This is a genomic window from Endozoicomonas sp. ALB032, from assembly GCF_049310125.1.
GTDB lineage: Bacteria > Pseudomonadota > Gammaproteobacteria > Pseudomonadales > Endozoicomonadaceae > Endozoicomonas_A.
Genome location: NZ_JBLYNW010000001.1, coordinates 4,993,261 through 5,050,931, shown reverse-complemented (window position 1 = coordinate 5,050,931; position 57,671 = coordinate 4,993,261). Strand labels below are relative to the sequence as shown.

General features: G+C 48.2%; 46 protein-coding genes (2 of these 46 only partly in view). 10 read left to right on the top strand and 36 right to left on the bottom strand.

Annotated features, from left to right (window positions below; all coding sequences use genetic code 11):
* The 4 genes from alaS to ACO6VG_RS18400 form a co-directional block, all read right to left on the bottom strand.
* A protein-coding gene (gene alaS, locus ACO6VG_RS18415) for an alanine--tRNA ligase (RefSeq protein WP_422140082.1) crosses the window boundary here: on the bottom strand, window positions 1–2,569 show its 5' portion. 53 nt of this gene lie to the left of the window's left edge; the window shows 2,569 of its 2,622 coding nt (coding positions 1–2,569); its start codon is at window positions 2,567–2,569; its stop codon lies off the left edge, out of view.
* A 132-nt stretch (window positions 2,570–2,701) separates the two neighbouring features.
* On the bottom strand, window positions 2,702–3,154 hold the full coding sequence (locus ACO6VG_RS18410; protein ID WP_422133654.1) for a regulatory protein RecX: 453 nt from the start codon (window positions 3,152–3,154) through the stop codon (window positions 2,702–2,704).
* A 3-nt stretch (window positions 3,155–3,157) separates the two neighbouring features.
* Window positions 3,158–4,213, bottom strand: a complete 1,056-nt coding sequence (gene recA / locus ACO6VG_RS18405) for a recombinase RecA (RefSeq protein ID WP_422475069.1) — start codon at window positions 4,211–4,213, stop codon at window positions 3,158–3,160.
* 98 nt (window positions 4,214–4,311) lie between these two features.
* The gene (locus ACO6VG_RS18400; protein ID WP_422133652.1) at window positions 4,312–4,806 is read right to left on the bottom strand and encodes a CinA family protein; all 495 of its coding nucleotides are present in this window, start codon (window positions 4,804–4,806) and stop codon (window positions 4,312–4,314) included.
* A 218-nt stretch (window positions 4,807–5,024) separates the two neighbouring features.
* Here ACO6VG_RS18400 and mutS point away from each other — a divergent pair, with 218 nt between their 5' ends.
* Together mutS and fdxA are read left to right on the top strand one after the other, a co-directional pair.
* Window positions 5,025–7,592 carry a DNA mismatch repair protein MutS gene (mutS, locus tag ACO6VG_RS18395; protein ID WP_422441792.1) on the top strand — a complete coding sequence of 856 codons (2,568 nt, stop codon included), beginning with the start codon at window positions 5,025–5,027 and terminating at the stop codon, window positions 7,590–7,592.
* Between the two features lie 187 nt (window positions 7,593–7,779).
* The gene (gene fdxA, locus ACO6VG_RS18390) at window positions 7,780–8,103 is read left to right on the top strand and encodes a ferredoxin FdxA (protein ID WP_257281113.1); all 324 of its coding nucleotides are present in this window, start codon (window positions 7,780–7,782) and stop codon (window positions 8,101–8,103) included.
* Between the two features lie 136 nt (window positions 8,104–8,239).
* On the opposite strand, the gene rpoS is transcribed toward fdxA, so the two are convergent.
* The 29 genes from rpoS to rpsB form a co-directional block, all read right to left on the bottom strand.
* A complete protein-coding gene (gene rpoS / locus ACO6VG_RS18385; protein WP_422133650.1) occupies window positions 8,240–9,271 on the bottom strand; it encodes an RNA polymerase sigma factor RpoS in 1,032 nt (343 codons plus the stop codon).
* 100 nt (window positions 9,272–9,371) lie between these two features.
* Window positions 9,372–10,157 carry a peptidoglycan DD-metalloendopeptidase family protein gene (locus tag ACO6VG_RS18380; RefSeq protein WP_422475067.1) on the bottom strand — a complete coding sequence of 262 codons (786 nt, stop codon included), beginning with the start codon at window positions 10,155–10,157 and terminating at the stop codon, window positions 9,372–9,374.
* Window positions 10,158–10,488: 331 nt separating this feature from the next.
* On the bottom strand, window positions 10,489–11,424 hold the full coding sequence (locus ACO6VG_RS18375; protein ID WP_422133648.1) for a DUF368 domain-containing protein: 936 nt from the start codon (window positions 11,422–11,424) through the stop codon (window positions 10,489–10,491).
* A 103-nt stretch (window positions 11,425–11,527) separates the two neighbouring features.
* Window positions 11,528–12,196, bottom strand: coding sequence for a protein-L-isoaspartate(D-aspartate) O-methyltransferase (locus ACO6VG_RS18370; protein WP_422133647.1), 669 nt, complete (start codon window positions 12,194–12,196; stop codon window positions 11,528–11,530).
* A 1-nt stretch (window position 12,197) separates the two neighbouring features.
* Window positions 12,198–12,941 (bottom strand): 5'/3'-nucleotidase SurE, encoded by a 744-nt coding sequence (gene surE / locus ACO6VG_RS18365; protein WP_422133646.1) that lies wholly within the window; start codon window positions 12,939–12,941, stop codon window positions 12,198–12,200.
* Complete coding sequence (truD, locus tag ACO6VG_RS18360) at window positions 12,922–13,980, bottom strand: tRNA pseudouridine(13) synthase TruD (protein WP_422137908.1); 1,059 nt, start codon at window positions 13,978–13,980, stop codon at window positions 12,922–12,924. Before truD ends, surE begins: the two co-directional genes overlap by 20 nt.
* 34 nt (window positions 13,981–14,014) lie before the next feature.
* On the bottom strand, window positions 14,015–14,515 hold the full coding sequence (gene ispF / locus ACO6VG_RS18355) for a 2-C-methyl-D-erythritol 2,4-cyclodiphosphate synthase (RefSeq protein WP_422137104.1): 501 nt from the start codon (window positions 14,513–14,515) through the stop codon (window positions 14,015–14,017).
* Window positions 14,515–15,246: a 2-C-methyl-D-erythritol 4-phosphate cytidylyltransferase gene (ispD, locus tag ACO6VG_RS18350; protein WP_422133644.1), complete on the bottom strand. Its 732-nt coding sequence runs from the start codon at window positions 15,244–15,246 to the stop codon at window positions 14,515–14,517. Before ispD ends, ispF begins: the two co-directional genes overlap by 1 nt.
* 185 nt (window positions 15,247–15,431) lie before the next feature.
* Window positions 15,432–15,704: a septum formation initiator family protein gene (locus tag ACO6VG_RS18345; protein ID WP_422133643.1), complete on the bottom strand. Its 273-nt coding sequence runs from the start codon at window positions 15,702–15,704 to the stop codon at window positions 15,432–15,434.
* A gap of 183 nt (window positions 15,705–15,887) precedes the next feature.
* Window positions 15,888–17,180 carry a phosphopyruvate hydratase gene (gene eno / locus ACO6VG_RS18340; RefSeq protein ID WP_422475065.1) on the bottom strand — a complete coding sequence of 431 codons (1,293 nt, stop codon included), beginning with the start codon at window positions 17,178–17,180 and terminating at the stop codon, window positions 15,888–15,890.
* Window positions 17,181–17,716: 536 nt separating this feature from the next.
* The gene (gene kdsA / locus ACO6VG_RS18335) at window positions 17,717–18,571 is read right to left on the bottom strand and encodes a 3-deoxy-8-phosphooctulonate synthase (RefSeq protein ID WP_422133641.1); all 855 of its coding nucleotides are present in this window, start codon (window positions 18,569–18,571) and stop codon (window positions 17,717–17,719) included.
* Between the two features lie 8 nt (window positions 18,572–18,579).
* A complete protein-coding gene (locus ACO6VG_RS18330; RefSeq protein ID WP_422137906.1) occupies window positions 18,580–20,211 on the bottom strand; it encodes a CTP synthase in 1,632 nt (543 codons plus the stop codon).
* A 138-nt stretch (window positions 20,212–20,349) separates the two neighbouring features.
* Window positions 20,350–21,726, bottom strand: coding sequence for a tRNA lysidine(34) synthetase TilS (gene tilS / locus ACO6VG_RS18325; protein ID WP_422475063.1), 1,377 nt, complete (start codon window positions 21,724–21,726; stop codon window positions 20,350–20,352).
* Window positions 21,727–21,758: 32 nt separating this feature from the next.
* Complete coding sequence (accA, locus tag ACO6VG_RS18320) at window positions 21,759–22,709, bottom strand: acetyl-CoA carboxylase carboxyl transferase subunit alpha (RefSeq protein WP_422133638.1); 951 nt, start codon at window positions 22,707–22,709, stop codon at window positions 21,759–21,761.
* 82 nt (window positions 22,710–22,791) lie between these two features.
* Window positions 22,792–26,301, bottom strand: a complete 3,510-nt coding sequence (gene dnaE / locus ACO6VG_RS18315) for a DNA polymerase III subunit alpha (RefSeq protein WP_422475061.1) — start codon at window positions 26,299–26,301, stop codon at window positions 22,792–22,794.
* A gap of 68 nt (window positions 26,302–26,369) precedes the next feature.
* On the bottom strand, window positions 26,370–26,987 hold the full coding sequence (gene rnhB, locus ACO6VG_RS18310; RefSeq protein ID WP_422137902.1) for a ribonuclease HII: 618 nt from the start codon (window positions 26,985–26,987) through the stop codon (window positions 26,370–26,372).
* Entirely contained in the window at window positions 26,974–28,131 is a 1,158-nt protein-coding gene (gene lpxB, locus ACO6VG_RS18305) for a lipid-A-disaccharide synthase (protein ID WP_422137901.1), read from the bottom strand. Before lpxB ends, rnhB begins: the two co-directional genes overlap by 14 nt.
* A gap of 53 nt (window positions 28,132–28,184) precedes the next feature.
* Window positions 28,185–28,952, bottom strand: coding sequence for an acyl-ACP--UDP-N-acetylglucosamine O-acyltransferase (gene lpxA / locus ACO6VG_RS18300; protein WP_422137103.1), 768 nt, complete (start codon window positions 28,950–28,952; stop codon window positions 28,185–28,187).
* A gap of 274 nt (window positions 28,953–29,226) precedes the next feature.
* Window positions 29,227–30,255: a UDP-3-O-(3-hydroxymyristoyl)glucosamine N-acyltransferase gene (gene lpxD, locus ACO6VG_RS18295; RefSeq protein ID WP_422133634.1), complete on the bottom strand. Its 1,029-nt coding sequence runs from the start codon at window positions 30,253–30,255 to the stop codon at window positions 29,227–29,229.
* A 3-nt stretch (window positions 30,256–30,258) separates the two neighbouring features.
* Entirely contained in the window at window positions 30,259–30,756 is a 498-nt protein-coding gene (locus tag ACO6VG_RS18290) for an OmpH family outer membrane protein (protein ID WP_422133633.1), read from the bottom strand.
* Window positions 30,757–31,176: 420 nt separating this feature from the next.
* Window positions 31,177–33,492 carry an outer membrane protein assembly factor BamA gene (bamA, locus tag ACO6VG_RS18285; protein WP_422137900.1) on the bottom strand — a complete coding sequence of 772 codons (2,316 nt, stop codon included), beginning with the start codon at window positions 33,490–33,492 and terminating at the stop codon, window positions 31,177–31,179.
* A gap of 47 nt (window positions 33,493–33,539) precedes the next feature.
* A complete protein-coding gene (rseP, locus tag ACO6VG_RS18280) occupies window positions 33,540–34,916 on the bottom strand; it encodes a sigma E protease regulator RseP (protein WP_422475059.1) in 1,377 nt (458 codons plus the stop codon).
* 154 nt (window positions 34,917–35,070) lie between these two features.
* The gene (gene ispC / locus ACO6VG_RS18275; RefSeq protein WP_422137898.1) at window positions 35,071–36,258 is read right to left on the bottom strand and encodes a 1-deoxy-D-xylulose-5-phosphate reductoisomerase; all 1,188 of its coding nucleotides are present in this window, start codon (window positions 36,256–36,258) and stop codon (window positions 35,071–35,073) included.
* Window positions 36,259–36,260: 2 nt separating this feature from the next.
* The gene (locus ACO6VG_RS18270; RefSeq protein WP_422133629.1) at window positions 36,261–37,061 is read right to left on the bottom strand and encodes a phosphatidate cytidylyltransferase; all 801 of its coding nucleotides are present in this window, start codon (window positions 37,059–37,061) and stop codon (window positions 36,261–36,263) included.
* On the bottom strand, window positions 37,055–37,810 hold the full coding sequence (uppS, locus tag ACO6VG_RS18265) for a polyprenyl diphosphate synthase (protein WP_422137102.1): 756 nt from the start codon (window positions 37,808–37,810) through the stop codon (window positions 37,055–37,057). Before uppS ends, ACO6VG_RS18270 begins: the two co-directional genes overlap by 7 nt.
* Window positions 37,811–38,167: 357 nt before the next feature.
* Window positions 38,168–38,725, bottom strand: coding sequence for a ribosome recycling factor (frr, locus tag ACO6VG_RS18260; RefSeq protein ID WP_422133628.1), 558 nt, complete (start codon window positions 38,723–38,725; stop codon window positions 38,168–38,170).
* A complete protein-coding gene (pyrH, locus tag ACO6VG_RS18255; RefSeq protein WP_317141688.1) occupies window positions 38,718–39,458 on the bottom strand; it encodes a UMP kinase in 741 nt (246 codons plus the stop codon). The genes frr and pyrH overlap by 8 nt, the downstream gene beginning before the upstream one ends.
* A 260-nt stretch (window positions 39,459–39,718) precedes the next feature.
* Window positions 39,719–40,579: a translation elongation factor Ts gene (tsf, locus tag ACO6VG_RS18250; protein ID WP_422409533.1), complete on the bottom strand. Its 861-nt coding sequence runs from the start codon at window positions 40,577–40,579 to the stop codon at window positions 39,719–39,721.
* Between the two features lie 195 nt (window positions 40,580–40,774).
* Complete coding sequence (rpsB, locus tag ACO6VG_RS18245) at window positions 40,775–41,587, bottom strand: 30S ribosomal protein S2 (protein ID WP_422133626.1); 813 nt, start codon at window positions 41,585–41,587, stop codon at window positions 40,775–40,777.
* 440 nt (window positions 41,588–42,027) lie between these two features.
* Between rpsB and map the strand changes: the two genes are divergently transcribed.
* From map to corA, 7 genes are all read left to right on the top strand, one after another.
* A complete protein-coding gene (gene map, locus ACO6VG_RS18240) occupies window positions 42,028–42,828 on the top strand; it encodes a type I methionyl aminopeptidase (protein WP_422475057.1) in 801 nt (266 codons plus the stop codon).
* 111 nt (window positions 42,829–42,939) lie between these two features.
* Window positions 42,940–45,657, top strand: a complete 2,718-nt coding sequence (gene glnD / locus ACO6VG_RS18235) for a [protein-PII] uridylyltransferase (protein WP_422133624.1) — start codon at window positions 42,940–42,942, stop codon at window positions 45,655–45,657.
* 197 nt (window positions 45,658–45,854) lie between these two features.
* The gene (locus ACO6VG_RS18230; protein WP_422475055.1) at window positions 45,855–47,081 is read left to right on the top strand and encodes a hypothetical protein; all 1,227 of its coding nucleotides are present in this window, start codon (window positions 45,855–45,857) and stop codon (window positions 47,079–47,081) included.
* A gap of 1,046 nt (window positions 47,082–48,127) precedes the next feature.
* A complete protein-coding gene (locus tag ACO6VG_RS18225) occupies window positions 48,128–49,420 on the top strand; it encodes a hypothetical protein (RefSeq protein ID WP_422133622.1) in 1,293 nt (430 codons plus the stop codon).
* A gap of 553 nt (window positions 49,421–49,973) precedes the next feature.
* Window positions 49,974–51,128, top strand: a complete 1,155-nt coding sequence (locus ACO6VG_RS18220) for a hypothetical protein (RefSeq protein ID WP_422475053.1) — start codon at window positions 49,974–49,976, stop codon at window positions 51,126–51,128.
* 414 nt (window positions 51,129–51,542) lie between these two features.
* Window positions 51,543–52,865, top strand: a complete 1,323-nt coding sequence (locus ACO6VG_RS18215) for a hypothetical protein (protein WP_422475051.1) — start codon at window positions 51,543–51,545, stop codon at window positions 52,863–52,865.
* Window positions 52,866–53,632: 767 nt separating this feature from the next.
* Window positions 53,633–54,586 (top strand): magnesium/cobalt transporter CorA, encoded by a 954-nt coding sequence (gene corA, locus ACO6VG_RS18210; RefSeq protein WP_317141697.1) that lies wholly within the window; start codon window positions 53,633–53,635, stop codon window positions 54,584–54,586.
* 38 nt (window positions 54,587–54,624) lie between these two features.
* Here the strand turns inward: corA and ACO6VG_RS18205 are convergent, their stop codons facing one another.
* From ACO6VG_RS18205 to ACO6VG_RS18195, 3 genes are read right to left on the bottom strand one after another with little or no spacing between them, the layout of a single operon-like run.
* Complete coding sequence (locus ACO6VG_RS18205; protein WP_422133619.1) at window positions 54,625–55,989, bottom strand: ATP-binding protein; 1,365 nt, start codon at window positions 55,987–55,989, stop codon at window positions 54,625–54,627.
* Window positions 55,967–56,644 (bottom strand): winged helix-turn-helix domain-containing protein, encoded by a 678-nt coding sequence (locus tag ACO6VG_RS18200; RefSeq protein ID WP_422137892.1) that lies wholly within the window; start codon window positions 56,642–56,644, stop codon window positions 55,967–55,969. Before ACO6VG_RS18200 ends, ACO6VG_RS18205 begins: the two co-directional genes overlap by 23 nt.
* 49 nt (window positions 56,645–56,693) lie before the next feature.
* Window positions 56,694–57,224 (bottom strand): PepSY domain-containing protein, encoded by a 531-nt coding sequence (locus tag ACO6VG_RS18195; protein WP_422137891.1) that lies wholly within the window; start codon window positions 57,222–57,224, stop codon window positions 56,694–56,696.
* Window positions 57,225–57,483: 259 nt separating this feature from the next.
* On the opposite strand from ACO6VG_RS18195, the gene brnQ reads away from it, so the two are divergent.
* A protein-coding gene (gene brnQ, locus ACO6VG_RS18190) for a branched-chain amino acid transport system II carrier protein (protein WP_422475050.1) crosses the window boundary here: on the top strand, window positions 57,484–57,671 show its 5' end (the start). It continues 1,126 nt past the right edge of the window; the window shows 188 of its 1,314 coding nt (coding positions 1–188); its start codon is at window positions 57,484–57,486; its stop codon lies off the right edge, out of view.

Below are 57,671 nucleotides of genomic sequence, written 5' to 3'. Positions count from 1 at the left end.
TGGAAGCATCTGAACCACCACCCTGAGCAAAGTCTGGACGACCTCCACCACGACCATTGACCTGACTGGCAACCATTTTCAACAAGTCACCCGCCTTCACCCTATCAGTAAGATCTTTGGTTACTCCCGCTACCAGAGGGAACTTAGAGTGGCCAGGGACAGCCAGAAATACGATACCGGTCTGGAGCTTACCTTTCAGCTGATCGACCATGTCACGGAGAGACTTAGGGTCTACTCCCTCTAACTCAGTAGCCAGCAACTTCACACCATCGACATCAATTGTCCTGGACAGAAGGTCAGCACTGTCGGCAGAGGCCAGCTTCTGTTGAAGTTTATGAAGCTCTTTCTCAAGTTCTTTATTCCGATCGAGAAGAGAAGAAACTTTATCTTGTAAATTGTCCTGAGAACCTTTTACCAGACTTGCGACCGATTTCAGGGTATCTTCCAGTTTTTCCTGATAATCAATCGCAGCTACACCTGTTACAGCCTCAATGCGTCGCACACCCGCTGCAATACCGGACTCAGAAATAATTCTGAATGAACCGATATCACCCGTACGACTAACGTGAGTACCCCCGCAGAGTTCAACAGAGAAGCCTTCAGAACCCATAGAAAGCACGCGAACCTCTACACCGTACTTTTCACCAAACAGAGCCATTGCGCCTTTAGCCTGAGCAGCTTTCATATCTAACAGCTCGGTTTTCACCTGACTATTATTACGGATCTGCTGATTAACCAGTCTCTCTATAGCCCGGAGTTCTTCTGGCTTAACCCCTTCAAAGTGGGAAAAGTCAAAGCGAAGTTTGTCATGATCTACCAGAGAGCCTTTTTGAGTAACATGCTCACCCAGAACCTTGCGAAGTGCAGCATGAAGCAAATGGGTGGCAGAGTGATTCTGCTCCGTTGCCTTTCGGGCTTCAACATCAACGTAGGCACTCACAATATCACCAACTTTTAATTTACCCTGGGATACTTCTGAGATATGAAGATGACTGTCGCCCTGTTTCTGAGTGTCCAGCACTTTAACCTCGCCACCCTCAAACCTGAGCGAGCCGCTATCACCCACCTGACCACCAGATTCTGCATAAAAAGGTGTTGACTGCAGAACGACCGTCGCCTGTTGACCTTCAGAAATAAAATCAACTGACTGTCCATCAACAAACAGAGCAGTGACTTCAGCTCCGTCCTGAAGACTTTCATAGCCCGTGAAATCAGTAGCTCCCTCAATAACCAACTGTTCGCTGTAGTCCACGCCAAATTTGCTGGCTGCGCGGGCCCTTTCTCGCTGAGCCTCAAGTAACTGCTCGAAACCTTCTTCATCTACCGCCAGCTTACGCTCTCTGGCAATGTCACTGGTCAGATCAACGGGGAAACCATAGGTATCGTAAAGCGTGAACACTACATCACCAGGAATAACACTATCCTCAAGCCCCTGGAGCTTGCCTTCCAGCAGTTTCATTCCCTTATCGAGCGTTTTAGCAAACTGCTCTTCTTCCTGTAGCAATATTCTCTCTATCTGCGCCTGATTTTTTGCAAGATCAGGATAAGCATCACCCATCTCACGCACCAGAGAAGCTACCAGCTTATAGAAGAACGACCCAGTAGCTCCCAATTTGTGTCCATGGCGACATGCGCGACGGATGATACGTCTGAGTGTGTATCCGCGACTTTCGTTAGACGGCACGACGCCATCGGAAATGATAAATGAGCTTGAACGGATATGATCGGCAATAACGCGCAGTGAAGCTTCTGGTGTTGGTACACCACCCAGAATTCCGGAAGCATCATTCAACAGGTTCTGGAAGATATCAATATCATAGTTACTATGCCCTCCCTGCATAATCGCAGAAATCCTTTCCAGCCCCATACCTGTATCCACCGATGGCTTGGGCAAAGGTTCCATCAGTCCATCCACCTGACGGTTGTATTGCATGAAGACAATGTTCCAGATTTCAATAAAACGATCGCCATCTTCGTCCGGAGTTCCGGGTCGACCACCCCAGATATGATCACCGTGATCATAGAAGACTTCTGTGCAAGGTCCGCAAGGACCGGTATCTCCCATCTGCCAGAAGTTGTCAGAGGCGTACGGAGCTCCTTTGTTGTCACCAATACGAATGATATTTTCAGCAGCAACACCGATCTCATTAAGCCAGATGTCATAAGCCTCATCGTCTGATTCATAAACCGTAACGCAGAGACGCTCAACGGGCAGTTGCAGTTTTTCAGTCAGGAAAGTCCAGGCAAAACGAATGGCGTCCTGCTTGAAATAGTCACCAAAGCTGAAGTTACCCAGCATTTCAAAAAAGGTGTGATGACGGGCAGTGTAGCCCACATTTTCAAGATCATTGTGCTTACCACCAGCACGAACACACTTTTGGGACGAGGTTGCTCGTGTATATGCTCGCTGTTCCCTGCCGAGGAATGCTTCCTTAAACTGGTTCATACCTGCATTGGTGAACAGCAGGGTTGGATCGTCGTGAGGCACCAGAGAACTACTGGGTACGACTTCATGCCCATTTTCTCTGAAGTATTCAAGAAAAGCAGAGCGAATCTCAGCACTTTTCATATATTTCACACGAGTCATACAAGTCTTCCAAACGGGAGATTAAACAGCAATCTATAAAAGACGGACATTATATAGAAGGGAAAGAAAAACAGCCATGCAGACTCTGTTTAAGTTAAATGTTGTTCATATGGGCTAAGTTAAAAATAGCTGCTTTAGACAATTTGAAATCTGAAGACTGGTAAAGCCTCTCTGCGCCAGAAACCGATACTGTTTAGATCTTTCCCCCGCTCCAGCGGGCAAGTTATTACCAAATTTGCGACACCTACTGGATCTTGCCATCTCCAGCCAGACATCATCGTCCTCAAACAGAAAAGATGAGATTACTTGATCAGCAAGGCCTTTCCTGCGCAAATCAGAGCGTATTCTGACGGGGCCATATCCTTTTTCTGTTTTTGAACGAACATAACTCTCGATAAAGCGCTCATCACTTTGGAGACCTTCGTCTTGCAATCTCTCAAGTGCAGGAACCACATCAAAATCAGGGTAACGCCGACTGAGCTTTTGCTGAAGCTCCTGAAAACTGTGTTCACGGCGTGCCAGCAAATCCATGCCAGCACGGCGAATATCTTTGTCAAAGACTTCCAAAACTTATTCCGTCAGAAGTTCATCCTGATGCTTTGCATCTGATTTTGCAGAGGCTTCAGACCCAGGTTCTGCAGAACCCAACAATTCAGCTCGAATCTGTGCTTCTATCTCTTCAGCAATCTTTGGATTGTCGGTCAGATATTGAGCAGCATTGGCCTTACCCTGACCAATTTTCGTACCTTTGTAGGAGTACCAGGCGCCGGATTTCTCGACCAACTTCTGTTTAACGCCCGAGTCAATCACTTCACCCATGTGATAAATACCCTGACCGTAAAGAATCTGGAACTCAGCCTGACGGAAGGGAGGAGAAACCTTGTTCTTGACCACCTTGACCCGGGTTTCATTACCAGTAATTTCATCACCCTGCTTCACTGCACCGGTTCTGCGAATATCCAGACGAACAGAAGAATAGAACTTAAGAGCATTACCACCCGTGGTAGTCTCGGGGTTACCAAACATTACACCAATCTTCATACGAATCTGATTGATGAAAATAACCAAACAGTTTGCCTGTTTGATAGAACCCGTGATTTTTCGCAGAGCCTGAGACATCAAGCGTGCCTGAAGGCCGACATGAGAGTCACCCATATCCCCCTCGATTTCAGCTTTGGGAACCAGAGCCGCAACGGAGTCTACAACAATGACATCAACCGCACCGGAACGAACCAACATGTCCGTAATTTCCAGTGCCTGCTCTCCGGTATCAGGCTGCGAAACGTAGAGGTCATCAACATCCACACCCAGCTTGCCAGCGTACTGAGGATCCAGAGCGTGCTCAGCATCTACGAAAGCACAGGTAGCACCCTGCTTCTGAGCTTCTGCAATTACACTGAGCGTCAGTGTGGTCTTGCCAGAAGATTCAGGACCAAAAATCTCAACTACACGACCCTTTGGTAGCCCCCCTATTCCCAACGCTATGTCCAGTTGTAATGAGCCTGTAGAGATAGCTGGAATGGCTTCCTGCTTCTGGTCACCCATGCGCATGACCGTTCCTTTACCAAACTGGCGGTCAATCTGACCCAGAGCCGCCGTTAATGCTTTCTTTCTGTTCTCATCCATTATTCAAATCCACCCTTTTAGTACAGGCCACTATTCTTTAAGTATTCAAATCTTTAGATACTGTATATTTAAACACTATCTGTATATTTGTCCAGCATTTATCTGGAAATTCTATCCGCCAGTTTAATCAAGCCGTCCAGAGCGACATCAACGGCCTGTCTTCTCACTTGCTCCCTGTCTCCGGAAAAGTGAAAGACCTCAGTCGTTACCTGATCGTTAAAACACCAGCCAACCCATACTGTACCCACCGGCTTTTCATCAGTCCCACCTTCAGGGCCAGCAACGCCAGAAATGGAAACACTCAAGGGTACAGAAAGGCGCTTGACAGCACCCAATGCCATGCTTTCCACAACAGGCTGACTGACAGCACCGTAACGATCAATCAGCGCAACAGGCACACCCAGAAACTTGTGTTTCATAGCATTGGAGTAGCTGACAATGGCGCCTTCAAACCAGGATGAACTACCGGCAAGAGAAGTAAAAACCTGACTGAGCCAGCCACCAGTACAGGATTCAGCAGCAGCCACTTTCAAGTTTCCAGCCTGAAGTTTTCCAGCCAGCAGCAGCAGCTTTTTGTCAAAATCTCCGGACATCAATTTCGCCTCTGGGTCAAATAGGAAGAGTTTTTTTGAATCGGGTCAGACATACATTCAACTGCCCGCAGCTGCCAATAGCTAAAGATAAACCATTGTTGCCATGAAAACAGCCAGCTTTTCATAGTAAAATGACAGATTGTTTGTCAGCAACCTGAATTCAAGGCTTACCCTCATCTATGAGCCAGCGCAAAGACACCCAGAGTCAGCATACACCAATGATGCAGCAATACCTGCGAATCAAACAGAAGCACCGGGAGCACCTGGTATTCTATCGCATGGGAGATTTTTACGAGCTCTTCTATGACGATGCCCGTAAAGCTGCGGAGTTATTGGATATAACCTTGACAACCCGTGGACAGTCCGCCGGTGAGCCCATTCCCATGTCAGGTATCCCTTACCATGCTGTAGAGGGTTACCTGGCTCGCCTGGTCAGACTGCGCGTTTCTGTCGCCATTTGCGAGCAAGTTGGCGACCCGGCTTCATCAAAAGGCCCTGTTGAAAGAAAAGTCGTCCGGATCCTGACCCCTGGTACAGTGAGTGACGAAGCACTGCTGGACGAACAGCAGGACAATCTTCTGACCGCACTGACCCGATCAGAAAATCGATATGGAATAGCCTCTCTGGATATCAGCAGTGGTCAATTTACAGCAGTAGAAGTCGAGGGTGAAGAAGCGCTGATGGCAGAAGTTGAGCGTATCAACCCTGCCGAAATTCTCATCAATGACAGTGTTGAATGGCCAGTCCGAATTGTTGAACGTCCGGGGACAATCAAGCGCCCGCCCTGGGACTTTGATCGTGACAGCGCCTATGAAGGATTAACCCGTCAGTTTCAAACCAAAAACCTGCAAGGATTCGACTGCGAATCATTAACAGTCGGTCTGGAGGTGGCAGGCTGTCTGTTGCAATACGCCAAGGAAACACAGAGAACTGCCCTGCCCCACATTCGAAGCATCCGGCAGGAAGTTCGCGAAGAAAGCGTAGTCCTTGACGCAGCCAGCCGAAAAAACCTGGAACTAACCCAGAACCTCAATGGTGGCCGGGATCACACACTTTTGTCAGTACTTGATAAAACAGCGACCGCTATGGGCAGCCGATTACTTTCAAGATGGCTGAATCGCCCCCTGAGAAATCTTTATAAGTTACAAAAACGCCAATCCATTCTCTCAACAATAAAATCTGGCTATTACTTCGAGCAGATTCAACCCTTGCTTCGCGGCATTGGCGATATTGAGCGTATTCTTGCCAGAGTAGCATTAAAATCAGCCCGTCCAAGAGATTTGGCTCGTCTGAGAGATGCTCTAAATCAGCTGCCTGAGCTGCAATCCATTCTCAAAACGATCGACAATGAGGACATTCATAAGCTGGCTGAAGCCATCAGTGAACACCCTCAGGTTACAGATCTACTGAGCCGGGCCATTATCGAAAATCCGCCCGTCATCATCAGAGACGGCGGCGTCATTGCGGAGGGCTTTGACACAGAACTGGATGAGTTTCGTGCTCTCAGTCAGAACGCAGGCGATTATCTTGTTGAACTGGAAAAAAGAGAGAAGGAGAAAACAGGGCTACCTAGCCTGAAGGTCGGCTTTAACAGGGTTCATGGCTATTACATTGAACTCAGCCGAAGAGAGTCTGAAGACGCTCCGGTAGACTACATACGTCGCCAGACACTGAAAAATACAGAACGTTTCATCACACCGGAATTAAAAGAGTTCGAAGATAAGGCTCTGTCCAGCAAAAGCAGAGCGCTTTCCAGGGAGAAAGCACTTTACGACGAATTACTGGTTAATCTTCTGGAAGCACTGGGCCCTCTTCAGGAAACAGCCATGAGCATCTCTGAACTGGACGTTCTGAACAACTTGTCAGAAAGAGCTGAGACTCTGAACTTCTGCCAGCCAGAACTGAGCCCGGATCCTGGCATTCATATTGAAGATGGTCGCCACCCGGTTGTCGAACAGGTGTTAACTGAGCCCTTTGTCGCCAACAATGTAGACCTGCATGCAACAAAAAGAATGCTTGTTATCACTGGCCCAAACATGGGTGGTAAATCGACCTATATGAGGCAAACGGCACTGATCGTCTTATTAGCCCACGTAGGGAGTTTTGTTCCTGCCAACCACGCAAAAATTGGTCTGGTAGACAGAATATTCACCCGAATAGGCTCATCCGATGACCTGGCCGGGGGACGATCCACGTTTATGGTGGAAATGACTGAAACAGCCAATATTCTGCATAACGCCTCAGCAAGCAGTCTGGTTTTGATGGATGAAGTGGGTCGGGGAACCAGCACATTCGATGGCTTGTCACTGGCCTGGGCCTGCGCTCATCACCTGGCCGACACCGTCAAGGCATTCACACTGTTCGCCACTCACTATTTTGAGCTGACTCAACTACCAGACGAGTGCAGCTCAGTTGCCAACGTTCATCTGAATGCTACAGAACACGACGATAAAATTGTATTTTTGCACTCGGTTCAGGATGGCCCTGCCAGCCAGAGTTACGGTTTACAAGTGGCTCAGCTAGCTGGCGTCCCGAGAAATGTAGTCTCTCAGGCGCGATCCAGGTTGCAACAATTGGAAGAAGGCTCAACTGATCAGGCTATGCGACAGCCCCCAAAACAGGCCAAAAAGGGTTGTCATGAGAACCCGACTCAGGCAGATATGTTTGCAGCTTCACAACCACATCCGGCCGTCGAAGCACTCAAAGATCTCAACCCTGACAACCTGTCACCCCGTCAGGCTCTCGGGTTGCTGTACGACCTCAAGTCACTGATTGCGCAAAACTGACTATGCTCATAACTGGTTAAACTACTACCTTAGAAACAATACTGGTAGACTTGTCGCCTCGACTGGTTAGGCCTTGCGTCAAACCAGTCAGGGATATGCGATTGGAAATGTCATTCCTGATGGTGACATTTCATGAATGTATTGTGACTGACTTATCATCAGCCTGAACAAACGGAGTGTAACCATCATGACTTTCGTAGTGGGTGAAAACTGCATAAAGTGCAAATACACCGATTGCGTGGAAGTGTGTCCCGTAGATTGTTTTTACGAAGGACCCAACTTTCTGGTCATCCACCCGGACGAATGTATCGACTGCGCCCTCTGTGAGCCTGAGTGCCCAGCCAATGCGATCTTCTCCGAGGATGAGGTACCGGAAGATCAGCAGGAGTTTATTGAACTCAACGCCGTACTTGCTGACGTCTGGGATAACATTACAGAAAAAACAGATGCACTCCCCGACGCGGAAAAATGGGATGGCGTTAAAGGTAAGCTTGAACATCTGGAACGATAGAACCAAGAAGATCACTATAGGAAAAGTGTGCAGAACGACCTTGATTACTGCTTTCAATGATTCGGGCGTTAACTCTTTCCCAAACAAAAAGCCATGACCCCAAGATCATGGCTTTTTTATTATCAAGGCACTGCTATCAGCTAAAAAGAGACTCCCCGGACAACCCCTGTTTCTCAAGGATCGAGCGCAATCGCTTAAGAGCCTCAACCTGTATTTGCCTGACTCGCTCTCTTGTCAAACCAATTTCCTTACCCACTTCTTCAAGGGTACTGGTTTCGTAGCCCCTTAAACCAAACCTTCTGGCCACCACTTCACGCTGCTTTTCAGAAAGCTCTCCCAGCCACTTGTCCAAACTGTCATTAAGATCAAGATCCTGAAGCAATTCCGCTGGATCAGACTCCTTCTCATCAGAGATGGTATCAAGGATGGACTTATCAGAATCCGGACCCAATGGGGTATCAACAGAAGTGACACGCTCATTAAGCCCCAGCATCCTTTTAACGTCATCGACTGGTTTATCCAGCAGTTGCGCAATTTCTTCCGGGGTAGGATCATGGTCCAGCTTTTGAGTCAGCTCTCGAGCCGCCCTGAGGTAAACATTGAGTTCCTTGACCACATGAATAGGCAGACGAATGGTGCGCGTCTGATTCATGATGGCCCGCTCAATTGTCTGACGAATCCACCAGGTGGCGTATGTTGAAAAACGGAACCCACGCTCAGGATCGAATTTTTCAACCGCCCTGATGAGACCCAGATTTCCTTCTTCAATAAGATCCAGTAGTGTCAGTCCACGATTCACATACCGCCTTGAGATCTTCACAACCAGGCGCAAGTTACTTTCAATCATACGACGCCTGCCCGCTTCAACACCTCGACGGGCAAGACGCGCATAATGCACCTCTTCCTCTGGTGTTAGCAGAGGTGAAAAGCCTATCTCGTTGAGGTAGAGCTGAGTGGCATCAATGGATTTATAGAAACCGTCATCATCACGACGGGCCCTACTGTAATCTGACGCGCTCGGTGTAAGTGTCTGCTGTGCAGGCTCTTTCTCTTCAACTTCTTCATTTTGATTGAGATCAGAGTCCAACACGTTATCAATTTCACTCTTTCCCTGGGTAAAATCCTCAGCAAAATTATTTTGCTCTGAGTCTTCCCTCTTTGCTGCCATAAGAGTCAGTCCTATCCGAAAGCCCCACTGTCTGTCGAACAACCAACTGAGAGTTGAGTCGACACCCGTGAGATCCCTCTACCGACACCGCAGAATGAAATCAGCGTACAGGCAGGAATCGCATCGGGTCGACCGGTTTGCCATTATGCCGAATTTCAAAATGCAGCTTAGGCTCTGTCGTTCCTGTAGAACCTATTTCGGCTATCTTCTGGCCTGCTTTAACTGAGTCTCCTTCACGCACAAGCAACTCCTTATTGTGAGCGTAAGCGCTCAGATAGCTGTTGTTATGTTTCATAATGATCAGCTTGCCATAGCCAGCGAGCTCACTACCCGCGTAAACCACCTCACCAGCGGCAGCTGCACTTACAGGCTCTCCCAATTTGCCTCTGATATCAATCCCTTTATTCAGCCCATTGCCGTTGTGGTATCCCTGTACCACTTTTCCATTGGCCGGCCAGCGCCAACTTGAAATACTGGATGATCGTTCTACCTTCACAGGCATTTTTACTGTTGTTTTTTTAACCGCAGCAGACTTGGATGAAATGGTTGTGCTCTTTATTACAGGACCTGGAGAGTGAGATACATAGCTCGAGGAAGTCAAATTGATATGTTGGCCCGGAAAGATCGTGTAAGGTGAACGTATTCCATTGACAGCAGCTAACTCTTTGTAATCTCTACTATAAAGCCAAGCTATTGAAAAAAGAGTTTCGCCGCCACGGACAATATGACTACCACTAACTACTTTGGGGGGTAACCTGAGCTCTTTAACCTGAACTGAGGAAGGGTCATGAGAACACCCTGACAGTAACAGAGTCAATACTATCCAACCGAATATTCTTGAGCAAACACTCAAATTAATTTCTTGCCCAAGACGATCACCTGTCATTGACTCTGCTCCATACTCAGCCTCCGAGGCACGTCCCACAATATAATAAATTAGGATATATTTAAATTTTCTTAATCTAAAAAAATATATCAAAAAAAGTGATAACGCCTATATCTCAGCGCAGTTTACCTACAAAGGATCATCAGTACCGAAACATTCTTTTCATATCAGCCACCTTCCAGACTGTCTGTCAGGAATGTATTTAGTTCGTGAGACCAGGACACCAACACACAATTCTGCAAAGAATCTTTAGAACAGCCGGGAGCAGCAACCAACCCTTGACAACTATTAAGAATTAATTGCTCACTTATGCAGCAAGAGAGCCCAATAGTTAATTTTCAGTAAAACGATTACTGAATTTCTCAAGCAGAACAACCAGCAAAATACCTGAGAACATTAAAGTAATGGATGGCAACAGGTAAGCCGACTGACCAGAAAGCGCTTCATACGTCCAGGGAGAAATATTTCTTTCCAGGAAGGGAACTTCCTGCCCCGAACTGTTTATTCTCGTTTCCAGGGTTTCTTTCCACGGCCATACTTTTCCCAAGGCACCGAGCATCAGCCCTGTCAGATAAGACAGAGTCAGATCACGATGCTGCTTTAACAACCAGGAGAGGATATGAGAAAATGTCAGCAACCCGACAATGCATCCAGATCCAAAAATCACCAGCAACAGAATATCCAGATCTTTCACGGCAGCCAAAACAGCAGGGTATAATCCCATCAATAACAGGATAAAACTGCCAGAAATGCCCGGCAAAATCATCGCAGAAATAGCAATGCAACCAGCAAAGAACAACATCAGATAAGAAGGAGTCAGAGATGTAGGCGTCAGCGTCCCGATAAAATAGGAGACACCACAGCCAAGCATAAGAAGTATCATAGAAGCGACAGTCCAATGCTTTATCTGTTTTAGCATATGAATCCCTGAAATCAATATCAGACCAAAGAGGAAAGACCATATGAGTTCCGGGTAACTTTCCAGCAGGTACGTAATAAGATGCGAAAAACTCACTATACTAATCAACACACCGCCAAACAGCAGAACCAGAAAACTCCCATCTATATGCTTCCAGCATTCAGCAACCCCTCCGGATTTGAGCTTGACCAGCAAACCGGGATTGATACTCTTCAAAGCATTTAACAGACGATCATAGACACCAGTGATAAAAGCAATAGTACCTCCTGAAACCCCGGGAACAACATCGGCAGCCCCCATCGCCACCCCCTTGAGCAGAATACCCAGACTTTCTTTCATCTTTGACATAATCCAACCTGTCTTATTCTGTAATGCATAAATCAGCAAGAGACCCGTTTATCTTTTAAGAGCGACCCGACTGGTTTTCATTCTTGAGATACAAAGGAGTGTATTACTTCTGAATCCCATCCAGTAATGGCACAAACCGCACAGCTTCAAGCATTTCTTTCTTGAAGGTATCTCCCTGACGGGTGATCCGCAATAAATCCTGAACACTGCGACCTCCAACAGGAACGATGAGACGACCATTATCTTCGGACAACTGCTGTAATAGCTCTTCAGGTATCTGATCCGGGGCAGCTGTCACAATGATTCCATCAAAGGGGCTCATGACTGACCAACCCATACCACCGTCGCTAAGTTTAAACTGAGCATTGTGAATAGAAAGTGCTTTAAGCAATTTCTTCGCTCGTTCATGGAGGGGTTTGATACGCTCAACGGAGTATATTTTTTTTACCAGCGGCGATAGGACCGCTGTCTGGTAACCAGAACCCGTGCCTATTTCAAGTACTCTGTTGAGTGGACCTGCTGCCATGAGAGCCTCTGTCATTCTGGCCACAATATACGGCTGCGACAGTGTCTGCCCGAAACCAATAGGCAAGGCAGTATCTTCATAAGCTCTGTGGGATAGCGCTTCGTCCACAAACAGATGTCTCGGTGTATGTCGAATGACCTCCAGAACCTCGACAGAGTCAATCCCCTGATCTGAAAGTCGATGGATAAGACGCTCCCGGGTTCTCCGGGAGGTCATTCCTATACCATGAATATCAACCTCTTTCATATCATCTGCCCAGCCATTCACTGAGCGCAGAGAGCGTTGCATGATGAGTCTGGTCGTACTGAAGGGGTGTTACTGAGACTAAACCTTCAGCAATTGCATGGAAATCAGTACCCTCACCCGCGTCCTGTTCTTTACCAACAGGAGCAATCCAATAGACATGCTTTCCCCTGGGGTCCAATACTTTAACAGGTTTTTCAGGCCTTTCCCTGTGCCCCAAACGAGTCACTGCCAGCCCCTGGAGCTTTTCATAAGGCCTATCGGGCACATTAACATTTAAAATGGTTCTTTCTGGCAGAGATAATTGCTCAAGTCTGGGGATCAATTCTCTGACCACCCTTCCTGCTGTGATGAAGCCTTGTTCACTTTTGCCACAGGCAGACACAGCAATGGCAGGTAAGCCCATGAAACGACCTTCCATAGCAGCACCTACTGTCCCTGAATAAAGAACATCATCACCCAGGTTGGGGCCATGATTGATGCCTGAAACAACAATATCCGGCTCTTGTTCCAACAGCGCATTGACCGCCAAATGAACGCAATCAGCCGGAGTTCCATCAACACTGTTGAAACCATTGGAATGCTCAGTCACCCTCAGGGGACGACCCAGGGTCAATGAACTGCTCAAGCCCGAACTGTTCCTATCAGGAGCAAAGACAATTCTCTCACCCAGGCCATCGAGCGAACTGTACAGGGTGGATAACCCAGTAGCTAAAACACCATCATCGTTACTGAGCAGTATTCTCACCGAAACATCCTTCTATACATTCTAAAGCTTCCCTCAATACTGCTGTTGCAAAACAGCCTTTTGGAAGAGAAAATTGAAGTTGAACACAATCATCTGATAACCATTTCCAGCTCATAGCTGCAGGTATCAGACGGATGGCCCTTCTCTCCTGCTTTATACCTGCCTGCTCCAAACCTTCACACAACAACAGGTTGCGTGCAGAAATCTCTTCTTCCATCTTTCTGCAATCCGATCCTGAAAGCAACTCCCCTCGACCCCAGAGAGGCGCGGTCAATGAGACTTCTCCCGATTCAATTCTTGTCATCAGGTCCTGGTCATGGTCCCGCAGAATTAAACTACCACTGTCCTGAAAACCGGGTACATCTCCTTCAAGGTAGCGGGTCCAGTTGTGCTGACTGACACGCTCAGAAACGACCTGATTAAATATCCAGGAACGTGCTGCAGACAAATACATTGCGCGTTTGTTTCTGTGAGCCTTGAAACTGTCGGTAAACATCAGCAATGCCCGATCAACATTAGCGCCCTCATGACCAAAGCGTTGCTCTCCAAAATAGTTGGGCACACCTTGACCGGCGATCAACTTCAAGCGTTCTTCCAGCAGCACCTGCGGCACATTTACATGCCTTAAAGTGATGATAAAGTGATTACCTTTCAATGCTCCGGTCTTGAGCTTTTTACCATGTCGGGTCGCGGCAATTATAAGCAAAGATTCGCTATTCAGCTGCGACCATTCCGGGGAGTCCTGCCCGGGCAGCCAGACACTAAACCACTGACGTGTAACACCATGGCGATCCTTTCGTCCTGCATAGCTGACTGCAGAGCGTTTTACACCAGCGAATCTGGAAAGCCGCCCTGCTACCCAATCGGTATTTTCTCCGGTTTTCTGAACATTGACATAGGCATGCTCCCCTTCACCTTCCGGAAGAAAGGGCAGCTCTTCTTCAACGATGAAATCCTCAGGCAGAGACTTGAAAGCGCACTGCCCCAGTGGACCACCCCAGCAATAAGACCAGGATGGTGTGTAAGAAATTTGATTCATTAAACAATAATCTTTCGGGTATAGCGCAAACGGATCAACAAAAAAGGCCTTTGCTATGAGTCAGAAGCACCACCGCATGAACTGCTATACCTTCTTTTCTCCCGGTATAGCCCAACTTCTCAGTTGTCGTTGCTTTTACATTGACAGCTTCAGTTTCGATCTGAAGATCTCTGGAGATATTTTCTTTCATGGCAGGAATATAAGCAGCCATTTTTGGTGTCTGGGCAACAATAGTGCTGTCGACGTTGACTACCTGGTAGCCATTCTCATGAATCAATGTCACCACATGCTTGAGAAGCTGTCGGCTGTCGATTCCCTTATACCTTGGATCTGTATCCGGAAAATGCTGACCGATATCACCCAGAGCAGCCGCTCCCAGTAATGCATCACAAACGGCATGAAGGAGAACATCGCCATCAGAATGGGCTAAAAGCTTATGGCTGTGTTCAATAGTGACCCCGCCCAACACAATGCTGGCATCAGCCGCCACTTCATCGGAAAAGCGGTGCACATCAAAACCGTGACCAATTCGCATCATACTGTCTCAATCAGTTTATCTTGCTGTTGTATGTAGAGGGCTGCAAGTGTCAAATCAGCGCTACGGGTCACCTTGATATTATCGCTGTGCCCTTCGATCATCAGCGGCTTGAATCCAGCGTATTCAATAGCACTGGCTTCATCCGTGACGGGCATTCCGTCATCCAGCGCTTTTTTGAGTGCATCGTAAAGCAGCTTCATTCGAAACATCTGCGGGGTCAGGGCATGCCAAAGCTCATCCCGATCCACGGTCTCAGTCACTTCGCCAGAAGAAGAAGTGCGCTTCATAGTATCTCTGACAGGCATTCCCAACAAACCGCCGGTGGCGTGGCCAGCTAACTGTTTCACAAGCCACTCCAGATCGGAATGACGAATACAAGGTCTGGCCACATCATGCACCATCACCCAATCCTCGGCATCTGCCAACTCGGACAAAGCCTTCAGCCCATTCAAGACGGAATGGTAACGCTCATCCCCTCCCTGCACCAACATAATTCGCGAATCCCGCAACATCTCAATATTTTTGTAGTACTCATCTTCAGCACCAATCACAACAATCAGTTTCTCCAACACAGAAAAACCCAGCAGACGTTCAAGGGTGTGTTCTATTAAGGTGCGACCATGAATCTCAAGATACTGCTTGGGGATTGTACTCTGCATTCTACGCCCCACTCCAGCGGCAGGAACAATTGCCCAAAAACGGGGCTCAAGAGGGATACTCGTACTCACATTGTCACCTACGAAAGGTCATAAGGAACCTTTTGCAAACAGAATATGTTTCAGTCTGTTATAAATCTGAAACGCCACTTAAATAGCCGATCAGGAACCTGCCCCGATCTATAAAATAGCTGCAATGATGAGCGTTGTGGAATTTTTTGCCCGGTATTGAGCCAGCATTAAAGTAGCTGGAACACTCAGTCATATATCAGATAAAACGTTTCATCTTTCTTGATCATCCCCAAATCAAGACGTGCGTGCTCTTCCAGGGTTTGCAAACCGTTTTGCAGCTCAATAACTTCGGTAGCGAGCAAGCGGTTTCGCCGATACAAGCGCTCGTTTTCCCGCTCCTGCTGCTCAATCTGTTTTTTGATCGCTACCATTTCGGCCACACTTCCCTCTCCCGTCCAGAGTTGAATCTGAAGGACCAACAGTGCCAGAAGAAGTAATGTATGCACCAGCTTTAGCATCTGAATCTCTCATTGTTTCCAGCCATTGAGTCTATCAAAGCCTGTAAAATGTGCCCACGATGAAAACAGAAAAAACTAGAATACCCGAAAAGTGATCATAAAAATAAAAGCAAAGGCTCGTTACACAGAACAAAGGGAGACATTAAAAGCCTCCCTTTATTGACGCGCTAATCAAACAACCTGTCAGGCACGCTTGAATTCAGCGAGACCACGATATGGAGCTTTTGTACCCAGCTCTTCTTCAATACGGAGCAGCTGGTTGTACTTGGAAATACGGTCAGAACGGCACAGAGAACCGGTCTTGATCTGACCTGCAGCAGTTCCCACAGCCAGATCTGCAATAGTAGCGTCTTCTGTTTCACCGGAACGGTGAGAGATCACCGCAGTGTATCCAGCATCTTTGGCCATCTTGATGGCCTCCAGCGTTTCAGTCAGGGAACCAATCTGGTTGAACTTGATCAGGATAGAGTTAGCGATACCTTTCTCAATACCTTCCTTGAGAATCCTGGTATTGGTTACAAACAGGTCATCACCAACAATCTGGATCTTATCGCCCAGAATTTCAGTCTGATATTTGAAACCGTCCCAATCAGACTCGTCCAGACCATCCTCGATAGAGATAATCGGGTACTCTTCACAAAGATTGGCCAGGTAGTCAGAAAACTCATTGGAAGAGAAAATTTTGCCTTCACCCTTCATATTATATTGGCCGTCAACATAGAATTCTGATGCCGCACAGTCCATCGCCAAAGTAATATCAGTACCCAGCTTGTAGCCAGCTGCTTCAACTGCTTCTTTAATGACAGCCAGCGCGTCAGCATTAGAAGCGAGATTGGGCGCGAAACCACCTTCATCACCTACCGCAGTATTCAAGCCTTTGGCAGACAGAACTTTCTTCAGGGCATGAAATACCTCAGCACCCATGCGCAAACCTTCAGCAAAAGTCCTGGCAGCGACTGGCTGGATCATGAACTCCTGAATATCGACGTTGTTGTCAGCGTGCTCACCACCGTTGAGAATGTTCATCATAGGAACCGGCATGGTGAACTGGCCAGAAGTGCCGTTCAGGTCAGCAATATGCTGGTAGAGAGGTATTTTCTTATCTGCAGCAGCGGCTTTTGCTGCGGCCAGGGATACTGCAAGAATGGCATTGGCGCCCAGAACACTCTTGTTCTCGGTACCATCCAGCTCAATCATGGCCGCATCCAGTCCACGCTGATCAGCGGCATCACACCCCAGCAGAGCTTCACGGATAGGTCCATTGATGTTGCCCACAGCCTTCAGGACCCCCTTACCCAGGTAGCGAGATTTGTCTCCATCACGCAGCTCCAGAGCTTCACGGGAACCGGTAGAGGCTCCGGATGGTGCAGCAGCACGCCCCATGGCACCCGATTCCAGAATGACATCGGCTTCTACGGTTGGGTTACCGCGAGAATCCATGATTTCGCGGCCTTTGATTTCAACAATTTTTGCCATAATAGCTTTCTCTCTACACAAATGCCGATAGACGATGAAAAGTACGTTGCTTCACTCTTGTTGCACAGAAAGACAAAAATACTTTTCACAACACCATGTCTATGAAGGGAAATATACCTGACCTGACCGGGCAGTGAGGAATCTTACTGTAGACCGATGAAGTCTGAGATCCAGATCTTCCCAACCCAACCATCTCAGCCCGATTAGATAATAATACTGATTCAATTTTCCAGTGCCATTATCCAATTGGACTGTTTTTAGCTTCCCAGACGCTGCAGTGCGGACACTATACCAACTCCCGGCGGGTTATCAACTATTGCACACAGCAACACCGAAAGCGCAAAGATTAAACTTGAATTCAATGGAAGCCCTTGATATCACAGTGATGAAAAACGGATAACAATGAGCGAATGAAGCTTGATAAAAAAACGAACCCCAGCCTCTTAAAGACAGAACCCTTTGCCGCCATCAAAGAGATTATTTTTGACAAAAAAAACCGCCGGAATTCGGCGGTTTTCTTACATCGAACGGAACACTCAATGGGTATCCAGCTCGGGCATTGACTTAACAAGATCGTCAATAGCCTTCACCTGTACCAGAAAGCCTTCCAACTGAGAGAGACGCAGCGCTGAGGGACCATCACAACGAGCTGCATCCGGATCAGGATGGGCTTCCAGGAAAAGACCTGCCAAACGGGTCGACATACCGGCCAGAGACAGCTCAGTCACCTGATGACGACGACCGCCGGAAGCCGCTCCCATTGGATCTCTGCACTGTAGTGCATGTGTTGCATCAAAAATAACGGGAGACTGGCCACTCACCTCTTTCATGGTACGAAAGCCCAGCATATCAACCACCAGGTTGTCGTAACCATAAGAAGATCCACGTTCACAGAGAATAACCTGCTCATTGCCCGCCTCAGCAAACTTGTCGACAATATTACCCATCTGCGAAGGACTCAGAAACTGAGGCTTCTTGATGTTGATCACAGCACCGGTTTTGGCCATGGCAAACACGAGATCGGTTTGACGCGCCAGAAAAGCTGGCAACTGAATAACATCAACCACTTCAGCTACCGGTTGGCACTGATAAACTTCATGAACATCGGTGATCAACGGCATTCCGAACGTCTCCTTCAGCTCCTGAAAGATCTTCAGACCTTCTTCCATGCCCGGCCCACGATAAGAGTGGATGGAAGAACGGTTCGCCTTGTCAAAGGAAGCCTTGAAAATATAAGGAATACCCAGCTTCTCTGTAACAGCAACATAGTGCTCTGCTATTTTCATAGCCATGTCACGAGACTCGAGCACATTCATGCCACCAAACAGCACGAACGGCTTGTCGTTAGCTACCTGAAGAGAGCCTACAGAGACTGCTTTCTGTTCAGACATACGCGCCCTTAATCCTGTTTAGCCTGATAGTTTAAAGCCGCTTCAATGAATGACTTGAAGAGCGGATGCCCATCCCTCGGCGTAGAAGTAAACTCGGGATGAAACTGGCAGGCCACAAACCAGGGGTGCTCCTTGACTTCTACCATTTCAACCAGAGCATTGTCTTCAGAGCGCCCGGAAATAACCAGACCAGCATCCTGGAGCGTTTCGAGGTAATTGTTATTGACCTCATAACGATGACGGTGCCGCTCAATAATAATGTCTTTAGCGTAAGCAGAGTGAGCCTGTGTACCAGAGATGAGGTTACACTTCTGGGCCCCCAACCTCATAGTTCCCCCCAGATCGGACGCTTCGGTGCGAGTTTCTAAAGCACCATCGGAAGCCAACCACTCAGTAATCAGACCTATCACCGGATGCTCGGAGTTTTGATCAAACTCTGAGCTGTTGGCTCCTTCCAGACCTGCCTTGTTACGAGCGTATTCAATAACAGCGACCTGCATACCCAGACAGATACCCAAATAGGGAATCTTGTTCTCACGAGCATGACGAACCGCCTGAACCTTGCCTTCCACACCGCGATGTCCAAATCCACCAGGCACCAGAATCGCACTGACACCTTCCAGACGACTCAGCCCCTCCTGCTCAAGCAGTTCGGAATCAACATAACGGATATTGACCTTGGTACGAGTTTTCAATCCGGCATGGCGAACCGCTTCAATCAGGGATTTATAAGCATCCAGAAGCTCCATATATTTGCCCACCATGGCAATAGTCACTTCCTTTTGCGGGTGGGTGTCACGATCCACAACATCTGCCCACTCAGACAAATCTGCAGCCGGAGCATCCAAACCAAACTTGTCGACAACAATCTGGTCCAGTCCCTGCTCATGGAGCATCTGGGGAATGCGGTAGATAGTATCTGCATCTTCCAGAGAGATAACCGCACGCTCTTCAACGTTAGTAAACAGGGAGATCTTGCGACGGGCAGAGGCTTCAATAAACTGTTCGCTTCGGCAAACCAGAATGTCTGGCTGAAGACCAATGGATCGTAGCTCTTTAACAGAGTGTTGGGTAGGCTTGGTCTTGGTTTCGCCCGCAGTCTTGATAAAGGGCACCAGGGTCAGGTGCATCAGCAAAGCACGGGAAGAACCCAGCTCAACTTTCAACTGGCGGATCGCTTCCAGGAATGGCTGAGACTCAATGTCACCCACAGTTCCACCAATTTCAACCATAGCTATATCTGCGTCACCAGCCCCCTGAACAACGCGACGTTTGATTTCATCGGTAATGTGGGGAATAACCTGAACCGTACCGCCCAGATAATCACCACGACGTTCTTTACGAAGAACGTCCTGATAGACTCGACCCGTGGTAAAGTTGTTGCCCTGCTTCATGGTGGTGCGCACAAAACGCTCATAATGGCCCAGGTCGAGGTCGGTCTCCGCACCATCTTCAGTAACAAACACTTCACCATGTTGGAACGGGCTCATGGTGCCAGGATCAACGTTGATATAAGGATCCAGTTTGAGCATCGTCACCTTAAGACCGCGTGCCTCAAGGATAGCTGCGAGGGAAGCTGAAGCGATGCCTTTGCCCAATGAGGAAACAACACCACCCGTGACGAAAATATAACGCGTCATTGTTATCTGCTGACTCTTAAATGCGGGAAAAAAATGAATACTCAAGATGGGAGATCAGGATACCAAAATCACTGCTAAACGTAAAACACATACTGAGAAAATGCCTAGAAAGTTTGGTTTAAGTCCTGCTGTCCAGACTCAGTCATCGGGACACCAGGACAGGCGTCTGCCAGCACCGGGCTCACAGGCGTACGTGTCTGTGACAAAAACCCCTGGTAACGCCACCAGCTGATCCCCATGAAAAACAAATGGAACAGACTCCCTGACCCAGGGGGGAACTTTGTAGTCCTGCAACCAACGTTTGATCGTCTTACGGCCGTCACGACCTTTCACAGCGACTTTTAGCCCCGCAGGCAGCTCAGAACGAAACAATATACGCAATGCCGTTTCCGGGAGCCGGACATCCCCTCCCTCTTCCAGCGCTAAACGCCCCCCCGAAAAAGGCAGCTTGATGACTTGCTCCGCACGCCACTGCCAGTCAAAACCTTCTCTCTCAATAGGCTCAGGTTTACGAAGCAGCACCAGCTTTCCTGCAAAGCGGCGTAACTGAAAAGCACCTATTAAGACAACAGGCTCAGCATCCTCTGCCGCTTCAATCAAATCTGTGAACAGAGCGTTCAGTCGGATTCTGTCTGGCATTTGGACCTGATGAGAGGCCAGCCAATAGCGAACCACTCTCCGGGCTGCAAGACCATTAATAAGCTTGAGCGCCTCCAGATCTAAAACGCTGCGTTCACCCCAAAGTCGGGATGGCGGTGCTTGAATAATCGGCCGGGCATAGTGCTCTGTTTGCTCAAGGAGCATCTGATTTAGTTCAGAAACATCCTCGGAAAACTGTGCCAGCCGGGCTGCAACACCTGGCCAGACGGCCTCAATCTGCGGCATCAGATTTTGCCTCAGGAAATTACGCCGAAACCTCTGATCCTGGTTGGATTCATCTTCGACAAACACCAAACCATAATTTTTCGCATAGTTTTCAATGGCTTGCCTGGAAACATTAAGCAGAGGTCTTAGCAAGACTCCACCACCTAACCCTCTTGAAACGGGCATACCGGCCACACCATCCAACCCGCTGCCTCGCAGCAATCGAAAAAGCACTGTTTCCGCCTGATCATCCTGATGATGACCCATCAACAGACAACCACCATCAGGCAGACGGTCTTCAAAAACGGCATAGCGTGCTTCACGGCCCTGTCGTTCAATATCCGAGGATGACTCAATAGCAACTTTGACCACCTCCAGAGGAACCTGCCATTGTTCACAAAGGGACAGGCAATGCTCTGCCCATGAGTCGGCGTTCTCACTGAGCCCGTGATGAATATGAACTGCCGAGAGAGACTTAATCTTCCCCTGTTCACGAAGAGACACCGATAAATGAAGAAGAACGGTAGAATCCAATCCACCGCTAAACGCCACTAAAACTGGCTTCCCTGCAATGCCTCTGATTTGCTCAGAAAGATGCTCTGTTAAGGAGAAAAATCTTTCGTCACTGGATGAAATGAAAGACTTTTTCAATCGTCGATTCTTTTCGAAAGGCTGATCCGCCATCAGACAGCGCCGTAATCCCTGATGCGCTGGTAACGACTTTCTATCAATTCATCAGCGGCCATTGTCTCCAGCTTCCGGAGTTCCTCCTCCAGGGCAACACCCAGTGTAGAAGCCATCACTTCTGGCTGACTGTGAGCACCACCCAGAGGCTCCATGACCAGACGATCAATGAGTCCCAACTCCATCAGCCGGGATGCAGTTACACCCATGGCTTCTGCGGCTGTGGAAGCATATTCAGACTTTTTCCAGAGAATCGATGCACAGCCCTCCGGAGAGATCACCGAGTAGATGGAGTTCTGCAACATCAGCAGCTGGTCACAGACACCAATAGCCAGCGCGCCACCGGAGCCCCCCTCTCCGATAACAGTAGAGATAATGGGCACTTTCAGGCGAGACATAACGGCCAGATTGTAGGCAATGGCCTCACTCTGTCCACGCTCTTCCGCGCCAATTCCCGGATAAGCACCCGGCGTGTCGATAAAAGTCATGATGGGCATTTTGAAGCGCTCGGCCATCTCCATGAGCCGACAGGCCTTCCGGTAGCCTTCGGGCTTGGGCATACCAAAATTACGAAGCACTTTGTCCTTGATTTCACGGCCTTTCTGATGACCCATGACCATCACCGGACGACCATTGAATCGGGCAATGCCACCGATAATTGAAGGATCATCTGCAAAGTGACGATCACCATGCAGCTCATCAAACTCGGTAAAGAGATGTTGAATATAATCCAGAGTGTAAGGACGACGCGGATGTCTTGAAAGCTGAACTACCTGCCAGGCAGACAGATCAGAAAAAATCTGCTCAGTCAGGGTCTTGCACTTTTCTTGCAGGCGGCTGACTTCATCAGTAATGTTCAGTTCGGCATCGGTGCCAACCAGTCTTAGCTCTTCGATCTTGGCTTCCAACTCAGCAATCGGCTGTTCAAAATCCAGATAATTCGGGTTCATAGATTCCACTTCAAGAGTTCCGCATCAGCTGAAAAATACGTAAAAGCGATCAATATGTCGAGTTAATAAGAGTAAGCGTCTGTTACTGATACTCTACTTTGGCGGACTCTTTGCCCAGCCATTGCCTTAAACCCATCACCAGGTCATCACTGGGACTAACATTCCATTTTTCGCCCAGCCGGATACTGGCCGAAGCATCGTCACTGGTGTAGTTGACCTGCACCGGGAGCTGACCCGGATGCTGTCTGAGCAAGCCGGACATTTTGGCATGAAACGCATTGTCCACCTGCCCACTGCTTAAATCCACCAGCAGCCTGCGGGCATAGTAACTTCGGGCATCAATCAGGTTGAGAGCTTTCTTGGCTCTGACCTTGAGGCTACCAGAGTAGTCATCAAAGCTGACCTCCCCTTCAAAGACAATCACCGTATCCATCTTGATGAGCGCCTGACACTGCTCAAAAACATCGGCAAAGATCGATACTTCGATTCGGCCAGTACGATCATCCAATGTCACAAAACACATTTTGTCGCCGCGTTTGTTATTCATGGTCCTCATGGCCACCACCAGGCCTGCTATGTTTTGACTTTCGCCTCTGGCTGGCTGAAGGTCCCGGATACGGTTGCGAATAAAGTGTTTGATCTCCTGCTCATATTCATCAATGGGATGACCGGTCAGGTACAGACCCAGAGTGTCTTTTTCGCCACTCAGCCGAACTTTATCGGCCCACTCTTCGACATTGCCGTACTTATCGTAGACATCCTCTTCACCGGCGGGCACCAGTGCACCGAACAGATCACCATGGCCAGAGTCAAAACTCTTGGCGGCCTGGTCTGCCGCTTTCATGGCTTCAGATTGGCTGGACTCCAACACCGCGCGGTTAAAATTGTATCGGGCCTTTTTACCCGGTGCAGGCCCCAGCAGATCAAGGGCACCGGAACGAATCAAAGCCTCCAGAACCCGTTTATTGATACTCTTGGCATCAACACGTTCACAAAAATCAAAGAGGTCCTTGAATGGACCGCCTGAGTTTCTGGCTTCAACAATGGATTCGATAGGCCCCTCACCAACGCCCTTGATGGCACCCAGACCATAAACAATATGCCCGTCGTCATTCACGCCAAACATATAGTCACCACTGTTTACATCCGGTGGCAGCAGCGTAAGTTCCATTTCCCGACACTCTTCAATAAACGTCACAACCTTGTCGGTATTCTGCATATCGGAACTCATGACCGCCGCCATAAATTCTGCCGGGTAATGGGCTTTCAGCCAAAGCGTCTGATAAGAGACCAGGGCATAGGCAGCCGAGTGAGATTTGTTAAAGCCGTAACCGGCAAATTTCTCCACAAGGTCGAAGATTTTCATCGCCAGCTCGCCATCAATCCCCTGTTTGATAGCCCCTTCTTCAAAGACTGCTCTCTGCTTGGCCATCTCTTCGGGTTTTTTCTTACCCATGGCTCGACGAAGCATATCCGCACCACCCAGGGTATAACCTGCCAGCACCTGAGCGATCTGCATGACCTGCTCCTGATACAGGATGATGCCATAGGTAGGCTGCAGAATCGGCTGAAGCCACTCGTGCTGATATTGAGCATCCGGATAGGACAACTCTTCCCGGCCATGCTTACGATTAATGAAGTTATCTACCATGCCCGATTGCAGAGGCCCCGGGCGAAAAAGGGCCACGAGAGCGATGATATCCTCAAAACAATCGGGCTGAAGACGCTTGATCAGATCCTTCATGCCCCGGGACTCAAGCTGGAAAACCGCAGTGGTCTCAGCCCGCTTGAGCATGTCGTAGGAGAACTTGTCCTCCAGATCGATCATCATGATGTCAAGCTCATCCTCGCCACGTTGCTGGCGGCGGGGGTTGATCATTTTCAACGCCCAGTCAATGATGGTCAGAGTTCTCAGCCCCAGAAAGTCAAACTTCACCAGACCAGCAGACTCAACATCATTTTTATCAAACTGGGTAACAACACCGCCACCGGCTTCATCACAGTAAAGCGGTGCAAAATCGGTCAGTTTGGTCGGTGCTATGACGACACCGCCAGCGTGCTTACCGACATTGCGGGTAACTCCTTCAAGTTTGAGCGCCATATCCCAGATTTCCTTGCCATCTTCATCGATATCAAGAAAATCCCTGATAGTAGCTTCCTGCTCGTAAGCTTTACCGAGGGTCATACCGATCTCGAAGGGAATCATTTTCGAGAGCCGGTCTGCAAGACCGTAGGACTTGCCCTGGACCCTGGCTACATCCCTGACCACCGCCTTAGCAGCCATGGTACCGAAAGTAATGATCTGGGAGACCGCATCACGACCATAGGTTCTGGCGACATAGTCAATCACCCTGTCTCTGCCATCCATACAGAAGTCGACATCAAAGTCAGGCATGGACACCCGCTCCGGATTCAGGAATCGCTCGAACAGCAGGTCATACTGAATAGGGTCAAGGTCGGTAATTTTTTGCGCGTAGGCCACCAGTGAACCAGCACCGGAACCACGCCCCGGCCCGACCGGTATGCCGTTACTTTTAGACCACTGGATAAAATCCATTACGATCAGGAAATAGCCCGGAAATCCCATCTGGAGAATAATATCCAGTTCGAAATCGAGACGATCCCGATACACTTTTTCTTTACTGACATAGTCAGAATCAGCAGGGTCCAGAATAGTTTGCAAACGTTCAGTCAAACCATCATGGGAAAACTTCCTGAAAAAGGCATCCATCGTCATCCCCTCAGGGATGGGAAATTCTGGCAGAAAGTACTCGCCCAGATGCACATAAACCGAGCAGCGCCGGGCAATTTCCACTGAATTTTCAAGCGCTTCAGGGATATCGGAGAAGAGTTCACACATCTCTTCTTCCGTTTTCAGATACTGCTCTTCGCTGTATCTTTTGACCCTGCGCGGGTCGTCCAGGGTTGAACTTTCACCGATACACACCCGGGCTTCGTGGGCTTCGAAGTCTTCTTTATTGATGAACATGACATCGTTGGTGGCCACTACCGGGCAATCGTATTTTTCAGCCAGCGCGACGGAGCCATGCAGGCAATCCTCATCACCCGCTCGGGATGTTCTGTGCAGCTCAAGATAGTAACGCCCCGGAAAAGCTTCCATCCATTCAGTCAAAAGCTCACCCGCCAGCGCTTCATTGCCATTAAGAATGGCCTGACCTACATCCCCTTCTCTGGCACCTGATAGCGCTATCAGGCCTTCAGATTTTTCCTGAATCCATTCTCTTTTGACAATGGCTTTGCCATGCTGCTGATTCTCCAGAAAGGACCGGGAAATCAGCTCTGTGAGGTTTCTATAGCCCTTCTCATTCATAGAAAGCAATACAAGTCTCACAGGCTCAAGAGCCGGATCAGAATGCGTAACCCATAAGTCAGCGCCACTGATCGGTTTAATACCCGCCCCCTGGGCACTGTTATAAAACTTTACCAGCGAGCAAAGGTTCGACTGATCAGTAACGGCCACCGCAGGAAAACCCAGCTCTCCCGCTGCCTTAATCAGTGGCTTGATGCGAACCAGGCCATCGCTCAGGGAAAATTCTGTATGAAGTCTCAGATGTATGAAACGTGCAGGCATGAGAGAAGGTAGACCGATTGATGGTGATTTTTAATTCTAACAACGGAGCCATGTTAACTGCCAGCTCGTTATAACCCCGATGCCTCCAATGCATCACGGACAGGCTTGAACGAACGACGATGGATAGGCGTCGCCCCAAGCTTTTTCAGGGCATCCATATGAACTCTGGTTGGATAACCTTTGTGACCGGCAATCCCGTAACCGGGATAGTGCTTTTCCAACTCAACCATTTCACGATCACGTGTTACTTTTGCCAGAATAGAAGCTGCCCCAATCTCCGGAACAGAACCATCACCTTTCACCACAGCCTCAGCAGGACAGGGCAGATCAGGACAACGATTACCATCGATCAGGGCCAGTTCCGGCTTCACTGAAAGGCCTGCAACCGCTCTCTGCATGGCCAGCATAGTGGCATGAAGAATATTCAGTTCATCGATCTCATGAACTTCAGCCCTGCCGATGGACCAGGCCAGTGCTTTCTCTTTGATTTCTTCAAAGAGCGCATCACGTTTCTTTTCAGACAGTTTCTTGGAATCATTAAGCCCGGCTATGGGATTATCAGGGTCCAGAATGACAGCGGCGGTCACCACCGGACCGCAGAGTGGGCCCCGACCCACCTCGTCGACACCACAAACCTGTGTAACGGTCTCGGGGACAGCAAAAAAACCCAGCTCATTTTGTTGCATCGTATTTTCCTACTACCGACATCACCGCATCATAGGCCAGAGCACTGGCATCACGTTTGAGGGTTTTATGAATCGCTGTAAATTCCTGAACCAGATGACTTCGCCACTCCTGATCGTCTAATGCCCTGGCCATGGCTTCATGAAGCTTTTCAGAGGTCGCATCGTCTTGCAGCAGCTCAGGTACACAGGGCTCGCTCGCCAACAAATTCGGCAGGCCAACATGTTCAACTTTTACCAAACGGCTGAGAATCGCAAAACTCAGTGACGCCATTCGATAGCTGATCACCATGGGCCTCTTATGTAAAGCTGCCTCCAGAGTAGCCGTTCCTGAAGCGATCAAAATCGCATTGGCTGCCGCCATCATCTCAGAAGTTTTACCGACGGCAACCGTGACATTCAGATCTGGAAAATCTTCCAGCATGGGTAGCAACTGCAACTTTCTCTTTTCATTGGCACAGGGAATGACGAACCGAATATCGGGATGGTCTTTCTTTAGCAGGCGCGCAGTGTTTAAAAAAAGCTCCCCCAAACGGGATACTTCAGCTTTTCGACTGCCCGGCAATAAGGCGACCACAAGCCCTTCTTCATCCATTCCCAGTGAGCGCCGAGCTGCAACCGCGTCCGGCTCCCAGGCCACTTGATCGGCCAGCGGATGACCAACAAAAGTGACCGGAACCCCATGCCCCTGATAGTAATCTGCCTCAAACGGGAGAAGCGCGAGCATATGATCAACGGCACACCGAATTTTCTTCAATCGGCCTTCTCGCCATGCCCAAACCTGAGGACTTACATAATGAACTGTAGGTATCTCATTGGATTTAAGGTACTTTTCCAAAGCCAAGTTAAAGTCAGGCGCATCAATCCCGATAAAAACGTCTGGTTTTTCTGCCATGAAAGTTTCTTTCAGCTGCTTGCGAATCCCTAATAGCTCTCTCAGCCGCCCCAGCACCTCAACAAGCCCCATTACTGAAAGCCTCTCCATGGGGAAAAGACTCTCAAACCCTTCAGCGATCATCATTGGACCACCAATCCCATAGCATCGGGCATCGGGGTGATGGCATTTGATCTTTCTGATCAGCGCTGCTCCCAGCAGATCACCCGAGGCCTCCCCGGCCACCAGAGCAAATGACAGTGTTCTGGACATTCCTATTTACCGTGAAAAATATGTGGCTGGCAGGGAAAGACTGACTTCGAAAATCAGCGCGTGATACCTCGGGTTGACGCTTTCAAAGAGTCAATAAGCAACTGGATTTGGGGCTGTTTTTTCATGGATTCAAGCCTGTCCAGTGCCTCATTAGTCCGCAGACCCTGCCGGTAGATCAACTTGTAACATTGACGCAATTCACGGATCAGTTCCGAACTGTAACCACGACGCCTCATCCCCTCAAAATTCATGCCGTGAGCCTTGGCCGGGTTACCACTGACCATCACGAATGCAGGAACATCCTTGAAGAGAGCTGTATGAGCAGCACTCATACTGAAATCACCAATAACACAAAACTGATGCACGGTGGTGAACCCTCCCAGGATGACCCCATCACCAATCCTGACATGACCGGCCAGCGTAGCGTTATTGGCCAGGATAATGTTATTACCAACGATGCAGTCATGGGCCACATGAACGTAGGCCATCAACAGGTTATTGCTGCCAATGCGGGTAATCGAATTATCCTGGGAAGTCCCCCGATGAATAGTACAACCCTCACGGATCACATTATTGTCACCCATTTCAAGCCAGGTCGTTTCGCCTGCGTACTTCAGGTCCTGACAATCTTCACCAACACTGGCGAACTGGAAAATGCGGTTATTTCTGCCTATTTTGGTGTGCCCCTTGACAACAGCATGGGCATGAATTTCTGTTCCAGAGTCAATTTCAACGTTTGCACCAACAATGGCATAGGGTCCGACCTTTACGTCCGGTGCCAAAGCAGCACGCGGATCAATAATGGCTGTCGGATGGATCAATTCATCCAGAACAGCATTTGATTCTTGGCTGGAACGGGAATCAATCAAGACTATAGTTCCTTTCTTGCACAGGTTATTTCAGCACAGCGGGCTATCTTACCATCAACCTCCCCCTGACAGGAGAACTTCCAGACATTTCTTTTCATGGCCAGAAATTAAGCCCTCAGCAAAACCTGATCACTGGGCATGACAGGATGATCAGGAAATACAGCAAGAGACTGATAAACCAGCCTCTTGCTGATAGATACCGAACGTGCGGCACATCAAACGGGTTTCATTCTTCGAGTCGGCGCTCGCACCGTTTAAGTCGTTTGGCCATATCATCAAGTCTCCTGAAGCGGACCGCGTTCTTTCTCCACTCCCCCGCATCCATGATGCCTGTCCCGGATGCATAGGCACCAGAACGGGATATGGATTTGGTAACCATTGCCATTCCAGAGAGATGAACATGATCAGCAATGGTGATATGACCCGCAAGACCCGAAGCACCAGCAATGGTGCAATATTCACCAACCCTGGTACTACCGGAAATACCGACATTGGCAGCAATAGCAGTGTGCTTTCCTATTATCACGTTATGAGCGATCTGCACAAGATTGTCGATTCTGACTCCGTCGTGTATCACCGTGTCCCCCAATGCGCCTCGATCAATACAGGTGCAGGAACCAATCTCTACATTGTTACCGATAACTACTCCACCGATCTGGGCTATTTTATGCCACTGCCCGTCCAATCGGGCGTTGCCAAAGCCATCGGCCCCGATAACAGCATTAGCATGAATAATACTGCGCTCACCAATAAAGACACCGTGACAGACTGAAACATTTCGACAAATATGACTGTTCTTACCGATCACAGTGTCATGACCAATCACAGCACCGGCATCAATTCGAACACCCTCAGAGATCTGAACTCCGGACTCAATCACTACTTTTGGGCCTATTGCGGCCGTTGGATGAATCGCGGCGTCTGAAGCAATAACTGCGGAGGAATGGATACCTTCAGGCAACCCCTTATCAGTATCAAACAGATGAGAAAGAGAAGCATACCCCAGATAAGGATTATCCAGAATCAATGCATTCCCGGCCCAGGCTTCAGCCTGAGCGGGTGCCAGAATAACGGCACTGGCCCCTGTAGTCTCCAGGTAGCGAGCGTAGGCGGGATTCGCTAAAAAGGCCAGCTCACCAGCAACAGCATCCTGAAGGGTATTCAGGCCAGAGATACACTCCTCACCATCACCCTTGAGTTCAGCAGCCACTCTGTCAGCCAGCTCAGACAAGGTAAAGGAAAAAGACTGTTTCATGAATTACTTCAACTTATTCATGCGCTCAATCACCTTACGGGTGATATCAAAACCAGGCTTAACGAAACGCGTAGCACCACGCTCCAGAACCAGATCATAGTCCTGCTCTTTAGACACTTCCTCAATCGCTTTATCAAGCTTCGGTCTCAGCTTACCCAGTTCGGTCTGGTCAGAACGGGCTTTTTCGCTTCGCAGCTGTCGATCTTGCAGTTGCAGATCTTCAAACTTACGCTTGATCTGGACCTGACGATTCTCACGCTGACCCTCGGTTAAAGTAGGACCATCTTTCTGCAGCTTTTGCTCCATTACTCTGATTTCTTCCTGCAGTGCTTTGAGCTGTTTGATTTTAGGAGCAAACATCTTTTCAGCTTCTTTGGCATATTTTTTGGCAGCGTCTGACTCCAGAACAGCCATCTCAGAATCCACAACAGCGATTTTTTGTGCCTGAGCCAATGGAGATAACAGCAGCAGAGCAACAAACGCCAATTTGATCGATTTCAAGTTCTTTCTCCTGAATAAAAACGCAAAGTCCAAAACAGAGTATACCTTTGTATACCAGAAACTCTCTAAAGCCTGAAACAATCACCTGATAAATTCTGAAACAGCTTCAAAGCTTTCCTAAAGCCACATGCGAGAACGCACTAATTATAATGAAATGGTATTATATCGCATCTATTTATACTGCTCTGCTTGTATAGAATCAGTAAAAACTGATTCTTTCTCCTGGCAAAAAAAGTGGGCATTCATCATATATAAAACCATCCTTCGGTATTATCGAATCGCAGGAATAATCAGGTGGAAATCAGAGCCGAAAACTGCTGAGGAAACACTCGCTCAACCTGTATGATTGTATTGGCTTCTGAAAATCTTATTGAGAGCTGCTAATGCCAGAAGCAGCCCTCAATAAAATCACGAGAGGTTTTAGAAAGGCGTACCCAGGGAGAACGCAAACACCTGAGTCTCGTCCTCTCCCTCGGGATTAAGTGCTTTGGCCAGACTAAAGGTCAGCGGTCCGAGTGGAGTAATCCAGGTCAGGCCCACGCCCACACTGTAACGAAGCGAACCAAAATCAGGCTTCGAGCAATCCTTGATATCACCGCTGGGACAATTGGTATCAAAGACATTACCGTAATCAAAGAACAGACTGGTTCTGAGCGAACGCTGATCTTTCACAAAAGGCAGAGGGAAGAGCACTTCAGCGGTACCCTCGAAGACAAAATCACCACCAATGGCGTTGTAATCATTGTCTGTCCGCTCTTTGGCCTTAGGACCCAGGGAGTTATCTTTATAGCCACGAACAGAGCCAAAGCCACCCGCATAGAAATGCTCGAAGAAAGGTATGTCGGTGGTATCACCATAGGCACCGATATAACCGATTCTGGTAGAGACGCGCCCTGTCAGCGAGTCGGTAAACGGATAGAAGTACTGGCCACGATAAACCAGCTTGTAAAAGCTGACATCCGACCCCGGAATAGTCACCTGCGCCGATGCACTTTGAGAGTAACCCCGTGTCGGCAGCAGGCCCCGATTCAATTCATTTTCGGACCAACTCAGCGTTGTCTTGACGTTTGTGAAACTATCACCATTCTCCTTCAGATAATTGAGAATATAATCCGGCGTTTCTGAACCCGTTGTAATACTGGTATCGTCAATACCCAATCCCATACTGATTGTCTGAGTTTCCGAAATCGGGTAACCAAAGTTAACATTGGCACCGGTTGTATCTGCAGCATAGTTCGAGATATCAGTATCACTGTAATCATAAGAACGGTGATACAAGTTGAAACCACGGCTGACACCATCAACGGTGAAATACGGATCAGTAAAGCTGAAGTTATAGAGCTGACTGACATCACTTTTGTTCAGACCTACAGACACCTTGTTACCGGTCCCCAGGAAATTGTTCTGACTGATAGAGCCGCCCAAAAGCAGGCCGTCAGACTGAGAGAAACCCACACTGGCTGATATACTGCCCGAAGGCTGCTCTTCAACGGTGTAGTTCACGTCAATCAGGTCACTGGTTCCGGGAACCGGTGGTGTTTCAACATTGACTGACTTAAAGAAACCCAGACGTTCCAGACGCACCTTGGATTGCTCAATCTTCTGAGTGTTCGCAGAAGCACCCTCCATCTGGCGCATCTCACGACGCAGAACTTCATCTTCGGTTTTGGTATTCCCGGTGAAGTTGATCCTGCGAACATAAGCACGTTTACCAGGATCAACAAAAAATGTCAGGGAAACGGTTTTCTTTTCGTGATCCGGAGTCGGTATACCTGTCACATTGGCAAAGGTATAACCTTCATTACCCAGGCGCCTGCTCAGAATTTCTTCTGTCGTCGTAATCACCCGACGGGAAAACACTTGTTCCGGTCTGGCCAGCAACAAGCTTTTGGCCTCTTCTTCAGAGATAATCAAGTCGCCCGCCAGCTTGACATCACTGATTGAGTATTTATCACCTTCATCAATATTAACAGTGATAAAAACACTCTGTTTGTCAGGACTAATCGAAACCTGAGTGGAGCGAATATTAAAGTTGATGTAGCCTCGATCCAGATAGTAAGAGCGCAGACGCTCCAGATCACCCGAGAGTTTTTCCCGGGAATACTTATCACTGGAGCCAAAGAACGAGAGCCAGTGCGACTCTTTGAGTTCAAACAAACCCAGTACATCTTCCTGAGGGAAAACCGTATTACCAACGACATTGATATGTCGGATGGTCGCTACCTTGCCTTCTTTGACATTGATAGTCAGCTTGACCCGGTTACGGGGCTGAGCTTCAACATCAGCGGTAATACTGGCTCCATAACGACCCTGAGCAACATATTGACGCTCCAGTTCAAGTCGAATAGCCTCCAGGGTAGCCTGCTGAAAAATCTCACCTTCAGCCAGACCTGACTTACTCAGCCCCTGCTTGAGATCATCCGTTTTGATGGCTTTGTTACCCTTAATTACAATTTCACTGATTGAAGGTCGCTCAATAACCGAAATGACCAGAATATCACCGTCTCTGGCCATTTGAATATCTTTGAAATACCCCGTGCGGAACAGAGATTTAGCTGCACTGGAAATCTGCACAGATTCAATATCATCCCCAACCTCTATGGGCAATGCATTAAATACTGTACCGGCTGAAACCCTCTGAAGGCCATCAATCCGGATATCAGACACTACAAAAGCATTAGCGCCTGACGCATAGGCCATCGAGCCAATCAGCAGAGACAACAGTGATCGCTTCATGGAATCCGTTCTTAGTCCGTGTTCATTTTTCACTCTGGGTAGTCGCATCAGAAAAGCCGGCTTATGTCATTATAAAGAGCCAGCATCATTACACTGACCACCAGAGTCACCCCAATTTTCAACCCAACCATCTGAGCCTTTTCAGACAGAGGTTTCCCTCTGACCCACTCCACCAGATAAAACAACAGGTGTCCTCCATCCAGTACAGGAATGGGCAGTAAATTCAAAACCCCAAGGCTGACACTCAACATGGACAAGAAATAGAGAAAATTCTCCAGTCCTGATTGCAGGGACGCGCCAGCCACTTTAGCAATGGTAATAGGGCCGCTCAAGTTTTTTACCGAAACCAGCCCGACAACCATCTTCCACAGCGACTCAAGCGTCATTCCTGTCAAAGCTGACGTTGCCTGAATAGCTTTGGGCACTGCGGAGAGCGGGTTAAACTGCAAGGTCCTGACCATATCGTCAGGCCAGGAGACCGACTGAACACCAGCACCAATATAACCCACAGATTGACCTTCCACCTCTTTCTCACCAGGCGTAATGGTAAGACTTTGGAGACTGCCGTTACGCTCAACGTCTAACTGCAGTGTTTTACCAGAGTGACTACGAATCAGGTTAACCCATGCCAGCCAATCCTGTACAGGCTCACCATTGGTTTTAAGAATTTTATCTCCGGGCTGGAGGCCTGCCTGCTCAGCAGCACCGCCCGGAACAACCTGACCGATAACAGCAGGTAGTTGTGGTGAGTAAGGTACAATCCCCAGTGCCCTGACGGGATTCAGATCCTCCTGACCTACCAGCCAGTTATGCAGGGGCACCTGCCTGATGACTTCAGTGCCTTCAGGCTTTTGACCAGGGATTCCGGGCCTGACCACGATTTCAACAGAGCGATTGTCGCCAATAAACGACAAAAGCTCCATAGTCACCTGTTGCCATCCGGGTGTATCTGTTGAGTCAATTCTTAAAATCTCATCACCGGGCTGAATACCGGCTATTGCAGCAGGAGAATCAGGCAATACTTTTTCAACCTGCGGCAGCACAGTCTTTACACCCAAAACATACATTAACCACAGTGCCGCTATTGCCAGCAGGAAATTAGCGATCGGACCCGCAGCCACAATCGCTATCCGGGACAGGACAGGCTTGTTGTTAAAAGCGAAGGCTCTTTCCGATTCAGGTACAGGCCCCTCCCGCTCATCCAGCATCTTGACATAACCGCCAAGGGGGATGGCTGCAATTACGTATTCAGTCCCCTGACGATCAGTTCGCTTCCAGAGCGGCTTACCAAAACCTACGGAAAAGCGAAGAACCTTGACACCACAACGACGGGCCACCCAGAAGTGGCCAAACTCATGGATACTGACAAGAATTCCTAACGTTATGACAAAAGCCAAAAACGTTTGCAAAGTTCCAAATATCATTTCGCGCTACCCAACCTCCGGTACGCCTGCCTGCCTGCTTTGACCTTGAACTCGCAGACAGCAGTGGTTGACAGAGTTTTATGATTCAATGTACGACTGTAAATAGAATATCGCCAGAATGACAGTAAATATATGTATTTAAGCCATGACAGCATCAAGCTGTCTTGTGCCACTGTTCAATCTGGGTTCTGGCCTGCAACCTGGCCTTTCGGTCAGCATCCAGCACCTGCTCAATATCACCTGCACTGAACACCTGAAGCGCCTGAAGCGTGGCATCAATGACTTCCGGGATACGATCAAAACGTAGATGATCACCCAGGAAGGCTTCCACAGCCGTCTCATTGGCTGCATTTAACATAGCGGCTGCAGTCCCACCGGTAGTTGCAGCATCCTGAGCCAGCTGCAAACATCTGAAACGTTGCATACAGGGCTTCTGAAAATCCAGTCTGCCAATATCGGCCAGAGAAAGCGGCTCCACACCGGATTGCACGCGCTCAGGCCAGGCCATTGCATGAGCAATCGGTGTGCGCATATCCGGATTGCCCATTTGTGCCAGAACTGAGCCATCCTCATAATCCACCAGAGAATGAATGATACTCTGCGGATGAATCAGCACCTCGACCTGGGAGGGACGAGCACCAAAGAGCCAGCAAGCTTCAATAAACTCAAGCCCCTTGTTCATCATGGTGGCCGAGTCTACTGAAATCTTTCGCCCCATGCTCCAGTTCGGATGAGCACATGCCTGGGCTGGTGTAACAGCAGGTAGAGTGTCTACCGGTGCATCCCTGAAAGGCCCACCCGAAGCGGTTAATAGAATTCTGCGAACCCCAACCCCCTGAAGACCTTCACTATAACCATGGGGAAGACACTGAAAGATAGCATTGTGCTCACTATCAATTGGCAACAGCTGGGCACCAGACTCTTTTACCGAATCCATAAAGAGCGCCCCGGTCATAACCAGCGCCTCTTTGTTTGCCAGCAAGACTTTCTTACCTGCCTTGACAGCGGCCAGAGTAGGCAGCAGACCTGCGGCTCCGACAATAGCAGCCATGACGATATCGATGTCTGAATCAGCAGCCATCAGAGCGACTGACCGACTACCACCAAGAACCTCTGTTTTAATCCCTTCAGCTTTTACCGATGCTCGCAACTGATCGGCAACAGCAGGATCTGACATGACAGCGAAGTCCGGCTTAAACGCCCTCACCTGCTCCAACATCGCATCATGACTTCGACATGCGACCAGCGACCTGACTCTGTAACGATCATTGTTTCGAGCAATGACGTCCAAAGTGCTTTTTCCGATAGACCCGGTTGAACCCAGGACACAAACCTGTTGCATGCTTAACTCCCTCCGACAATCAGAGCCAGAGTAAAGACCGGCACAGCCGCCGTCAGGCTGTCTATTCGATCCAGCACCCCACCATGACCTGGCAGTAAATTACTACTGTCCTTAATACCGCGCTCACGCTTGAGCATACTTTCAAAAAGATCACCCAATACGGAAACCAGAACAACAGCAACTGAAAGTACCAAAAGACCCAGCCCACGAGCTAAAGAAAGGTCAAAATACAAGCCCACACAGGCCGCCACCAGTAACGACATTAGTAGCCCACCGACCAATCCTTCAACCGTTTTCTTGGGGCTCACCCTCTCGGCGAGCTTGTGACGACCAAGATTCTTACCGGCAAAGTAGGCACCTATATCGGCTGCCCAGACAAGCAGAAACACCAGAATAATGGTCCAGCCATGCTGATCATGGAGTTTAAGTTTTGAGAGTGCAAACCAGGCTGGAACCAAGGTCAACACACCCATCACCAGCCTGAGCAATCGACTCTGACAGAAACGGGCAGAGGCCGGATAACTCTTCACCAGAGCAAATGCCAGCAGCCACCAGATAACAGACACTGTCAGCAGTGCATAGGCCGACATATCTTTCACAAACCAGCAGACCCCAGCGATCAGCAACACATAAACCACCCGGGCAAAAACATCTTTAAAGCCGGACAAATTAGCCCATTCCCAGGCTCCCAGCATGATAACCAGGGCAATCAGGACTGAAAAAGCGGTGGGAGGAAGAAAAATAACACTGCTCAGGGCCAATACTGCCAGAACTACAGCAGTTAGAATTCTCTGTTTTAACACGTAGCCTCAGCCTCCACCTGCTCACTGGTCTTGCCAAATCGTCTCTGGCGATTGACATAAGCCAGGAGCGCACGCTCAAACTCCCTGCGATCGAAATCCGGCCACAAGGTTTTGGTAAAATAAAATTCGCTGTAGGCACACTGCCATAAAAGAAAGTTACTGATACGCTGTTCACCACTGGTTCTGATGAGTAGATCAGGCTCGGGTATACCCACTGTACTCAAATGCTGACCAATTAACGACTCATCAACCTGGTCAGCGGATATCTCCCCCTGCTCTACCATGTTAGCCACTTTGCGGGCAGACTGGGCAATATCCCACATTCCTCCGTAATTGGCAGCAATCACCAGAGTCACTTTCGCTTCGTCAGCAGTCAAAGCTTCTGCTTCAGCAATATGTTCCTGTATGTCCGGACTAAAACGACTAATGTCGCCTATAATTTTCAGTCTGATATTATTTTTCTTGAGCTTAGCGGTTTCCTTGCGCAGCGTTCTCAGAAACAACTCCATCAAGCCATCCACTTCACTCTTCGGCCGGTTCCAGTTTTCACTGCTGAAAGCGAAAAGAGTCAGAACTTCAATACCTGCTTCACCGCAGGCTTCAATCACTTCTCTGACTGCTTTCAGACCCGCTCGATGGCCGGCAAGACTCGGAAGCAGTCGCCGTTTCGCCCAGCGGTTATTTCCATCCAGAATGATGGCCACATGGCGGGGCAACTTCTGAACTGGTACTTCCTTAAGGCTGCCGATTTCCTCTTGCGATTTCATGGCCATTCACTATTTTGTTGATCTGAAAATACAATTTATTTGCAGCACTCCGGAAGCGTTCACTGCAAATTGTAAACGCCAGCAAAGTGCCACTCCTAACACCTCAGAACAGATACACAAATCCACCTGAGAAACACCATCCCTGATCAAATGAGACATTAAGAGGAGCGATCAAACAGCCATGTTAAGGAAACACAGCCATGCCAATGACACAGAGCTGACGACAACACCACAATAACCACATTTGCAATTAAAGTGAGACTGCTATATCCAGATTGACACAGATTGATTTTCTTCGCTCATGACTGTCTATAACCAATCAATTAGAAGATGAAGCGCTCAAACTTCCATCAGGTCCTTTTCCTTGCTGGCCAACGCCGCATCTACTGCCGCAATGTATTTATCAGTTACCTTCTGGATATCGTCCTGTGCACGACGCTCATCGTCTTCACTGATTTCTTTTTCCTTTTCCAGCTCCTTGATATCGGCCAGCGCATCACGACGAATATTGCGAATAGCAATTTTAGCGTTTTCAGCCTCCTGACGTGCCTGACGGGTGTAGCCCTTCCGGGTTTCTTCAGTCAGGGGAGGCAGAGGGATACGAATCACTTCACCGGCAGTGGAAGGATTCAGACCCAGATCAGATTTCAGGATCGCTTTTTCTACATCAGGAACCATCTGCTTTTCCCAGACGCGGACAGCCAGAGTCCTGGCATCTTCAGTAGAAATGTTAGACACCTGGCTCAATGGCGTCTCGGAGCCATAATAAGAGACCCTGACACTATCGAGCAGACTCGGGTGAGCGCGGCCAGTACGAATTTTGGCAAATGCACTGTCCAGAGAGTCAACACTCTTGCTCATGCGCTCCTGCGCATCTTGCTTAATTTCTTCAATCATTTTCCACCCCACTCACCAGTGTTCCTTCTTCGCCACCTACCACTGCATTGAGCAGAGCACCGGATTTATTCATATTGAAAACCCGAACGGGCATCTGCTGATCACGGACCAGACAGATCGCAGTCAAATCCATTACGCCGAGTTTGCGCTCGAGCACATCATCATAGGTCAGGGATTCAAATTTTACTGCATCAGAATGTTTAACCGGATCCTTGTCATAGATACCGTCAACCTTGGTTGCTTTCAGCACAACATCGGACTCAACCTCAATACCGCGAAGGCAGGCTGCAGAGTCTGTTGTAAAGAAAGGATTGCCGGTACCCGCTGAAAAAATCACTACATCGCCACCATTGAGGTAGCGCATTGCACGACGATGGTCATAGTGCTCTACAACACCATCCATCGGAATGGAAGACATGACCCGGGTGTTGATGTTTGAACGCTCAAGGGCATCACGCATAGCCAGAGCATTCATAACTGTGGCCAGCATCCCCATATGGTCACCAGTCACACGGTCAAGGCCAGCGGCACTCAGCGCTGCGCCACGAAAAAGGTTTCCACCACCGATCACGATACCGACCTGAACGCCGATACCGACCAGCTGGCCAATTTCCAGAGCCATTCTGTCAAGAACACTGGGATCAATGCCAAAGTCCCCCGCTCCCTGAAGGGCCTCGCCACTGAGCTTAAGCAAAATGCGCTTGTATTTCGGTTGTCGATCATTTGCCGGCATATTCAGCTTTCCAATTCAGAGTTAGGCGAAGGCGCGCCTGTCCCCGATAACCTGCCGACTCACCCCACATCCTGCCAAATGAGCTTTCTGCACTGTCAGCAGCTCAAAAGCGGCCGTTTACATACAACCTTGCAGCAGTGCATCATTGCTCAGATACCAGAACACGGGTAAACCTGCAGACCCGCTGAACAGGCTCAGTCAAGCCTGTTCAGCTAACAGGTCAGGCACCATCCATTAACCAGTAATAACCAGTATCAGGATCAGAGTCCAGCCTGAGCGCGAACTTCAGCAGCGAAGTCCACTTCTTCTTTCTCGATACCCTCGCCAACTTCGTAACGAACGAAGCCAGTGATAGTTGCCCCAGCTTTCTTGGCCAGAGCACCTACCTTGACATCAGGGTCTTTAACAAAAGGCTGTTCAGTAAGACTGTTTTCAGCCAGGAACTTGTTGATACGACCAGCAATCATCTTTTCGATAATTTCAGCTGGTTTACCAGACTGCTCTGCCTGAGCCTTGAAGATTTCCTTCTCTTTTTCAACCAGCTCAGCAGGCATGTCGCCCTTGTTAACCACCTGAGGGTTAACAGCAGCAACGTGCATAGCTACATCACGAGCCAGCTCGGAGCTGCCACCGTCAAGGCTAACCAGAACAGCAATACGCTTGTTACCGTGAACGTATGCGTCAATCACGCCACCTTCTACGATTTCAATACGACGGACACCGATGTTTTCACCGATCTTCTGTACCAGCGCCAGGCGTGCTTCTTCCAGTTCACCTTCCATCAATTTGGCTACGTCAGCTTCCTTACGGTCAAAAGCAGCGTCTAACACTGTCTGAACGTAACCCAGGAAGTTGTCATCACGAGCAACAAAGTCGGTCTCGGAGTTAACTTCAACCATTACACCGAAGCTTCCATCTTCAGCAACTTTGGTAGCGACAATACCTTCAGCTGCGGTACGACCTGCTTTCTTGGCGGCTTTAGCCTGACCAGATTTACGCAGCTCTTCAATCGCCTTTTCAATATCACCTTCTGAAGCAACCAGAGCCTTTTTGCACTCCATCATGCCCAGGCCAGTGCGTTCACGCAGTTCCTTAACCAGTGCTGCAGTAATTGCTGCCATGGTGGGTTCCTCTCGCAAATATTCAATAAGGGATTCAGGGCAGCCTTGAGCTTAGTTGTTTAGCGCTTCAAGCTTATGACATACAAAATAGGCTTGTGCATACTGAAGCTCCTGTCAATGACCACCCCAAAGTGACAAACGCTCTTTTAAATCTGAAAAAGGGGGCCACGCCCCCTTTTCGCAACGACCAGAAGATTAAGCTTCCTTAGTGTCTTCCTGGCCGTCTTCAGCCTTGGCTTCAGCTGCTTCTGTAGTTTCTGCAGCTTCAGCTGCTTCTGCAGCTTCTACTTCAACTTCTACAAACTCGCTTTCAGCGCCTGTGTTGGCAGCGGAACGACCTTCAAGAACAACATCAGCAGCAGCTTTAATGTATAACTGAATAGCGCGAATCGCATCATCGTTACCAGGGATAACGTAGTCAACACCTTCAGGACTGGAGTTGGTGTCAACGATACCGATGACAGGGATGCCCAGCTTATTGGCTTCCTGGATAGCGATGCGCTCGTGCTCGACATCGATAACAAACAGTGCGTCTGGCAGACCACCCATTTCCTTGATACCACCCAGAGAGCGATCCAGCTTTTCCAAATCACGACGGCGCATCAGGGCTTCTTTTTTGGTCAGCTTTTCGAAAGTGCCATCTTCAGCCTGAGCTTCCAGGTCACGCAGACGACGTACAGACTGACGAATGGTCTTGTAGTTGGTCAGCATACCACCCAACCAGCGATGTGCTACGAAAGGCATGCTGCAGCGAGCAGCTTCTTCACGAATGATCTTACCGGCGGCACGCTTGGTACCAACAAACAGAATCTTGTTCTTACCTTCGGCCAGCTTGCGAATGAAGCTCATCGCTTCATTAAAGGCAGGCATGGTGTGCTCAAGGTTGATGATATGAATCTTGTTACGAGCACCAAAGATGAATTTATTCATCTTCGGGTTCCAGAAACGAGTCTGGTGACCAAAATGCACGCCCGCCTTGAGCATGTCACGCATGGTGACTTGAGCCATGAGAATTCTCCTGTTACAGGGTTAGGCCTCCACACACCCCATGAGTTCGACCCAACGATCAGCTCTCGCTGACTGCACTCGGGCACCCTGAATCATGTGTCGGTGTATGTGAGTTCTGTTTACAAAATCAAATAGTAACCTCGCAATCAGGTGACCCTGAACACGAGGACGCAATTTTATACCACAATCTTATGATGATTCAAAGTCGACAGATTTCTTTGCAGGAGGATTCTTTATACAGTTGAAGCCAGTTCCAGTTAACAATAACCAACTCTCTCTTCTTTTCTGTTAGAATTTCAGCAATGAATCCATAAAGCCCCTGGGAAGCTACCGAAGCAGACCGTCATAAGTGATCAAAACGACCTTGTTAACCCGTCATCAAAGATCACTCACTATAGAGCACTCTCGGTATTTCCTGCGCCTGACAAAGAATATTTGAAATGAACGTTACGATCAAAACCCCTGAAGATATTGAAAAAATGCGCATCGCCGGCAAGCTGGCTGCCGAAGTACTGGAGATGATCACCCCCCACGTAAAACCTGGCATTACTACTGGCGAACTTGATCGTATCTGTCACGACTACATCGTTAATGAACAGCAGGCTATTCCAGCCCCCCTGAACTATGGTGCTGCACCCGGTCGCCCCGGTTTTCCAAAATCCATATGCACCTCTCTGAACCATGTTGTCTGTCACGGCATTCCCAATGACAAGAAGACCCTCAAGAACGGCGATATGCTCAACATCGACATTACTGTTATCAAAGACGGTTACCACGGTGACACCAGCAAGATGTTCCTGATCGGCAACGTCCAGCCCTATGCAGAAAAATTAGTCAATGTCACACAGGAATGTCTCTACAAGGGCATCGAGATCGTCAAACCCGGTGTAAGGTTGAGTGATATTGGCCGGGTCATCGCCCAGCATGCTCACGCCAACCACTACTCTGTGGTTGAAGAGTTTTGCGGCCACGGCATCGGAAAGGTCTTCCATGAAGATCCTCAGGTACTTCATTACGATGGTTATGGCGATCATAACGATTATGTTCTGCGGGAAGGCATGACATTCACTATTGAACCCATGATCAATGCCGGCAAGAAGTTCACCAAACTCCTGGGAGATGGCTGGACTGCGGTCACCAAGGATCGTCGCCCTTCAGCCCAGTGGGAGCACACCATTCTTGTTACCGCTGATGGCGTCGAGGTACTGACTCTCAGAAGTGAAGAAACGCTTCCTTTTTGACCCCTGAATGGCTCGCACGTTTTATCTATAGAATCTGATCTGTAGAATTTCGCCTTCAAAGAAGCGCGAGCCGTTTTTTTTAGCGACGGAGTGCCAGGAGAATAATCTATTATGAATCACGCAAACCCAAAGATTCCGAATCAGCTTGAAGCCCAGCTGTTTGATAAAAACTCGTTTGTTACCGCCCTCAGCAATCAGCCTTCCATCCCTCTTTACAAAGACACCATCCAGTCTGGCAGAGATATGCTGAACCGATGGTTCAGGAAAAAAGTCAATATTGATCAGCTGGTATACAGTCATACTTGGCTTATCGATCAAATTCTTATCACAGTATGGGAACAATCTGCCTGGGACGATTCTGAACACATCAGCCTGCTTGCAGTAGGAGGCTATGGTCGGGGCGAGCTTCATCCTGGCTCCGATATCGACATTCTGATTCTTCTGGAGAATGACGAGTACCAGACCCACCAGACAGAAATCGAAACTTTTTTGACGACATTGTGGGACATTGGCCTGAAAGTAGGCTCCAGTGTGCGGTCCATAAAAGAATGCGCCGAACAGGCCAGAGACGATCTGACCATCATCACTAACCTGATGGAAGCACGCCCCCTCTGTGATCCTGAAAATCTCAACAAGCAACTTCAGGAAAAGATCAGCGTCCACCATATGTGGCCCAGCAATCAGTACCTTCAGGCCAAATTTGACGAACAGAAAGCCCGACACAAAAAGTATGCTGACACCGCGTATAGCCTGGAGCCCAACATAAAAGGCTCACCCGGCGGCATCCGTGATTTGCACATGCTGGGTTGGACCGCAAGACGTCATTTCGGTACCCAGGACCCGATCAAACTGATGGCTTTGAATTTTTTGACAGAAGCCGAATACGAACAACTCATCCGCTGCCGGGCATTTTTGTGGAAGATACGATGGGCACTGCATACACTGGCCGGCCGGGGCGAAGACAGACTCCTGTTTGACCACCAGCGATCACTGGCTGAACAGTTTGGCTACCGGGACCAACCTGGCTCACTGGCGGTAGAACAGTTCATGCAAAGCTACTTCCGCACGGTTCTGATTGTTGGCCAGTTCAAAGACCTGATCCTCCAGAATTTTGATGACAAGATTCTGAATGCGGACAAACCGCAGACCGTAACGGCTATCAATGATCGATTCCAGATACGCAATCAGTACATTGAAGTTACTCATGACCGGGTATTCGCTGAGCACCCGCCAGCTATTCTGGAAATGTTTGTCCTCATGACCCGCGACCCCGATATTCTCGGCCCAAGGGCTGAGACCATCCGGTTGCTGCGCGATATTCGTCACACCGTTGACAGTCAGTTCAGAAAAGACCCAAGGTGCGCAAAATTATTCCTTCAGCTTTTGCAGGCACCCTATGGATTAACCATCAGTCTCAGAAGAATGGCTCGCTATGGCATCCTTGGCCGCTACCTGCCAGAGTTTGGTCGCATTATTGGCCAGATGCAGTTTGACCTGTTCCACACCTATACAGTCGATGCGCATACTCTGTTGCTGATCAAGCACCTGCGTAGCTTTCGCTACGAAGAAAACAAGCAGCGCTACCCTATTGCCTCTCGAATCATACATGACATCAAAAAACCAGAGTTACTCTATGTCGCCGGCCTTTATCATGACATCGGTAAAGGGCGTGGAGGTGATCACTCTCAGCTGGGTGCCGTTGATGCCGAAGTATTCTGCCGAAGACACGGCCTGCGTCGTGTAGATACCAAACTCATTGTCTGGCTGGTACGCGAGCACCTCACCCTGTCGACCACGGCCCAGAAAAAAGACCTGTCGGACCCGGAAGTCATTCAGGATTTCGCACGTAAAGTGGGCAATCTGAACAACCTGAACCATCTTTACCTGCTCACTGTTGCCGACATTAATGCTACCAACCCTGAGTTGTGGAATGGCTGGCGATCTTCTTTATTACAACAGCTGTATAGCCAGACCCGCCTGGTCCTGGAGCACGGCATAGAGAATATGCCTGACAGTGATGAAAGACTGCTGGACATTCAGCAGGAGACTCTCGCACTGCTGGCTGATGACAACCTGGACATGCAATCGATTCAGTCACTCTGGAACACTCTGGATGACGACTACTTTTCCCGTCATGACCCCCATGAAATCGCCTGGCATACGAAGGGAATTCTCGCTCACCAGGAGCAGCAGCCCCTGATACTGACCCGGGAAACAGACACTGACAGGGAGCACAGTGGTTCTCAAATTTTTGTTTATGCGCCTGACCGCCCCAATCTCTTTGCTGCAACGGTGGCCGGACTTGACTCCCTGCACATCAGTATCCAGGACGCAAGAATCATTACCTCCAGTGAACAGTTCAGTCTCGATACTTATACCGTATTAGAAGAAGACGGTTCAGCCATAGGTAACAATGAGTCTCGCATTGTGCAGATACAGAGTTACCTGCAAGATATTCTCAGCGATTCGGGGCAAATGCCCGTTGCTGCCCAGAGACGCACCCCCAGACAACTTCGGCACTTCGCCAAAGAACCTCTGATCACCATCAGCAACTTACCCGGCATTAAAAAGACACTGCTGGAGATCAGGGCAACCGACAGACCCGGACTTTTGGCCAGAGTCGTAAGGACTTTCGTGGAACTGGAGCTGCAAGTCCATAATGCCAAGGTTGCTACCTTTGGTGAAAAACTCGAAGACAGCTTCTTTATCACGGATAAAAACCATCAGCCCATCAGTGATCCTGATGTTGCCGAGCATATCTGCCTGACTCTGAAGCAGATTCTGCAACAGGCCTCTGAACAGGATGTCATCCGCTTTCAGAAACCATAAGTTCTTAGCCAGGCCGATCGGGGACTTCAAGCTGTTTATGACTCTTGAGTCCCTTTATGGCTGTACCAAAAAACACCGGAGCCAGGAAAGCATTAACAACACCTGCAAAGTGTTGCATAGTCGGAAATATTCTAAATAAAAAACATCTTTTTTCAGTGGCTTAACTATTTTTAAGCTTTTGATTAACAGGTGTGATGATGAAAAAACTATATCTTATCCGGGTATCGTTCAGTTTTGTCATTACTGTGTTGCTCCTGCTGACCCCACCAGCTTCGGTTGCAGAGCATTTCCTACTTGTTTTTCAGAGTCCGCAGACCATCGTCAGAGTCCACCTCTCTGTACCCCTTGATACAGAAGCAGCTCAAGCATCGGTAGAACAAGGATTACAAGAACAACCCTCTGGATTGTTACCCAGTGAAGATCAGAAATATACAACAGTAGGTGGCTTGCCAATTTCTGAACCGGCGCCTTCTCCCCCCTCGGTCCGGCCCTCTGATTTTACATCAGGTGCTAATGATGAAAATCAGGAACCTGGTGCAATTGGAGGCATGCCGGAATCCACCGAAAGTCAGTTCTCTGATTTGACTTACATTATTAACGATGAAGGCCAGAACCTGGGAGGCCTTCCTTCACCCGTTTCACTGCATTTCATTGATCCTCATGACGGGACTGCATCAACTTCTTCCCTACCCTTAACAACTCAACCAACTGCTGCATCGAAAGAATATATCCGTCCGCTGCAAACCAAAAGTGCAAGCGTTTCCTCCTGGCTGGAAAGAGTAGAGGATGACGGTGGTGCATTTTTTTTTGAAGGTTCTCCAGATCAGCTGGATGAATTTGTCGTTCTGTTCGCCAGTCTGGTTGCTACGGAAGCTAAAGAAATGCATTCCTGTCAGCCGTTCACCCGGCTCCGCAGCTACATATGTGACTCGGATGTAAATCCGCGCTGGTATCGGGGAAGGATTGCGGTTCTCACTGAGTCAATCGCTATAGCGGCAGTTACCAGTGTTGGATTTAGTATGGGAATCCCTGCCTTGGGAGGCACATGTCTGAGTACCGGAATCTGTATTCCTCCCAGCATTTTAATGTTAAGCCGTGCCTGGTTTCCAAACCGGTTTCAGGTGAGTTTCACATTTCGATCGGATAATTTACTCATGAGTGAGGAAATCAATCATTTGCAGCAGATAGTGAATTTACTGCAGTGCACAGGAGGCTTTAATCTGGTGTCATTTCATTTCAACGAGCGGACCTCCATCCAGACACTGAGATTTATAGTCCAGGTACCTGATACAGTGCATGCTGGCAATCTCCGCGGCTTGCTTGAAAGGCACAATCAGCAATTAACAAATCCGTTTCAAATAAAGGTATCTGCCATTGGCGAGCCAACAACACACCCTGTTGGTCTTCTGGAAACCAGCCTCTAGAGCACAGATTAACTTTATATCCGTTATTTCGGACTACAGAAGCCTGGTATCAAAACGCTGTAAGAGAGAAGAAATAACATACTCAAAAACCCCTTCGCCAAATTAACAAACAAACTGTTATGAGAAACATAAAAACCACCTGCTCAACTCAAACGCTCTTTATTAAAATTATTATAAAAAGCAGAATACGTGGTTTTTTTTGAAAATCTGTATATCTTCACATCAAAATCATTCAGTAGAAATACAATAAAAAAATTCAAAGAATTCAAATACGCCGACTAGAATATGGGACTAGAAAAACATAGCAATTGAACATTGAAGCATAAGCACAAAATTTGATAGCAAAAATAGAGTCCAATCCACCTAAACAGTTGACAACCTGCCACCTTGAAGATTGAAAAAAAACCATGGTCGTATAATTCTCAAAACAACATTAGTCTCTGATTACGGAACAAGACGCACAATAACAAAAGAGTATTTCCCGGATCAATCAGTCTACTTTGGGTGCAAGCAAACTCGAGCACAGTCCCCACCCGATACAAGTCTAAAAAGTAGTTCAACACGTCAGTTAGTCAAATATATGGATACTTTTTCCTTCTCTATTTTAAAGTCACCCGGTCAAAGAATTCCCCGAACGTTTCTCTGTTTTTCTTTGTTTTTCTTTGTTTCCTTGTTAGTAAAATTTGTGGACACCCCTTTATTTTATATTTTATAGACAGAAATATTCTAAATAAAAAGCATCTTTTTCCAGCGGCTTAACTATTTTAAAAACGTCTGGTAATCAGGTGCAATAATGTTTGAGTCTTTAAAAGACACATTATGGCGATTTTTTTATTACCCCTTACAGTTTGCAGACAACACCATCAACAATCATGGAGGAGTGTTTTCGGGCAAGCATTAATTGAATGCATTTTCTGTTTTTTCGGGAAGGCTTAGTTACTCGCCGGGTCTTTATTCTGCCCTGGAGCAGCTCTCCCTTTCATTCTTATCTAATTCACTGTGCAGATTGGAAATGCGTTTCCGGCTATTAAGCTGGAGGAGTAATTATGAAAAAACTTTGTAGTGTTAAGGTGTTGTGCAGCTTTGTCGTTGCACTGATCTTTCTGCTGACCACCATGGTTTCAATGGCCGATAATTACGTGCTTAACTTTAAAACCTCACAAACACACGTCAAAGTATACCTGTCTATTGATCCTGAAACTAACACTGATGGAGCACCAGAAGAGCAAGCCACGGCCACCGGGATGTCCCCCGATGATGTGAGTGGAAGCCATGAACATAAGACAGTTGGAGGGTTACCAATTTCTGGGCCGCCACCTTCTGTCCAGAGCCAGCCTCGCGATTTGACATCGATAGGCAGTGATGGAGACCGTGAACCTGAAACAGTAGATGGCATTATACAGGGACTGCTATCTGATTTGACAATGGTTGAACATGCTATAGATCAGGAACTTGGAGCAACAGGCGGCCCGCCAGTTTCTCCCCAGACTCAGCCCCTTGATTTAAGATCTACTGGCATTGATTTAGATCAGCAGCCCGGAGCAGTCAGGCGCTGGCCTGCGTCTTCGCCAGTTTCAGTGACTATTATTGACTCTATCGACGCAGCTGATTCCACTTCAGCTGCCCAACCCTTAACCAATCAACCTGATGATGCGTCGGTGCATTCAGTCCACTATCTGAAAACAGGGAGTTCAATCGTCTATGCCTGGTTGGAAAGAGGAGAGGTAAGCGGCGGCAACCGGTTTCATATTTCTGCCAATGAACTTAAAGCCTTTGTCCGGATGTTTGCCAGTCTGGTTGCTATGAAAGTCAACAAAATGCGAAGCTGGAAGCCCTTTCCACGTTTCAGCACCTACGTCTTTAACTCCGAGGCAAATCCGACCTGGTCATGTGGAAAGTTTGCGGTGCTCTCGACGTTTCTTGCGGCAGCGGCAGGTACGGGCACTGGATTTGGTACGGGAGTCTCTGGATTAGCTTACGGATCTCTGGTCGCAGGGGGGGTCTTTACTCCTCTGTGTACCTGTTTTTTCAGCCATACACGTTTTCCAAACCCGTTTCAGGTGAGCTTCACTTTCAGTTCAAACCAGTTGCTTATCAGTCAGGAAATCTATGATTTTCAGCAAATTGTGAATATTCTACAGTGCTCGGGAGGTTATGAATTGGTATCGTTCAGTTTGGATGAGCAAAACGCCAGCCAGACACTGACGTTCAATGTCCGCGTGCCAGATAACGTGGATGCCAAACAGTTCCAAAACTGGCTGGAAAGTAAGAATCAGCAATTAGCTAATCCGTTTCAAATAAAAGTCTCTTCCATGGGCAAATCCGAAACCACGCTATAGGGCTAAGGTTGAATTTATCCGCAGCCGACAGATTAATCCTCATCTAAACATCCCCCCACTGATTCAAAGAAATCAGCGGGGGATTGTCTTTGCAGCTACTTTTTCACGATTTCGTAGTGGTTCCTGCCTGCTTCGTCACAGATGCCAATGAGCCTGCTCAAAAGGCCAGCAGGTCACGTCCTGACGCTCAGCCTATTGTAAGTACCTAACCAGTTGGTTTCGCATATTCTGGACGGCGGCTTTTTCCATCCTTCTGCGTTACAACTCTGGTTGCGTAGCTATGGCCACGCGTCCGTCGTTGCGCCTTGAAGGATGAAAAAATCCACTCGCCAGAATATGCGAAACCAACTGGCCAGGTACTTAACGGGTGCCTTTTGAAAGAGTTTGGGTGATGGTATTGCCGGGTGGCAGTATATTGCGCTTTTTCAGTACTTTCTTACTTATCTCAGCTTTGCTCTCTGCTTTTGCGACACCCTGGGAACTCTTACGCGATAAAAAACATCTTTTTCCAGTGGCTTAACTATTTTAAGACTTCTGATTAACAGGTGTGATTATGAAAAAATTTTTAATCATCGAAGCATTGTTCCATTTTGTCACTACAACAGTGTTTCTGACAGCTCCCATGGTTTTAGCAGCCGATGACTACGTGCTTAATTTCAAAACTTCAAAGACTCTCGTCAAAGTCTATTTATCTATAGACCCTGACAGAAAAACCGATGAAGTATCGCAAGCATGCGGGCTACAAGGGCATTCCTTTGTGTTACCAAACGTTGATAACAGTGCGAGTCGAAATTCCAAAAAGGCTGAAGGGTTACCAATTTTTAATTCGCCATTTTCCCGGGTTCACGCTCCTGGGATGACACCCTTTTATAATGATGAGACCGAGGAGCGAGGCGCCGTTGGGGGCCTGCCAATTGCAGTATCTTTATTCGAGCTTGAGTTTGAGTTTGATTCCGATGACGAAGATGAATCCTCTCCTCCAGCTCAACCCTTAACCACTCAACCCGTTGCAGTTTCAACCCATTCTATCCAAAATCTGCAAACTGGAAGAGCCTCGGTTTCCGCCTGGCTGGAAAGAGTAGAGATGGCCGATGACGCCCCGTCAATTCATGTTCCTTCAACCCAGCTCAATGCGTTTGTCCGTGTCTTCGCCAGGTTGGTTGCTATGGAACCTAAAGAAATGAATACCTACCAGCCTTTCACACGGTGTGGCATCTTTGTATGTGACTCGACCGCAAATCGGATTTGGAAATATGGAAAGTTTGTGCCTTTCTTTGCGTTGATTTTGACAGCAGCAAGTTCCAGTGCTGCATTTGCTGAGGGAGCTCCTATTCTTGCTGCCGTATCCCTGGCCGCAGGGCTACTCATCACCTCTGCCTCTACCTTATTCTATAGTCTTACCCACTTTCCAAATCAGTTTCAGGTCAACTTCACATTTAGCTCGAACAATTTCGAAATCTGTAATTTGCAGCGAATAGCGATCATGCTGAAATATTCGGGAGGTTACGAATTGGTATCGTACATTCTGGACGATCAACACGATAGCCAGACACTGAGGTTTAATGTCCGGATGCCGGACGCAGTAGATGCCAACCAGTTAAAAGCCTGGCTCGAAAGTCATAATCATCACTGGGCCAGCCCTTTCCAGATAGGGGTCTCCGACATCAGCAGACCAAACTATATGGGTGAGCGGGAATCCAGACTTTAGAATTCAGTTTGAATTTATGGGCGGAAAACAGGACGGTTGTTGTCTCATCGCAACCGTCTTTTATCGATACAAGGTGGCCTATTGACAGAAAACAAGCAGGACGCGCCCTACAAGAGGTGTTGAAAAACGACCATAAAGGAACATCACAACCGATCTAAAGAGCCTCGATATCTTTGTTAAAAAGTCTAACAAAATACTTTATTTACTATGGTCAAAGGGAATGACTGGTTAATAGTTGTCATAGTCGGAAATGTTCTAAATAAAACCCCATTTTTTCCATAGGCTTAACTATTTTAAAATTTCTGATTAACAGGTGTAGTTATGAAAAAAATTTCGAGCATCAAGAGATTGTGTAGTTTTTTCACTGCACTCCTATTCCTGCTGACCCCCACAATTTCAGTCGCAGATAATTTCGTGCTTAATTTCAAAACCTCACGGGCACTCGTCAAAGTTTATCTGTCCGTAGAGTCTGACACAAAAACCGTCGCTGATGACCTAACCCCAGCCCCCGGATCACAGGGAGACTACTCTGAGTTACCAACCCATGAAAATACTGAAAGCCAGAGATCTGACATGGTTGGCGGGTTACCCGTTACCGGACGGATCCCTTCTGCCCAGAGTCATTCCAGTGGCTTGACATCGGCGGCTGACGATACGGGTCAGGAACAGGGAGCTGTTGGGGGAGTGCCGACTTCTCCGGCAAATGGTGCGGTTTCCTTACCAGTCTCAGTGTCTTTCTTTGATTCTGATAACAGGGCTGAATCCACCACTCCCGAACAGCCCCTGACCAGTCAGCCTGCTGCTATGTCGAGACGTTCCGCTGAATTTCTACCCACCGGAAGTGCCTCTGTTTCCGCCTGGCTGGAAAGAGAAGACCGTGGCGCTGGTGAACCGTTTGTACATATTAATGAAAACCAGCTGAAAACGTTTATCCACGTATTCGCCAGGCTGGTGGCCATGAAAGCCGACGAAATGTATTCCACCCCGCCTTTCTCCCGGCCTCACTGTGTATCAGACCCGGAAGCCATAGAGCCCGACCATCAGCTCAGCTGCTTATGTGGTAACTACATATGTAACTCGGAAGTAAATCCGTCATGGTCATATATGAAGTATGCGGTTGCGCTTACGTTTCTCGCGACAGGGGCTGTTTCAGGAGTTGGATTTGGTATAGGGATTCCAGAGCTGGGAGGCGGATGCCTGGGTGCAGGACTGATCGCTTTAGGTCTGGAAGGCCTTTTCTTTAGTCATACCACCTTTCCAAAAGAGTTTCAGGTCAGCTTCACGTATAACTCAAGTAATCTGGAAATCGATACTTTGCAGCATATGTTGCCCATACTGCAATACTCTGGAAGTTATGAGTTGCTCTCATTCAGTTTGAACGAACAAAACGCCAGCCATACATTGAGTTTCAGGCTATGGGTGACGAAGGCTGTGAATGCCGAGAAGCTAACAAACTGGCTCGATACTCGTAATCAGCAATTGGCTAATCCTTTTGAGATAGAGATCTCTTCTATCGGCGAGCAGGCAGATAAGGAGCCGGTAGATAAGGAGCCGGTAGATAAAGAGCAAACAGATGGCGCGCAGGCAGATGATGAGTCGGCAGATAACAAGCAGCCAGCAGATCAGCCAGCAGATAACAAGCAGGCAGAAGATCGGCCAGCAGATAACAAGCAGGCAGAAAATCAGTCGGCAGATAACGAGCTGATGGATAAAGTCGAAAAGGAAACCGAACTATAGGGCTCATTAACTTTATACAAGGCGGCAGGCCGGGTAGCTTTCCTATCGCAACAATGCATAGCGATAAAGCTGGCCTGCCGAAAGAAAATGAGTTAGACATGTCCCACAGCAGATACTGAAAAACGACCAGAAAGTAAAATTACAGCCTGATTTGAGTCACTTTGTATTTTTTCTCCATCTACAGCTACTCAGCGGGAATGGCTGATTGAGAGTTTTTACATTCAGATATCATCTAAGTAAAAAGCATCTTTTTTCATTGACCTAACTATTCTGAAGCTTCTGACTAAAAAGGTATGATTATGAAGAAAAAATGCCGCAATGCTCAGTTGCTTATTATTTGATCGGATTTCGTTTTGACAGGGAGCGCAAAAGCCAGACACTGATGCTTAATGTCCGAATGCCAACCAGCTAAGAGACTGGCTCGAAAGTTATAATCAGCAATCAACCAATCCCTTTCGGATAGAGGTCACCTCCATGATGCGAAGATCTGAACATACAGGCGATGAAAGAACCCGCTTATAGAGCCTGGGCTGAACTGTCTCACTATTGCTGACAGGTAAAAAGCCTTATAAAGCATATCACCAGACTCTGGTGGACAAATGCCTTGCCTCCACCAGAGCCAGATCACTGCTGGACTAAGGTACATCGATCTGTACAATAGAGCGACCCTTCTTAAAGGAGCCTGATGGACTTAGACGATTTCAGCCAATTCCGGGAAGCCTGAGTCCAACAGACGCCAAGTACCAGATTTGCTATCAGAGTCTTTTATGATCAACGCCTATCACCGTGATACTGAGCAGTACTGCATCACCCGTATACAGACCGATGTGGCGCTTCCTGAAAATACACTCTGGCTGGACCTTGTTGAACTGGACGAAAACGAGGATGACTGGCTGAAACAGGAGTGCCCGGGATTTATAGAAGACGAAGATGCACTGTACGAGATTGAAGCCTCATCACGATTTTTTGAAAGTGAGACAGGTTTTCATATTCGTTCCTTATTCCCTCATCAGGCAGGCCAGGAATTTCGAAGCATCAACGTTGCTTTCAACCTTCGTGACGACCAGTTGGTCACCCTACAGGATGAGCCTACCGCCCTGTTCCGACTGATGAGAAATTATCTGAAACTGCAACACATAAAGGCACGAACACCGATCGATATCTTGATCGCATTGTTTGACACTAAAGTTCAGTTTCTAGCTGACACTCTGGAAGAAGTTTACGAAAATCTCGAAGCCACCAGTCAACATGCTCTTTCTGACGATGATACTGATGTTGATGACCTGTTGAAAAATATTACCCTGCAGGAAGATATAAACGGCAAAGTTCGTCTTAATCTACTGGACAGCCAGCGCTGCCTCAGATACATACTGAAAAACTGCCGTCACAAGCTGGATGACGGACAGGTTGACCAGGTGCGAGACATTCTTCGTGATATTGACTCTCTGACACCCCACACTGGCTTTCTCTTTGATAAAATCAACTTCCTGATGGACGCCACCATGGGTTTCATCAATCTGGAACAGAACAATATCATTAAGATATTTTCCGTAGCCGCCGTGATGTTTCTGCCGCCGACCCTGATTGCCAGCATCTATGGTATGAACTTCAAGGTAATGCCTGAACTCAGTAGCAGTTGGGGATACCCTCTGGCCCTGATTCTGATGCTGGCAAGCGCTCTTGGCACTTATTTTTTCTTTAAACGAAAAGGCTGGCTATAAGTAACCGAACAGAGTAAAGCCTGCCCATATGCCAGGCTTTACTCTCCTCTGCGAAACGTCAGTTTAACAGCAAAAGATTGCTCACCCTGCTCAAAACTGATCCTGGCATTGTGCAGCTCAGCGACCACCTTGACCAGCGACAAACCCAACCCATGACCAGGAGTTGTTCGACTCTGATCAAGCCGGTACAGCCTCTGGAATACCTTTTCCTGCTCTGATTCCGGAATACCTGCCCCCTGATCAATAACTGATACTGAATCCTGATCAATACGAATTTTGACCTCGCCTTTTTCAGGAGAGTACTTGATTGCATTCTCCACCAGGTTAAACAGGATTCTAAACAGCAACTGGTGACTCCCCCGAACAACCAGAGGCTGCTGCACTTCAAGTATTAGAGACTGCTCACAGGCTTCTGCCAAAGGCTCCGCCAGTTCAACCACTTCGTAGCCTATTTCTTTCAGGTCACAACGGACAAACTCAAGATCCCCCTGCCCATATTCCAGTTTCGTGAGTTCAAGCATGGCATTGAAGGTATGCAGGATCGTATCAAGCTCAGTCTGGGCCTCAAGAATATCCTCAACACCAGCACCGCCATTTCGCAAGTATCCATCCAGCTTGATCCTCAGTCGGGATAAAGGTGTTCTGAGATCATGAGCAATACTGCTGGTTACCGATGCAATGGCTTCTACTGAGTCTTCGATCTGCGCAAGCATTTGATTGATATGACCAGCCAACTCATCAAACTCATCGCCCTTATCAGTGACTTTAACTCTGGCTGCTAACTGACCTTCACCGACTTTTGCAGTCACTTTATTGATAGCGCGAAGACGAGCCAATATTTTTTTTGAAAATAAAAACCCGGTCACCAGTCCTACCAGCAAAACCAATACCATAGCGGCATAAAGTGCCAGAGTGAAACGAGAAGCAAACAGGTTAAAGTCTGAAGAGTTGTAGGCCAGCACCAGGGGACCCCAGCGACTGTTAATACGACTCCCCCGCACTTTCTGGAAGCGACCGTCTCCCAGAACCGAATCTCCCAGTATCCAGAAACTGCCCGTCGCTGGTGACAGGGGGACGGTTTCAGGCAGATAATTCAAATTACCCAGATAGCCTTCGGCGCTTTTAAAAACCACCAGCACTTGCCGGTTATTTTCAGCCATCTGACTTACAACCGCGCTGAATTCACTTTCTGAATGGCTTCTGGCCAAAGATGCCAGAGAATTGAGCTGTTCCAGAACAAATTGATCCTGTCGTTTCTGATAGAACCCCAGACTGTAGTCTTTCACTAACCACAGGGCTGATCCGCAGAGTACCAGGACAATAGCTGTATGCAGCAAGGTATAGCGCAGCAGTGAGGATGCCCGTAACCGACCCAGAGGGTCAAGCTGACTCACGGAGAACATAACCTGCCCCTCTCACAGTGTGAATCAGGGATGCTCCTCCGGCAGTATCCAGCTTTTTCCTCAATTTAGCGACATGAACATCAATAATGTTGCTGCCCGGATCAAAGTGATAATCCCACACAGACTCAAACAGCATGGTTCTGGAAATCACCTGATCCTGATGCTCCAGGAGAAAGCGAAGAAGCTGGAACTCTCTTGGCTGAAGGTTCACCTCAACCCTGTTTTTGACCACACGCCTGGATAATAGATCTACTTCGAGATCGGAAATAACAAGAGTATTTTTAGCTTCTTTACTGTGCCCTCTGCGAGTCAGAATTTCTGCCCGAACCAGAAGTTCCCCAAAAGAGAAAGGCTTGCAAAGGTAATCATCCCCTCCCTGCTTCAAGCCTTTAATGCGTTCATCAACGCCATCAAGAGCGCTGAGAATGATTACCGGTGTCTGGTTTTCAGAAGCTCTCAGTGCCGCCAGCACCTTGAGCCCTTCCATCTGGGGTAGCATACGATCCAGAACAATGATGTCATAGCTCTCGCCTGATGCCAGAAACAGACCATCCCGGCCATTGTCAGCCACATCCACGGTCCAGCCATGCTCCATGAATCCCTTGGCAATGTATTCACGGGTTGTCCGGTCGTCCTCAACCACTAGCAACTTCATATCATCACACCTATTCCGTTCCGACCATGGAAGGGAATCAAAAGCCTGATCATTTTTGGGTCACCGGAATCGGCCTGCCAGACTGAAGATCAACAATCACCTTGCGCACGCCTTTATCCGTCAACAACTCAATTTCAAAAAATACAATACCCTTCTCCTGTTCAAGCTCTGCTTCCATCAGCTGCCCCGGAACAATCTTTTTCGCTTCATCAATGGCTTTCTTCAAAGTCATGCCACTGTTCATTAACAGCTGGTACTTTTTACGTTTCAACTTTTTGCTGGAAAGCCTGTCTTTTTCGTCCAGCCAGACCTTTCCCGAGTCAGCATCCATAATTACTTCCAACTCAACGCTGTCTTCTGGATCAACAATGGCAAACTCATAAACCATTCTACCGTCTTCATCATCGATGCCAAATTCGCTGAGATGCCCGGAATAGCGGTCGGAAATTTTCGCAATGGCCTGTTCGGGTTTGATTTTGGCATTTTCGATAGCCAGCTGAAGCAGGACATTCTCCTGGCTTGCCAGAGCAGCGGTTGATACCAGAAAAAGGCCCAGAATGGCCTCTTTTAAAAGCCTCATGACACTTACCTGTATGAAATCAGTGAATAATCGCAAAGGATAGTGACTCTACAATGAAGACCCAATGAGCATAAGATTAACAAAAGTTAATCTTATGCTCATCTCGAATAATGACCGAGCAAAACTCGGACCGGACTACCACTTTCTGAAATTGAGTCCATACTTCCTATTCATTACAAAAAAATCGTTCATCTCCCAGGATTGAGCATGGACGTCCGTTTCTGACCAGATAACATTCAATCAAGGCAGAACCTTACGCATGAAGCAACGATTAAGTCTTCAGAACATCATTGGTATGGGTTTTATGACCTTCGCCATGTTTCTTGGCGCGGGCAATCTCATATTTCCTCCATTGGCGGGGCAGCTGGCTGGCACCCACGTCTGGCTTGCTGCTGCCGGTTTTCTGGTCACCGGAGTGCTTCTCCCTTTGTTAGCTGTGGTCATGAT

Bases quoted from the DNA above. Each gene is read 5' to 3' on its own strand.
- recA (WP_422475069.1), bottom strand. From the start codon at position 4,213: ATGGATGAGAACAGAAAGAAAGCATTAACGGCGGCTCTGGGTCAGATT.
- ACO6VG_RS18400 (WP_422133652.1), bottom strand. From the start codon at position 4,806: ATGTCCGGAGATTTTGACAAAAAGCTGCTGCTGCTGGCTGGAAAACTT.
- mutS (WP_422441792.1), top strand. From the start codon at position 5,025: ATGATGCAGCAATACCTGCGAATCAAACAGAAGCACCGGGAGCACCTG.
- fdxA (WP_257281113.1), top strand. From the start codon at position 7,780: ATGACTTTCGTAGTGGGTGAAAACTGCATAAAGTGCAAATACACCGAT.
- rpoS (WP_422133650.1), bottom strand. From the start codon at position 9,271: ATGGCAGCAAAGAGGGAAGACTCAGAGCAAAATAATTTTGCTGAGGAT.
- ACO6VG_RS18380 (WP_422475067.1), bottom strand. From the start codon at position 10,157: ATGACAGGTGATCGTCTTGGGCAAGAAATTAATTTGAGTGTTTGCTCA.
- ACO6VG_RS18375 (WP_422133648.1), bottom strand. From the start codon at position 11,424: ATGTCAAAGATGAAAGAAAGTCTGGGTATTCTGCTCAAGGGGGTGGCG.
- ACO6VG_RS18370 (WP_422133647.1), bottom strand. From the start codon at position 12,196: ATGAAAGAGGTTGATATTCATGGTATAGGAATGACCTCCCGGAGAACC.
- truD (WP_422137908.1), bottom strand. From the start codon at position 13,980: ATGAATCAAATTTCTTACACACCATCCTGGTCTTATTGCTGGGGTGGT.
- ispF (WP_422137104.1), bottom strand. From the start codon at position 14,515: ATGCGAATTGGTCACGGTTTTGATGTGCACCGCTTTTCCGATGAAGTG.
- ACO6VG_RS18345 (WP_422133643.1), bottom strand. From the start codon at position 15,704: ATGCTAAAGCTGGTGCATACATTACTTCTTCTGGCACTGTTGGTCCTT.
- eno (WP_422475065.1), bottom strand. From the start codon at position 17,180: ATGGCAAAAATTGTTGAAATCAAAGGCCGCGAAATCATGGATTCTCGC.
- kdsA (WP_422133641.1), bottom strand. From the start codon at position 18,571: ATGTCTGAACAGAAAGCAGTCTCTGTAGGCTCTCTTCAGGTAGCTAAC.
- ACO6VG_RS18330 (WP_422137906.1), bottom strand. From the start codon at position 20,211: ATGACGCGTTATATTTTCGTCACGGGTGGTGTTGTTTCCTCATTGGGC.
- accA (WP_422133638.1), bottom strand. From the start codon at position 22,709: ATGAACCCGAATTATCTGGATTTTGAACAGCCGATTGCTGAGTTGGAA.
- dnaE (WP_422475061.1), bottom strand. From the start codon at position 26,301: ATGCCTGCACGTTTCATACATCTGAGACTTCATACAGAATTTTCCCTG.
- rnhB (WP_422137902.1), bottom strand. From the start codon at position 26,987: ATGCAACAAAATGAGCTGGGTTTTTTTGCTGTCCCCGAGACCGTTACA.
- lpxB (WP_422137901.1), bottom strand. From the start codon at position 28,131: ATGTCCAGAACACTGTCATTTGCTCTGGTGGCCGGGGAGGCCTCGGGT.
- lpxD (WP_422133634.1), bottom strand. From the start codon at position 30,255: ATGAAACAGTCTTTTTCCTTTACCTTGTCTGAGCTGGCTGACAGAGTG.
- bamA (WP_422137900.1), bottom strand. From the start codon at position 33,492: ATGAAGCGATCACTGTTGTCTCTGCTGATTGGCTCGATGGCCTATGCG.
- rseP (WP_422475059.1), bottom strand. From the start codon at position 34,916: ATGATATTTGGAACTTTGCAAACGTTTTTGGCTTTTGTCATAACGTTA.
- ispC (WP_422137898.1), bottom strand. From the start codon at position 36,258: ATGCAACAGGTTTGTGTCCTGGGTTCAACCGGGTCTATCGGAAAAAGC.
- frr (WP_422133628.1), bottom strand. From the start codon at position 38,725: ATGATTGAAGAAATTAAGCAAGATGCGCAGGAGCGCATGAGCAAGAGT.
- pyrH (WP_317141688.1), bottom strand. From the start codon at position 39,458: ATGCCGGCAAATGATCGACAACCGAAATACAAGCGCATTTTGCTTAAG.
- tsf (WP_422409533.1), bottom strand. From the start codon at position 40,579: ATGGCAGCAATTACTGCAGCACTGGTTAAGGAACTGCGTGAACGCACT.
- rpsB (WP_422133626.1), bottom strand. From the start codon at position 41,587: ATGGCTCAAGTCACCATGCGTGACATGCTCAAGGCGGGCGTGCATTTT.
- map (WP_422475057.1), top strand. From the start codon at position 42,028: ATGAACGTTACGATCAAAACCCCTGAAGATATTGAAAAAATGCGCATC.
- glnD (WP_422133624.1), top strand. From the start codon at position 42,940: ATGAATCACGCAAACCCAAAGATTCCGAATCAGCTTGAAGCCCAGCTG.
- ACO6VG_RS18230 (WP_422475055.1), top strand. From the start codon at position 45,855: ATGAAAAAACTATATCTTATCCGGGTATCGTTCAGTTTTGTCATTACT.
- ACO6VG_RS18225 (WP_422133622.1), top strand. From the start codon at position 48,128: ATGAAAAAACTTTGTAGTGTTAAGGTGTTGTGCAGCTTTGTCGTTGCA.
- ACO6VG_RS18220 (WP_422475053.1), top strand. From the start codon at position 49,974: ATGAAAAAATTTTTAATCATCGAAGCATTGTTCCATTTTGTCACTACA.
- corA (WP_317141697.1), top strand. From the start codon at position 53,633: ATGATCAACGCCTATCACCGTGATACTGAGCAGTACTGCATCACCCGT.
- ACO6VG_RS18205 (WP_422133619.1), bottom strand. From the start codon at position 55,989: ATGTTCTCCGTGAGTCAGCTTGACCCTCTGGGTCGGTTACGGGCATCC.
- ACO6VG_RS18200 (WP_422137892.1), bottom strand. From the start codon at position 56,644: ATGAAGTTGCTAGTGGTTGAGGACGACCGGACAACCCGTGAATACATT.
- ACO6VG_RS18195 (WP_422137891.1), bottom strand. From the start codon at position 57,224: ATGAGGCTTTTAAAAGAGGCCATTCTGGGCCTTTTTCTGGTATCAACC.